The sequence below is a fragment of the Streptococcus suis genome, assembly GCF_002964045.1.
Taxonomy (GTDB): domain Bacteria; phylum Bacillota; class Bacilli; order Lactobacillales; family Streptococcaceae; genus Streptococcus; species Streptococcus suis_U.
Map to the genome: position 1 here is coordinate 57672 of NZ_POPB01000339.1, position 40384 is coordinate 98055.

Annotated in this window: 37 protein-coding genes and 1 pseudogene; 6 read left to right on the forward strand and 32 right to left on the reverse strand. The window is 40.5% G+C overall.

Annotated features, from left to right (window positions below; all coding sequences use genetic code 11):
• Positions 1-184: 184 nt before the first annotated feature.
• Positions 185-5173, reverse strand: a complete 4989-nt coding sequence (locus tag C1E99_RS07470; RefSeq protein ID WP_105207137.1) for a G5 domain-containing protein — start codon at positions 5171-5173, stop codon at positions 185-187.
• Positions 5174-5341: 168 nt separating this feature from the next.
• Between C1E99_RS07470 and C1E99_RS15500 the strand changes: the two are divergent.
• A pseudogene (locus C1E99_RS15500) lies at positions 5342-5431 on the forward strand (type II toxin-antitoxin system RelE/ParE family toxin); the annotation flags it as partial.
• A 460-nt stretch (positions 5432-5891) separates the two neighbouring features.
• Here C1E99_RS15500 and nrdI read toward each other — a convergent pair.
• The 18 genes from nrdI to C1E99_RS07575 all read right to left on the reverse strand — a co-directional run bounded on the left by nrdI (position 5892) and on the right by C1E99_RS07575 (position 24202).
• Positions 5892-6344 (reverse strand): class Ib ribonucleoside-diphosphate reductase assembly flavoprotein NrdI, encoded by a 453-nt coding sequence (nrdI, locus tag C1E99_RS07480; RefSeq protein ID WP_029186020.1) that lies wholly within the window; start codon positions 6342-6344, stop codon positions 5892-5894.
• Between the two features lie 76 nt (positions 6345-6420).
• Positions 6421-7359: a YitT family protein gene (locus C1E99_RS07485; RefSeq protein WP_105207138.1), complete on the reverse strand. Its 939-nt coding sequence runs from the start codon at positions 7357-7359 to the stop codon at positions 6421-6423.
• On the reverse strand, positions 7346-9097 hold the full coding sequence (gene aspS / locus C1E99_RS07490; protein ID WP_105207139.1) for an aspartate--tRNA ligase: 1752 nt from the start codon (positions 9095-9097) through the stop codon (positions 7346-7348). Before aspS ends, C1E99_RS07485 begins: the two co-directional genes overlap by 14 nt.
• A gap of 231 nt (positions 9098-9328) precedes the next feature.
• On the reverse strand, positions 9329-9781 hold the full coding sequence (locus C1E99_RS07495) for a GNAT family N-acetyltransferase (protein WP_105207140.1): 453 nt from the start codon (positions 9779-9781) through the stop codon (positions 9329-9331).
• 9 nt (positions 9782-9790) lie between these two features.
• Positions 9791-10702 (reverse strand): aldo/keto reductase, encoded by a 912-nt coding sequence (locus C1E99_RS07500; protein ID WP_105207141.1) that lies wholly within the window; start codon positions 10700-10702, stop codon positions 9791-9793.
• A 320-nt stretch (positions 10703-11022) separates the two neighbouring features.
• Entirely contained in the window at positions 11023-12036 is a 1014-nt protein-coding gene (locus C1E99_RS07510) for a glycosyltransferase family 2 protein (RefSeq protein WP_161951171.1), read from the reverse strand.
• A 163-nt stretch (positions 12037-12199) separates the two neighbouring features.
• A complete protein-coding gene (locus C1E99_RS07515; protein ID WP_105207143.1) occupies positions 12200-13564 on the reverse strand; it encodes a metallophosphoesterase in 1365 nt (454 codons plus the stop codon).
• Positions 13565-13646: 82 nt separating this feature from the next.
• A complete protein-coding gene (locus C1E99_RS07520; protein WP_105207144.1) occupies positions 13647-15161 on the reverse strand; it encodes a flavocytochrome c in 1515 nt (504 codons plus the stop codon).
• A gap of 134 nt (positions 15162-15295) precedes the next feature.
• Positions 15296-15745 (reverse strand): DUF6568 family protein, encoded by a 450-nt coding sequence (locus C1E99_RS07525; protein WP_105207145.1) that lies wholly within the window; start codon positions 15743-15745, stop codon positions 15296-15298.
• 65 nt (positions 15746-15810) lie between these two features.
• Positions 15811-16422, reverse strand: coding sequence for a 30S ribosomal protein S4 (gene rpsD / locus C1E99_RS07530; RefSeq protein WP_002938227.1), 612 nt, complete (start codon positions 16420-16422; stop codon positions 15811-15813).
• Between the two features lie 206 nt (positions 16423-16628).
• Entirely contained in the window at positions 16629-16880 is a 252-nt protein-coding gene (locus C1E99_RS07540; RefSeq protein WP_105114079.1) for a Veg family protein, read from the reverse strand.
• A 3-nt stretch (positions 16881-16883) separates the two neighbouring features.
• Positions 16884-18239: a replicative DNA helicase gene (gene dnaB, locus C1E99_RS07545; RefSeq protein WP_105207146.1), complete on the reverse strand. Its 1356-nt coding sequence runs from the start codon at positions 18237-18239 to the stop codon at positions 16884-16886.
• 33 nt (positions 18240-18272) lie between these two features.
• Entirely contained in the window at positions 18273-18725 is a 453-nt protein-coding gene (gene rplI / locus C1E99_RS07550; protein WP_032511287.1) for a 50S ribosomal protein L9, read from the reverse strand.
• Between the two features lie 3 nt (positions 18726-18728).
• Positions 18729-20696 (reverse strand): DHH family phosphoesterase, encoded by a 1968-nt coding sequence (locus C1E99_RS07555; protein ID WP_105207147.1) that lies wholly within the window; start codon positions 20694-20696, stop codon positions 18729-18731.
• A 241-nt stretch (positions 20697-20937) separates the two neighbouring features.
• The gene (gene mnmG, locus C1E99_RS07560) at positions 20938-22854 is read right to left on the reverse strand and encodes a tRNA uridine-5-carboxymethylaminomethyl(34) synthesis enzyme MnmG (RefSeq protein WP_105207148.1); all 1917 of its coding nucleotides are present in this window, start codon (positions 22852-22854) and stop codon (positions 20938-20940) included.
• Positions 22851-23312, reverse strand: a complete 462-nt coding sequence (locus tag C1E99_RS07565; protein ID WP_105207149.1) for an NUDIX hydrolase — start codon at positions 23310-23312, stop codon at positions 22851-22853. The genes mnmG and C1E99_RS07565 overlap by 4 nt, the downstream gene beginning before the upstream one ends.
• The gene (locus tag C1E99_RS07570) at positions 23290-23733 is read right to left on the reverse strand and encodes an NUDIX hydrolase (protein ID WP_105207150.1); all 444 of its coding nucleotides are present in this window, start codon (positions 23731-23733) and stop codon (positions 23290-23292) included. Before C1E99_RS07570 ends, C1E99_RS07565 begins: the two co-directional genes overlap by 23 nt.
• 142 nt (positions 23734-23875) lie before the next feature.
• Complete coding sequence (locus tag C1E99_RS07575) at positions 23876-24202, reverse strand: winged helix-turn-helix transcriptional regulator (RefSeq protein ID WP_002938209.1); 327 nt, start codon at positions 24200-24202, stop codon at positions 23876-23878.
• A gap of 125 nt (positions 24203-24327) precedes the next feature.
• On the opposite strand from C1E99_RS07575, the gene C1E99_RS07580 reads away from it, so the two are divergent.
• Positions 24328-24717: a nuclear transport factor 2 family protein gene (locus C1E99_RS07580; RefSeq protein WP_024389859.1), complete on the forward strand. Its 390-nt coding sequence runs from the start codon at positions 24328-24330 to the stop codon at positions 24715-24717.
• Positions 24718-24759: 42 nt separating this feature from the next.
• Here the strand turns inward: C1E99_RS07580 and mnmA are convergent, their stop codons facing one another.
• Positions 24760-25884, reverse strand: coding sequence for a tRNA 2-thiouridine(34) synthase MnmA (gene mnmA / locus C1E99_RS07585; RefSeq protein WP_105207151.1), 1125 nt, complete (start codon positions 25882-25884; stop codon positions 24760-24762).
• Between the two features lie 216 nt (positions 25885-26100).
• Here mnmA and sdaAB point away from each other — a divergent pair, with 216 nt between their 5' ends.
• Positions 26101-26772, forward strand: coding sequence for an L-serine ammonia-lyase, iron-sulfur-dependent subunit beta (gene sdaAB, locus C1E99_RS07590; protein WP_044760162.1), 672 nt, complete (start codon positions 26101-26103; stop codon positions 26770-26772).
• 12 nt (positions 26773-26784) lie between these two features.
• On the forward strand, positions 26785-27657 hold the full coding sequence (gene sdaAA / locus C1E99_RS07595) for an L-serine ammonia-lyase, iron-sulfur-dependent, subunit alpha (protein ID WP_105207152.1): 873 nt from the start codon (positions 26785-26787) through the stop codon (positions 27655-27657).
• A 40-nt stretch (positions 27658-27697) separates the two neighbouring features.
• Here sdaAA and C1E99_RS07600 read toward each other — a convergent pair whose 3' ends face one another.
• The 11 genes from C1E99_RS07600 to yfmF all read right to left on the reverse strand — a co-directional run bounded on the left by C1E99_RS07600 (position 27698) and on the right by yfmF (position 37834).
• On the reverse strand, positions 27698-28339 hold the full coding sequence (locus tag C1E99_RS07600) for a hypothetical protein (protein ID WP_105106582.1): 642 nt from the start codon (positions 28337-28339) through the stop codon (positions 27698-27700).
• A gap of 113 nt (positions 28340-28452) precedes the next feature.
• On the reverse strand, positions 28453-29121 hold the full coding sequence (locus C1E99_RS07605; RefSeq protein ID WP_105207153.1) for a response regulator transcription factor: 669 nt from the start codon (positions 29119-29121) through the stop codon (positions 28453-28455).
• Positions 29118-30500, reverse strand: coding sequence for a HAMP domain-containing sensor histidine kinase (locus C1E99_RS07610; protein ID WP_105207154.1), 1383 nt, complete (start codon positions 30498-30500; stop codon positions 29118-29120). The genes C1E99_RS07605 and C1E99_RS07610 overlap by 4 nt, the downstream gene beginning before the upstream one ends.
• 114 nt (positions 30501-30614) lie before the next feature.
• Positions 30615-31193 carry a LysM peptidoglycan-binding domain-containing protein gene (locus C1E99_RS07615; protein ID WP_105207155.1) on the reverse strand — a complete coding sequence of 193 codons (579 nt, stop codon included), beginning with the start codon at positions 31191-31193 and terminating at the stop codon, positions 30615-30617.
• Between the two features lie 184 nt (positions 31194-31377).
• A complete protein-coding gene (locus C1E99_RS07620) occupies positions 31378-32172 on the reverse strand; it encodes an energy-coupling factor transporter transmembrane component T family protein (protein ID WP_105106578.1) in 795 nt (264 codons plus the stop codon).
• Positions 32165-33007 carry an energy-coupling factor ABC transporter ATP-binding protein gene (locus C1E99_RS07625; protein WP_105106577.1) on the reverse strand — a complete coding sequence of 281 codons (843 nt, stop codon included), beginning with the start codon at positions 33005-33007 and terminating at the stop codon, positions 32165-32167. The genes C1E99_RS07620 and C1E99_RS07625 overlap by 8 nt, the downstream gene beginning before the upstream one ends.
• Positions 32983-33819, reverse strand: a complete 837-nt coding sequence (locus C1E99_RS07630; protein WP_105106602.1) for an energy-coupling factor ABC transporter ATP-binding protein — start codon at positions 33817-33819, stop codon at positions 32983-32985. The genes C1E99_RS07625 and C1E99_RS07630 overlap by 25 nt, the downstream gene beginning before the upstream one ends.
• A complete protein-coding gene (pgsA, locus tag C1E99_RS07635; protein ID WP_105207156.1) occupies positions 33819-34358 on the reverse strand; it encodes a CDP-diacylglycerol--glycerol-3-phosphate 3-phosphatidyltransferase in 540 nt (179 codons plus the stop codon). The genes C1E99_RS07630 and pgsA overlap by 1 nt, the downstream gene beginning before the upstream one ends.
• A 9-nt stretch (positions 34359-34367) precedes the next feature.
• A complete protein-coding gene (locus C1E99_RS07640; RefSeq protein WP_105106575.1) occupies positions 34368-35219 on the reverse strand; it encodes a helix-turn-helix domain-containing protein in 852 nt (283 codons plus the stop codon).
• A gap of 81 nt (positions 35220-35300) precedes the next feature.
• A complete protein-coding gene (yfmH, locus tag C1E99_RS07645) occupies positions 35301-36584 on the reverse strand; it encodes an EF-P 5-aminopentanol modification-associated protein YfmH (RefSeq protein WP_105106574.1) in 1284 nt (427 codons plus the stop codon).
• Complete coding sequence (gene yfmF, locus C1E99_RS07650; RefSeq protein WP_105106573.1) at positions 36581-37834, reverse strand: EF-P 5-aminopentanol modification-associated protein YfmF; 1254 nt, start codon at positions 37832-37834, stop codon at positions 36581-36583. Before yfmF ends, yfmH begins: the two co-directional genes overlap by 4 nt.
• A gap of 76 nt (positions 37835-37910) precedes the next feature.
• Here yfmF and C1E99_RS07655 point away from each other — a divergent pair, with 76 nt between their 5' ends.
• On the forward strand, positions 37911-38294 hold the full coding sequence (locus C1E99_RS07655; protein WP_105207157.1) for an RNA-binding S4 domain-containing protein: 384 nt from the start codon (positions 37911-37913) through the stop codon (positions 38292-38294).
• A 2-nt stretch (positions 38295-38296) separates the two neighbouring features.
• Complete coding sequence (recF, locus tag C1E99_RS07660; RefSeq protein WP_105207158.1) at positions 38297-39391, forward strand: DNA replication/repair protein RecF; 1095 nt, start codon at positions 38297-38299, stop codon at positions 39389-39391.
• 255 nt (positions 39392-39646) lie between these two features.
• On the opposite strand, the gene C1E99_RS07665 is transcribed toward recF, so the two are convergent.
• Positions 39647-40384, reverse strand: a 738-nt coding sequence (locus C1E99_RS07665; protein WP_153060170.1) for a transposase, incomplete at its 5' end; no start/stop codon positions are given.

The following is a 40384-nucleotide window of genomic DNA, read 5'->3' on the forward strand; positions in this document are numbered from 1 at the left end:
AACTAAATGACGATAAATAGGACTTTAGACCGATGAAAGAACCCATCAACTAGGATATACTAATATCAATCCTAAATATTTTTCATAAATCTCCTTAGAACTCATCAGCCCTTGCTGGTGAGTTTTTTGCATGATAAAAAACAACCCAGCACGAAGCTGAGTTGTTTAGACTATGGTTGACAAATTAATAAAGATTAGCTCGATTAGCCACCTTAATCCAATCATTTTGAGAAGGAATCAGTTTCTCTAGTTCCCCATTAGCATTCTGTCTGTAGGTAGCAACTAACGGATTTATATTTTTATCAGCACCTGCCGCCTGCATGTTTGGCGTACTATGATTTGCTCTAACTTCAAAGATTGTCATCCCGTCTTCGTTACGAGTCTGAACTTGGTAATCATAAACATCAAATCTCGTTTCGTTCTCTGTTCTAAGATAAGTTCTTACTACCCAATTTTTTAGAGACAAATCTTGTCGTTCTTTATCTAAGAATCGAACAGAATCAACATAATGTTCAGATTTCTCCTTACCTCCAGAATAGTTCTTATTATTAGGTTTTATAGCAAATTCTTGCATATTTACACGCTGCTCACCATTCATATAGTAAGTTGGAATAATTACCGTATCCCCCTTCAATTTCCACTCTGATTGAGGTGCGATTGTAATTGGCGGGATATACCCTCCACGACCACCAACATAAGCAAATAATAATGTCTTATCTTTTGTAAGGTAAATCCACCGTGTACGAATATTGTGTTCTGTGAATAAATTGGTAAAACTTGATGTATCATAATCCGATAATGATTTATCAATGCTAATAGCATCCAACTCTTTCAATACATCTTGCAATTGATAGGTAGTTGGCTGATAAGTATTAAAGGAATCGATGACAGAATCTAAATCATATTTGACAATATGCCCAAAACTCTCCTGCTTCCCTGGAATACGAGTCCAGTCCATTACCTCTTTCAATGTTTTACTTGCTGTTCGTGAAAGAGGACCAACAGGGGATTCATCAATCACCTTCCTTATTCCATCAAAATCAAAGAATCTAGAAATAAATGTCGCCTTGTCAGTAACATTATATAGTATATAATCTACCAACGTATCATCAATAATGCTATTTCTAGCTTCTAACTGAACTATTTCTTCGAGATCTGATTTCTTGGCTCCTGGTAGATATAGAATAAATTCTTTCTTCTCTTTAGCATCATAAGTGTCCTTATTATGTACACCGTATGGATAGGATGATTCTAATTTTACTCCATCCTTATATTCTACCTTACCAACAGGATCATAACTCAATTCCAACAATGTCATTTTGTATTTATTGTTACCGATTAATTCCGGATTTGTAAATCTACCTTTAAAATTAGAATAGAAGCGTTGTCCGTTTGGTGACTTCTCATCCTGAACACCATAATTACTGTCATGGAAGCTACCTTCAAAATGACCATTTGATTGCAATTTCAAACCAGTACCCCATGCTCCTGCACCACTTGAGAATGTGAATGGATTGGTAATGCGATCAAGAAGTAAATCATTCCCTGTTACTATGGGAGTTTTATCTACATTTTCCGTTTTATCTACGTTCTCCGTTTTATTCTTACTATCACTCTCCGCAGTAACAGTAGTTTCTTTAGAATATGTTAGGAGAATATCTTTAATATCTAGTAGAGTCACCTCACTCTCAAGTTCCAGTTTTCTAATTTTTTCAGCAAGCCATGGAAACTTTTCTTTAAGAGCTTTAATAATATCTATTTCCGCACCAATATTTATGAATCTATATATACTGAACTGGCCTTCGATATCATTCCAAATAGATTTTAATACTTCTTTATCACTAATGTCCTCTATTAAATCACTTAACTTTATACTACCTTCGCCTTCAATACCAAGACCTCCCCATGGTTTAAGAGATAAAATATCTAATTGTAAAACCTCAGCAGTAATATCCATAGACGGACCGATTTGTAACGTTGCTTCAAAATCTAAATTACCAAGAGAAGGCTTTCCATAAATTTCTGGTTTATTAAACTTAGGAATCCAGTTTTGCATTTCAAACTTTACTTTATTTTGAAGCTCATAACCTACTGTAATTGAAATAGAACCATCAATTGAATACTCTATAAATAGGGGAATTTCAACACTACCAATTCCGCTTGCAATTGGCAATTCCAATTGTCCTAATTCAATCGTAACAGTTCCTAAGTTTTTAAGCTTATCTGTTTTTTCGTCGCCAAACGTTAACTCACCTGAAAGTTTTATATTTTTCTCGAACTCTAAATCTAAGTTAGCTATATCTACCGTCGGGAACCAGCTATTTAATGATATAGCTTTTGAAGTAAGTTTTCCGCCAACTTCAAGCTCGATTTTACCCTTTAGTTTTTCTATTTCTGTTGTTAGGACCTTTTTCCGACTAATTTCAATAGTGCGCAACGTACTATCGTTACTCTTGCTCTTATTAACTACCTTAACTCCATCACTTGGAATAAATACAGCTTCTGAAAGATCAAACTCAAATTTATCAATATCAATATCTTTAATTACTTCAAAAATATTAGGCTGTTCATATAAAACAGTGGCTTGACCATCCTGATTAATAACTTTAGTAACTTTAATTGCCTTCAAAGTTCCATATATCTTAGTAGGGGGGACGACTATTACATCCCCTGCCTGTGCGTCTAGCTCATTAGACAATACCAGTGACACTCCATTATCTTCAAGAGTTTGATAATAGGCATCATTCAGATAGATTATCTGTGGATTCAACTGCACTCGTCCAGTTTCATCCTCAATCCGTTTACCAAGTAAAAATTGACCTTGTTCATTGATAACAAGTGGATCAGTGCCACTGATAGCCATCACTTGTGATTTAAACTGTCCCGATTCAAAAGTATAAACCTTATTAGGTACTAAATGAGTGTAGGTATAGCCCTCTACATCTGTTTTAATAGTATCTACCAATTTACCATCTAAAACAACACGTACTTCATTCTCTTCTAAAGCTAGCCCTTCTTGATTATAAACATACCCAGAAACAGCAATTTTCTCGATTGGTTTACCTGTTCTATCTATTGCTTGAGTTCCAATTTTATAAACTTTTGTAATAACAGGCAATTCTCGAGTATATACTAGCTCCGTCGTATCAGCATTGTCTTCACCTTCTTGTTTTTTACGAATATTTAAAGTAACATAGGCTGCTTGAATAGATTCTAGCTGACGAGTTCCCGCCTGTAAGTTAGAATCATAAATATCTACAATTTTTACTTGAGAGAGATTAGAATTTGAAAGATTTGCCAAATTTATATATCGACTATCAACTTCAACTAAACGGACGATTTCTTCTTGTGGAACCTCCTTATCAAGAATTGCTTTGTTAACTTCAATAGAATACGTTTCTTGAACTCCAGTCGTAACTTGTTCTGAAACAGAAGGTTTATCAATAACTTCAGTTAATACTTGATGATTATTTTCTGCTGGTCCAGTTGAAGCTGATTCACTAGATGATACCGATGCATCATTTTTTATAACAGAACTCCCTGTTCCAACTCTGATAATATGGTTCTTCGGAGCTCGCTCTTCATTTTCAGAAATAAGGTTACGTTCCGTTTCAACTCCATCAACCAAACGAATTTCCTGAACTGTAATCCGTTGTCCCATTTGACCTTCCTGCTCCACTACAGTTTGATTTGCAGGAAGTGTGGCATCCTCTTTCAATATTACTTCAAATGGAATTTCCTCCGTCAAACGAACAGTGCGTACAGTAGTACGGATCTCGACTGTTTTTATCACTTTCTCTGTTTCTGGGAAAATTGGTGTCGTACTTGGCTGAATTCCTTCGCTTTGGCTATTTCCATCCGTTTCAGTACCTGCTGCATTAGTGTTCGAATCGCCAATATTAGCATCTGTTGTACCTGAAACTAGCTCATTTTCCGTGCTACCATCCCCTTCTTCAACAGAAGTACCCGTGGTAGTTGTGGCTGGTGAAGAAACTTCTACACTCTCTTCAACCTGTTGCTCGCTCACAATGATTTCCTCCGAAATAACTTCCTCATTTACCGTCGGAACACTCATAGTTGCAGTTGTGATTGTGGCAAAATCAAACTCACTAACTTCGTTCAAAGTTGTTTCAGCCTTCTTATAGATTTCCGTCACTGTATAGACAGTCTGTAAAATATCATCTACTGTTCGTTCTGACTTAACAGGATTGCTTGTAGATACCAAAACATAGCCAGTTGTATCCGTAAGTGATTGCCCTTGCTCATCAACTTTTATAGTTTCGGTCACCGTTTCCTTATTAAGATAAGCCTTCTCAGCTTCTACTACTTCCGTAGGTTGCTCACTAGTTGCTGGCTTCTCCGCAGGTTGTTCCACTATTGAGTCCGTATTAGCCGAACCTTCCTTTACATCTAAAGCTGGCGGAGTTGCTTGCTCTACTTGAGTAGACACTTCATCTACAGCATGCTCTACTACAATCTTTTCCACAGTCGATTGCTCAATCACTGATGGAATCGAAGTTGCTTTTGCTATTTGTTCATTTCTTTCTCCCGCTTTCTCTCCGTCTTCTTGTAGGACTACTTTTTCTTCAGGCTGGATAACATTCTCAGAATCTCCTAAATAACCTACAAAATCATAACCAGCTATAGTAATTTTTCCGTCTGGTAAGCTAGAACCAACTTCTAAAATACGAGTCTGGCTGTACTTGGCTAAAGTCGCCACGGTCACAGCAGATACAGAAGTCACAACTAGGCTACCACCTACTATTGTCAGAAACATAGCAGAGCGAACAGTCTTCTTATTCTTGCGACCGACAGCTATAGCGATAATCAAAAGACCTGCACCGACAGCACCTGTCAAAAGCGGGGATACTGTACCTGTCTTAGGAAGAACATCCGAACCTGCCTTGCGATAAACCAAATAATAAGTAGCATCCGCTGTCACTTCTTTTGGCAATTCACTAACAAGCGCCTGCTTTTCTGCCTCAGTTAACTCATCCGTTGTCACATAATCGTAGCGAACAGTCGCAGTTCCACTATCTGCCAGGACTGGTACAGCTGACACAAGACCGACTCCTAAAAGTGCAGATGCTACTCCTAGACCAGAAAACTTACGAATTCCATATCGAAAGCGTTTTCTTTCTTGTGTGCCAAAACGCCTAAAGCCATATTTCATATCCAATCTCCTATATTTTTATTTTAAATCAATTTTATTTTATACATAATAATATTAGATGTCAAGATAGATATATGCTATTTTAGTAAAAATCGAACTTTTTAAGAATTATATAATATTAAACATATAAACATTATTTTTATTATCTTTTAAAACTAGACGCATAATGTATTAGAGCAACTTCGTAGCATCAAGTCTTATATTGAAAACACTTATTTCTCAAAAAGAGCTGGTGATAATACTATAAATAATATCCGATAGGGCTTACAACGACTAGAGATTTTTCCTAAACTGGTTTTAATACTTAATAAAAATCAAAAATAGCAATTCTAGTCTACTTCTAATGAGCGAAACGTTAATATATATGTGTATGTATGTATATTAATTATGAATAATAAGTTTAAAGTAGCTATTTTCTCCCCCAAAATTTAATCTAGAAAAGTTCCATATCCACTTTGAGTAGTAAATAGCTATTTTTGATTTTAAATAAGTTATAACGTCAATGAAAGAGTGAGTTCTACTATATATCCTCATATACCACCCATTGCATAGTGCTAGGTGACTATCTCATTTTCTACCATATATTATAAGGTAGACGAACCATTTCTGTATCTCAGTGAACAAGATTATCTAAGACTCTTCAAGAAAAAATAAATAAATGTATAATAAGTGTCCTTTACAAACTTATTATACATTCATTTTTGTTATCTATTGCTCTTTACATCAATTCCATTATCTTCCGACCAATGCGTTCAATGTCATTCTGCATCCCACGAAGCTCAAAGGTGTCTATAACAGGAAAACCAAATCGCTCAGCATATTGCTTGGCAGTCAGACAATATTGGTTGTTGAAATTACGATTGCCTGAGCCAACGACACCCAGACAAAGCTCTGCATTTGTCCCCAAAGCGATAAAATCTCCGAGAGGATTGGTCAGAATTTCCACATCTCCATTGTCCACTCCATTTCCACCTTCTAAGTAGGTTGGTAAAAAGGCGACAAAGGGTGCGTCTAGCTGGTAAAAGGAAATGTCCTGCTTGACCAAATCTTTGACATGAACCAATTCAATCTCCCAGTCAGTTTGAAACTGAAAAAAAGACTTTAGGCGTTTCACAAAACTCTCTGTATTGCCACTCAAACTGATATAAACCAAATATATTTTCTTCTTCATACATTTCCTCTTTATAATAAAAACACTACATGTAGACTGTAAATACTATTTTACTCCTACATGTAGTGTTTGTCAATCAGTCACTTTCCACAAACCGTCCAATAATATTGACATTGTCTGCTACTGAAACAAAGGCTTGTGGGTCCGCTTTTTTCATGATTTGCTTAAACTCACTGAATTCAGCTCGCGTGATGATGGTAATTAAAACCGTCTTTTGCTCATGGTTATAAGCACCCTCAGCACCATTGATAATGGTCACACCGCGATTAAGCTTCTTATGGATTTTCTTAATGACTCGTTCAGGATGATCTGTAATAATCATGGCCTGCATCCGTTTTTGTTTCACGAAAATCGCATCTGTCATGCGACTGGAGATGAACAGCGCAACCATTGAATATAGGGCATATTGCCAGCCAAAGGTCATCCCTGCAATCAACATAATCATAATGTTGACAATCAAGGAAATGGAGCCAACTTGACGTCCCGTCTTCTTGCGAATAATAATAGAGACAATATCAGTACCACCACTAGATACATTGTTCCTAAGCGCAAATCCAATCCCAGTTCCCAGCATGAGACCACCAAAAATAGCATTGACTAAAGGGTCTGTCGTCAGGGTAACTGGCGGCATAAATTGGATAAAGAAAGAACTGAAGGATACCGTAATAAAGGTAAAGATAGTAAATTTATAACCAATTTTATACCAAGCTAAGATAAGCAAGGGGATGTTCAGACCGTAATAGACTACCGCAATCGGTACATTCCAACCAGCGTAAGAAGCTGCCAGAGCAGAGACAATCTGGGCAAGACCAGTAACTCCAGACGAATAAACATTCCCTGGTCTAAAGAAAAAATTCACCGCGATACTAGATAGGAGTCCATAAATAATGGACCCCGATATCCGTTCAGCATATTTTTCCTGAGAAATTCCCAAAATGACCGACCAAAACTTATTCTTTCTGGCCTTTCTTAAGAAGCGTACACGCTGTTTTCTGAAAAATTTATTCATTTTCAAGTGTAATGTCTAAAGCCAATTCCTCTAATTGAGCTGATGCAACCGTACTTGGTGCCTGGGTCATTGGATCAGATGCCTTGTTATTCTTCGGAAAGGCGATAACTTCACGAATGTTATCCTCACCAGCCAATAACATGACAAAGCGGTCCAAACCGATAGCCAATCCACCGTGTGGTGGGAAGCCGTAGTCCATAGCTTCTAGCAAGAAACCAAACTGCTCATGCGCATCTTCAGCTGAGAAACCAAGAGCCTTGAACATCCGTTCTTGCATCTCTTTTTGGTTGATACGAAGGCTACCGCCACCCAATTCATAACCATTCAAAACAATATCGTAGGCAACCGCACGAACCTCCGCCAAATCACCATCCAAATGATGAGCTGTTTCTTCCGTCGGCAAGGTGAATGGGTGGTGGGCACTCATGTAACGGCCTTCTTCTTCTGACCACTCAAACATTGGCCAATCCACAATCCAGAGGAAGTTGAACTTGCTTTCGTCAATCAAGCCCTGCTCTTTAGCCAAGCGGTTTCGCAAAGCTCCCAGGGTATTGTTGGCTACTTCCAATTCATCTGCCACAAAGAGCACTAGGTCCTTGTCTTCCAACTGTAAACTTGCTGTCAAGTTTGCTGTAATGTCTGTCAAGAACTTAGCAACTGGGCCCGCTAATTCTCCCTGATCAACTTTCACCCAAGCAAGTCCCTTGGCACCAAATTGTTTGGCGTATTCTGTTAATTTATCAATGTCTTTACGTGAGTAGCTGTCCGCCGCACCTTTGACCACAATAGCCTTTACAACAGGTGCTTCTGAGAAGACTTTGAAGTCAACTTCCTTGACAGTATCTGTCAAGTCTTGCAAGAGCATCTCAAAACGAGTATCCGGCTTGTCTGAACCATAGAAGTTCATAGCATGGTCATAGGCCATACGAGGGAATGGCAAGGTCACATCTATTCCTTTGGTATCTTTCAAGACCTTAGCAATCAAGCCTTCTACGATGTCTTGGATTTCAACTTCGTTCAAGAATGAGGTTTCCAAGTCAACCTGTGTAAACTCAGGTTGACGGTCCCCACGCAAGTCCTCGTCACGGAAACACTTAACGATTTGATAGTAACGGTCAAAACCAGCATTCATCAAAAGCTGCTTAGTAATCTGCGGACTTTGTGGAAGGGCATAGAAGTGACCTTTTGACACACGAGAAGGTACCAAGTAGTCACGCGCACCTTCTGGCGTTGACTTGGTCAACATTGGCGTTTCCACATCGATAAATTCCAAGTCATCCAGATAATTGCGAATGCTGTGGGTTACAGCTGCACGTAATTTGAAGTTGTTGAGCATTTCTGGACGGCGAAGATCCAAATAACGGTAACGAAGACGGGTATCATCGCTAGCTTCAATACCATCCTTGATTTCAAATGGAGTTGTCTTAGCCGTGTTCAACACTGTCAAGCTGGTTACTTGCAGTTCAACAGCTCCTGTCGGAATGTTGTCATTGGCTTGTTCACGCTCCACAACCGTTCCCGTTACTTCGATAACAAACTCACTGCGGAGACTCTCCGCTTTTGCCATCACTTCAGCTTGAACTGACTCAGGGTTAATCACCAATTGCATAATGCCTTCACGGTCACGCAAGTCAATGAAAATCAGACCACCCAGGTCACGACGACGGCCAACCCAACCTTTCAAAGTAATTTCCTGTCCGACATGTTCCTTACGAACACGTCCAGCGTACATAGAACGTTTCATTTTCTTCCTCTTTTACTGATTTTATACCTATTCATTCTACCATAAAATGGCTGATTTTTGGGGGAAATTGCCGAGAAAAATCTAATAACCTGCATTCACCGTCTAGCACTCCTATCTAAGACTAGCTATTCAACTACTCAGCCTTAGTTTTTTTAAAATACAGTCCGTATTCCTACAAAAAACTATCTCTTATAGAACTTGACTTGTGAGTACAGGCTTAAAAAACCAGCCTTAAACGACTGGTTTAGTATAAAGCATATCTAAATGTGGAATATCGTCCTCTAAATAGACTTCTGAAACTGGATCGAAACCTAACGAACTATAGAACTTTTCTAAATGGGCTTGGGCACCGATTTTAATCTGACTTTCTTTCCATTCGTGTGTAATATAGCGAATTGCCTGCTCCATCATTGGTCGACCTAAGCCTTTGCCACGATGACTTGGCTTGATAACCACACGGCCGATGGAAACTTCGTCATAACTTAGACCAGCTGGCAAGATTCTCAAGTAAGCCACTAACTCTCCATTATCCATTCCTAAGAGGTGAAGACAGTTTGGGTCCTTTCCATCAACTTCAGGATAGGGACAGGCCTGTTCAACAACAAATACATCAACTCTCAGTGTCAAGATAGTGTAAAGCTCCTGTAAACTTAGTTGGTCAAATGATTTTATTTCCCACTGCATAAGCACCTCCTAGGGCAAGATGTTGCCTGCACTTCTGTAAATCTCGTACCATTCTGGTCTAGTCAAGGTAATCTGACTAGCTTGTGCAATCTTGGTCAAACGTTCTGGATTCATGGACCCAACAATGGTTTGAATCTTAGCTGGATGTCGTAAAATCCAGGCTACCACAATGGTTTCATGTGAAACATTGTATCGCTCTGCTATTTCCCCAATTGTCTGGTTTAAAAGAGCATAATCTGGATGGTTGGCAAAAATACCTCGTTGCAAATCAATCAAGAAAGGTGACCAGGCTTGGATAGTGATTTTTTTAAGCTGGCAATAATCAATCAGCCCACCATCACGCATAGTCGCAGCATCATCTTTCATATTGACATGGAGTCCAGCATCAATCAAAGGCGTGTGAGCAGGAGATAGCTGCAATTGATTAACTACAAGCGGTTGATCGAGATAGGATTGAAGTAACTCCATTTGGTAAATGTTTTGGTTGCTGACGCCAAAATGATGAACCTTCCCTGCTTTTTTCAAGAGATAAAAGGCTTCTGCTACTTCCTCTGCTTCCATCAAAGCATCCGGACGGTGTAAGGCGAGAATATCTAAATATTCTGTATCCAAGCGCTTCAAAATCCCGTCCACAGATTCCAAGATGTAATCTTTAGAAAAATCAAAATAGCCATTACGAATGCCACATTTGGACTGGAGAAGCAGGTCCTCACGTCTCAAACCTGCCAATTTTGCTCCTTGAGCAAAGCGAATTTCTGACTCACCACCACCATAAATATCTGCATGGTCGAAAAAGTTAATTCCCTGTCCAACAACTGTATCTAACACTTTAGCAGTTTCCTGCTCTGTCAGATTAGCCATTCGCATACAGCCTAAAGCAATTCGAGAAACCTGTAAACCTGTCTGTCCTAATTCTTGCATGTGTCTTCTCCTTGTAAGCGTTTTTCTTCTCTTTCATTATAACAGAAAAGGGAGCGGGACAGAACTCGAAAATAAAAAGAGTTCGTCGTCTCGCCCCCACACAGCTCCAACAGTCAGAGTAGTGACTGTTGGAGGTTGGAAATGAAGCGCACTCTGTTCGCATCAGTCGTAGAGGTCAGATTTGAAGTGTGCAACACGAATTGCTGAGATGTGCTGTGCAAATCTTATCTCCAACCTCTAACAATCTCCCAGATTGTTAGAGCCAATCAACCACTGTGCTGAGATGTTGACACTAGCTTTGAGAAGTGGCAGTCAACCTCCTAGTTGAAACCATAAATTCTTTTAGCAATTTTATAGACAGCATTGGAAATTTTTCGGCCTGGATACCCATATAAGTTAGTTAATTGCCCGAGTAACCCTTTGCGAACGATTTTAAATAGAGCTGGATTGTTATCACGAATATAGTGCCATAATTCCTGCTTTTTCATCATATGTTCAGCTGTTCCAGCACGATTGAGAAGGGCACAGGAGATAATGGTGGTAATTTCCACATGATTGAGCAAATAACTCCGTAAATCAGGATTGTCAATCGCCTCCAAGTCTAAATTGTCTACCAAGATTCGATTGACTTTCAACTGCTGGTCAATTCGTTTAATCATGACGGATTCATTGACAGACTGGTCATTTCGCCCAATAAAGTAACGATAAAAATCTACTGGCAGATAGTACATGGTTTTCACAGCCTGTAAAGGAGTAAATACGAAAATATTATCCACATAGAAAGTATGCTCTGGTAGAACGAGACCAACCTCACGCAATAAATCTGTCCTGTAAATCAAGGAATGCATCATCATGTATTGACCCTTGGAAAAGGCACCTACATCTTCCCAACCAAAAATCCGATTTTCTAGTAAAACCTCCTGATAAGACATGGATTTTTTGCGAGATTGTCCCTCTTTTTCATAAACAAAGTTGGAGATAAAGGCATCAACTGGCGTATTTTCATCTTCCAAAGCCTGCAAACTCTCTAGGATCTTCAAATAAGCCCTGGTATCGACCCAGTCATCTGAATCTACAACTTTAAAGTACTTACCCTTAGCCTCACGAATCCCTGTATTGACAGCTCCGCCATGGCCCTTATTGTCCTGATAAATGGCACGTACGTTTGAAAATTGATTCTCTAGCCCCTCTGCGATTTCCTGAGTCCGATCGGTCGAACCATCGTTAATAATCAGAATTTCAACCTTATCTCCACCCATCACAAGGGAATGAACGCAGTAATGAAGGTAGGCCTCCGAATTATAACTCGGAATGGCAATGCTTAGTAGGGTCATCTTTCTCTCCATTTGACACAATTTGTTACTATTTTATCACATTTTCAGGAAAGTTGCTGAGCATTTTTATTTGTAAAAACAGACCTACTCAGACAGTTACTAAGGCATAACTTATTCACAACCTGTGGAAAAGTTGTGGATTTCTTCAACAATCTGTGGAAAACTATTGGACAAAATCTATTTCTGTTTTAATCTCTAGTTTTTCCACATCTCGACCTTGACTCCGTTTTATAATCACATCAAGATAATCAGCCAAGAAACTTCTCGGTGATGCTGCTTGCAAGGTCTGATAGGCTTGGCTAGGAAATACCGTCTCATCAAGCCAAGTCTGGTCCAATTTTTCTCCTGAAAAATAAGCACGGTTGGCCGGCATGATAAATTGTGAAATTGCATCTGCTGTCTCGCCATCATACCACCGTTCATCGTTCAACACATTGTGGACCATGATGTCACTGGTATTGTCAAAGACGATTTGTAAGTAGCTTAGATGATTCTGCAAATTTGGATCACTAGGTTGGTGCTTTTCTGTCCACGAAGCCATATCAAGTTGAGTTTTTTGATAGTGAATGCTTGCATCATCAAGGCTCAATTGGCCGATAATTGCTGGATAAATAGAAAACGCTCCATCGACCACTTCAGTATAGCTAACTTGTCCCAAGTCTTCTTCAACAATATTCTGAGAATGAGTGTGCCCTGAAAAACCAAATTGAATGCCATATTGATTGAACAAGGTCTTCAAATCGGCAGCATTATCCAAAGTATAGCCTTTTGAGAGCATAGCATGCTGTTGCAAGACATTGTGATGGACAACAGGTATCAAGCTCACTCCAGCTTCCTTGGCTGCCTGAAGTTGTACGTCTATCCAATCCAAGGTCTCTTTTTTGATACGTCCATTGGTTGGCGGAGCTCCTTTGCCGTAGCCGTCAGAGTAGATATTACTGTCTAGCATCAGAAACCAAGCATTGGAAAATGGCTTGGCCAGATAGCTCAATGAGGCTTGATCACGACTGCTGGCTTGTTGATAACCATGATCGTCAAATATATCTGAAAATTGCTGGGCGGTGACCTGATCCGTCACTATCTGCTGGTCTCCCTTAAAGGCCCTAGCCCAGCCACTGGCAATATCATGGTTGCCAGGAATGACCAAAACCGCCGTTCCTTTTTCTTCAATCTGAGTAAAATACTGCGCCAACTCAACCATGCTCTGCTTTTCACCATTGAGAGTCAAATCCCCACTGACTAGTAATAAGGACGGTTGCTCACGCTCAACCTGCTCAACCAAGGCCTCCATCCGCTCTTTTCCATAATGTAAATCCTTGCCAGCAGCTGTTTTTTCGATATAGGAAAAAGCCTCTCCATCATCAAATAAATCCTGTGATAAATAATGCAAATCTGTGATAATCCAAATTTTATCTTGGTCTCTTAATGCAGCCTCGACATAGGATTGCTGACGCTGGCCAGCAATAGCAGACCAAATCAAAACAATGGCTGCAATAGCTCCTAGCAATAATACTATTTTCTTCTTCATACCTTAAAAGTATATCATCTTAGATGAATGGCTACAAGAAAAGGGGGTGACAGTTAATCTGTCTCCTCCCTTTATTCATTGATTATTTTTTTGCAAATCCAGCTGCTTGTTCACCAGCCTGACGACCAAATACAATGATGTCTGCTACAGCATTACCACCAATACGGTTTTGACCATGAACACCACCAGTTACTTCACCAGCAGCATAAAGACCAGAAATTGCTGAACCATCTGTTTTCAATACTTCAGTATTGGTATTGATTTTCACACCACCCATTGTATGGTGAACACCAGGTGCAACTTTAATCGCGTGGTAAGAACCAGTATTCAAAGCATGGTCCATACCTGATGTACGACCAAATGCCGCATCATTCTTATCTGCTACAGCCTTGTTCCAAGTATCAAGTGTCGTTTGAAGTGTATCCGCAGGTAGGTCAATTTCCTTAGCCAAATCTGCAAGTGTAGCACCCGTTTTTACAAGACCTTTTTCTTCGTATTGAGCAATAGCTTTCACACGATCTTTCAAGGCATCATCAAAGATAACATAAGCATAGTTTGGCTCCAAGCTATTGATAGCAGCAGAAACTTTATCACGAGTTTCCAATTCGTTAACAAAACGCTCACCTTTTGAATTGACAAGGATAGCACCCTCACCACGAACAGCTTCCGTAATCAAGTAAGAAGTTTCTTGCTCAACAGTTGGGTGAATTTGGATTTGTTCCATATCAACAGTCGCAGCACCTTCTGATTCAGCAAGTGCAATACCATCACCTGTTGAACCTTCTTGGTTAGTAGTGACATAACCTTCAAGTGCTGGATTGAATTTAGCAACCATGTCTAAGTCCGCACCGAAACCACCTGTAGCCAATACAACTGCTTTTGCAGAAACTTTCTTCGTTTCACCAGCAATCTTTACTTCAACACCTGTTACAACTCCATCTTTGTCTTGCAATTTTGTCACATCTGCATTTACAAAAATTGGTACTTCACGTTCAACAAGATTGTGGTAAAGACCATTTACTAAGTAGCCACCAACAGCTGAACCATCTGCTGGACGGTGGGTACGTTTCTCACTCATACCACCAGTTGTAGTTAGATTGCTAAGAGTGATCCCCATTCCATCCAACCAGTCAATTGCACTAGCAGAGTGATCTACAAGATAACGAAGCAATTCAGGATCATTTGTTCCCTTACCACCTTTAAGGGTTTCTTCGTAGAATTTATCGTTTGAATCAGCAATGCCTTCCGCTTCTTGGAATTTGGTTTGTGAAGCATTCATACCAGCTGAAGATTTAGCCGTATTACCACCGATAACAGGCATTTTTTCCAATAAAACAACACTCGCACCAGCATCTTTAGCTGAGATAGCTGCCGACATACCTGCACCACCAGAACCAACAACGATAACATCATAGCTATCTTTTAACTCAGATGGGTCTGTATATTCTTTCACAGATGCCCCTGATACAGCTTCTTCTGAAGAAGACGAAGTTGAAGATGAGGATGTCGCTGTATTCTCAGACTTACCCCCACACGCTACTAAAAACACCACAGCAAGTAGACTCATTAATAAGCCTAACCAAGCTTTCTTTTTCATGATAAACCTCCAATTTTTATCCGATATTAGTATTATACAAGATTGTGAAATATTTTTCAATCTGTTTTGCAATATTTTTCACAAACATGAATAAAAAAATGTATGATATTCGATTCATACATTTTTAAAACTATTTACTGCCCTTGAAGAGCTAAAAAATTCTCTATTTCGGATATTGTTGCCTGGCTCCCTTTACGAAGTATTCCAGATAATTCACCATATTTATAATAGGTTAGGCTAGGAACTGTAGCAAGACCTTGACTCTGTCGAAATTGTTGAATTTTTCCATTCGGATCCGACTCGCTATCTAAATAGTAGATAGTCGCATGTGATTGCTCTACTGCCTCTGTTAATTTAGGAACGAAGTCACGACAATAAGGACATGTCTCACGACCTATGTATAATATAAATTCTTCCTCGTCTTGGATTTTTTGCTCCACTTCATCTATCGAAATAGCCTGATAACTCTTTACAGCCTTCACGTAGTCTGATTCATTTGGTACAGCCGCTGATTGAGATAAAAAGAATGCCCCACCTACGACCAAAATAGTCAATACCACTAGCAAAAAATACTTACGCCACATAATCCCTCCTCAAATACAGACAAAAAGCCCTTGTAAATAGGGCTTTTAAAATATCGATACAAATCTTAGAGCATTTTGTTGTAGAATTCTACGACAAGAGCTTCGTTGATTTCTGGGTTGATTTCGTCGCGTTCTGGCAAGCGAGTCAATGAACCTTCAAGCTTTTCAGCATCGAATGATACGAAAGCTGGACGGCCAAGAGTTGCTTCAACAGCTTCAAGGATAGCTGGAACTTTGATTGACTTCTCACGAACTGAGATCACTTGACCAACTTCAACGCGGTATGAAGGAATATCAACGCGTTTGCCGTCAACAAGGATGTGACCGTGGTTTACGAATTGACGTGCTTGACGACGAGTAGTTGCCAAACCAAGACGGTAAACGACGTTATCCAAACGACGCTCCAAAAGAAGCATGAAGTTGAAACCAAGAGTACCTTGTTTGATTTTAGTAGCTTGTACGAACAAGTTACGGAATTGTTTCTCACCCAAACCGTAAGAGAAACGCAATTTTTGTTTCTCAGCCAATTGCAAACCGTATTCTGACAATTTAGAACGGTTGTTTGGTCCGTGTTGACCTGGTACGTAGTTACGACGTGCCAATTCTTTACCTGTACCTGTCAATGACAAGCCAAGACGACGAGCTTGTTTCCAAGATGGTCCTGTATAACGTGACATTTGTTATGTCCTCCTAAAATAAAAAATATTATTGTAGGAAATAACGTTTTAAGCAAACCTGATTCGTGCAGGAGGCCTTCATCGAAACAGCAACGATTACTCTTCTTGCTGACCTTCTGTTGACGAGCTTCATTTTGCTCTGCTGTTATTTCGCACAAAGATTAGTATAGCACAAAAAAAAGGCCCTGTAAAGCCTTTTTCATCGATTAATCCAAGTAATGAATTAAGATTTTCTCCGTCAATACATCCGAGTAAGTATAAGATTCCACAAAGGTATTGTTTGGATCTTCAAATTCAACGATAAACAAAGACTGATAAACTTCTGTAATCCGACCTTGCTTATTCTTCTCACGTTTCCGACCATTTTCAAGAGTCAACTCGACAATTTGTCCCTCGTGGTCTTTAATATCTTGTTTGATTTGCTTCATCTTAGCAACATCTGTAAATGCATCACTCATTCTCTATCCATCCTCTCTCTTGGAAATACTTGCAAATTTATTGTATTCTTTTTGGAACATGAGTTCCACGGTACCACGCGCACCGGAACGGTTTTTCTCGATGATAACTTCAACCGTATTGTTTGGAATGCCTCCATCTTCCTGCTCACCACGCTCATAGTAATCATCACGATACAAGAAGGCAACGATATCCGCATCCTGCTCGATAGACCCAGACTCACGAATATCGGACAAGACGGGACGCTTGTCCTGACGTTGTTCCACACCACGCGACAACTGACTAAGCGCGATAACTGGCACTTTCAATTCCTTAGCCAAAATCTTCAACTGACGGGAAATCTCCGAAACCTCTTGCTGCCGGTTTTCACGACCTGTTCCTGTAATCAACTGGAGATAGTCAATCAAGATCAAGCCCAGATTTCCAGTCTCCTGAGCCAACTTCCGTGACCGCGAACGGATTTCTGTAATCTTGATACCAGGTGTGTCATCAATGTAGATGCTTGCCCGAGCTAAATTAGCCTGAGCCACCATGTACTTATTCCATTCTTCCTGCGTCAAATGACCTGTACGAATAGAACGCGAGTTAATCACTCCCTCTGAAGCGAGCATACGGTCAACCAAGCTTTCTGCACCCATCTCCAAGGAGAAGATAGCAACGGTCAAACCCAGTTTTGTACCAATATTTTGCGCAATATTGAGGGCAAAAGCTGTCTTACCAACCGCAGGACGAGCCGCAAGAATAATCAACTCTTCCTCATGCAGCCCCGTTGTCATGGCATCTAGGGCAGGATAACCTGTCGCAATACCAGTAATGTCCGAGGTCTGCTTGGCACGTGTCTCAAGGTTATCAAAGTTGATATTTAAGACATCATCAATCCGCTTGAAACCACTTCGACTGGCTCCCTCACTGACATCAATCAAAGCTTTTTCAGCATTGGCAATAATGTCATCTGAACCTTCCGCACCCTCATAAGCCTGATTAACCGCATCTGTTAAACGGGCTATCAGTTTACGAAGATTGGATTTTTCGGCGACAATCTTGGCATAGAATTCCGCATTGGCTGCCGTCGGTACAGAACTGATAATTTCAGCCAAGTAAGCCAGACCACCGATATTCTCCAAATCACCATGGTTGACCAAATAGTTCCGCATGGTGGTCGCATCAATGGCTTCATTCTTATCAGAAAGGGCAATCATGGCCTTGAAAATCAGCTTATGGGCATGCTTGAAAAAATCCTCTGCCTCGATATATTCACGAACAAAGACCAACTTACCTTCATCCAGGAAAATAGCTCCCAAGACCGACTGTTCAGCCAAAATATCCTGCGGTTGCACCCGCAATTCATCTAAGTCTGCCAAGATTTCACCTCCTCACTGACAATGATAACTCTTCTAAGCTTCTTTAATGCTCAAATTGATAACACCTGTCACATCTTGATAAATTTTGACTGGTACATCAATCAAACCAAGGGCACGAATTGGGTGGTCTAATTGGATATGACGTTTGTCAATCTTGATACCAAATTGTTTTTCCAATTCTTCAGCAATTTTCTTGCTAGTAATCGAACCAAATGTACGACCATCTGGACCAACTTTTTCGACAAATTTCACCAAAGTAGCCTCTTCTGCCAACTTAGCCTTGATAGCCTCTGCTTCGGCAACCATTTCTGCGTGTGCCTTGGCTTTAGACTTTTCTTGACCACGAAGGGCACTGATTGCTTGGTTTGTAGCTTCCTTAGCCAAATTTTTCTTAATCAAGAAGTTTTGAGCATAACCTGTGGGAACTTCTTTGATTTCACCTTTTTTTCCTTGACCTTTTACATCTGCTAAAAAGATAACTTTCATTTACTACACCTTACTTTCTTTAATTTCCTCATAAATTTTACTGATGAGGTTTTCCTTAACTTGTTCAAGGGTTTGGTCATAGACCTGAGCTGCAGCCAAATTAAAGTGACCACCGCCCCCCATTTCTTCCATAATCCGCTGAACATTGACCTTGCTATGACTTCTTGCGGAAATGGCTACATACCCTTTGGTATTTTTCGTAACCACAAAGACCGCCTCAATGCCCGCCATATCCAATATGGTATTGGCTGCCTTACTTGGAATGATTGTGTCATACTCTAACTCCTCATCACCGCAGGCAATCACGATGTGGGGCTCCAGCTTCTCACCACGCAAAATCAACTCATTGATTTGACGATAGGCATCAAAATCTGTCGCTGAAATCTGCTGAATTTCAAGACTGTCACTGCCGCGTGTCCGCAAATAGCTAGCCACATCAAAGGTTCGACTGGTTACCCGAGAAGTGAAGTTCTTGGTATCCAGCATAATCCCAGCCATCAACAGACTAGATTGCAGACGATTGAGCTTATGACGTTTATCGTTTTGGAACTGAACCAACTCCGTCACCAATTCACTGGCTGAACTCGCGCCACTTTCAATATAAGTCAATACAGCATTGCTTGGAAAATCCGTATCCCTACGATGATGATCCACAATCACAACCTGACTGAATTGCTCATAGAAATCCTTATCCAAGGTCAAACCAATCTTCGAATGGTCAACCATAATGAGTAGGGACTGGAAAGTAACTAATTTCTTAGCTTCTTCAATGGTAATCAGATTAGAACAATTTTCATCACGCAACTTTTTAATCGCCCGTGCGATATCTGGTGCCATTTCATCAGGATTATAGACCGTATAGGCATTGTTCATGATATTTTGGGCAAAGTATTGCATGCCGACTGCTGATCCCAGAGCATCCATATCCAAATTCCGATGTCCGACAACAAACACAGCATCAACCGATTTGAGTTTATCAGAAACGGCTGTCATCATAGCGCGCGTTCGAGTGCGAGTACGCTTGACTGATGAAGCTGAACCGCCGCCAAAGAAAAGCGGTTGCTTGCTCTCATCATTTTCCTTGACCACAACCTGATCTCCTCCACGAACCTCTGCCATGTTGAGATTTTGAAGGGCCACCTGACCAATCTGATAATGATTACCATCACCGAAGGCCAGACCCATACTAAGCGTTAAACCCAACTCCAATTTTTTAGCTTCTTCACGGAATTTATCAATAACAGAGAACTTATTTTCAATCAGCATCTCCAAGACAGCATAGTCTGTGAAAAAGTAGAAACGATCCATGGTACCACGACGGTAATAGATACCGTAATCGTGGCAGAAATCAGAAACAAACTGAGCCAAAAATGAATTGACCTGACTAATCTGGGAATCCGTCACCGTATCCTCGAGTTCATCATAATTATCAACAGAAATAATTCCGATAACCGGTCGACTACCGATTAAGCTATTTGTCGCTGAATACTCTGATGAAGCATCAAAGAAGTAAAACAAACCGTGGTCGAAATCAACGTTAACCAGGTATCTTTTCCCAGAAAAATTAGCATAGACACGATCCTCATCAAGTCCCACATCAATAATTTCACGCAGTTTTTTCTGGTCAAACTCCCCATTTTCCTGAGCAAAAATCAGCTCAGCAAAGGGATTAAACCACTCCACCTGATTACTATCGGGACGGACCTTAATCACTCCGACCGGCATTTTATCCAAAAGCATCATCAAACCAGAATTGGCCTGATTATTGAGATATTCTATTTGTTCTAATTCACTAAATTCATAGGATTGTTTTTGATAGATAAATAAGGCAACCAACGCACTTAAGCTCACTAACAGAGCCAAAATAGTAAAGGCACTTGTTGGAGAAAATTGATGGATCAATGCCACCAATCCAAACAAGATAATGCCTATCATGACAAAATGAATTGTCGAAAATCGAAATTTTTTCATCACTAACCTCTGCCTGCCATTGTACCATAAATAGCTAGAAATTGCTAGTTTTCGCTAGTATAGTCGAATGAAGAGCTTTCAGACAAGGAACTGAGGCGCAGGTTGCTAGAACAGCCCAGAGGCTGATATAGGTTGGAAATAGGACTTGCGAAGCAAGTCACTTTCGTAGGGTACGGCAAACCGAAAGTGACGATGTATCAAAGTCGATTCAAATGATTTTAAATACAGGAAAAGAACAGCCTTACTGACTGTCCTTTGATTTGTTTTTAGAAATAGAACGACTGCGTCCTTCCAAGTAGACCATGAGAATGGAGATGTCCGCTGGATTGACACCGGAAATCCGACTAGCCTGGCCAATGGTTTCTGGTGAAATCAGCTTGAATTTCTGACGAGCCTCCGTCGCTATGGAATCAATGTCATCCCAGTCGATGTCGGCTGGAATACGCTTTTCTTCCATGCGTTTCATCTTCTCCACCTGATCCAAGGCCTTGGCAATATAACCTTCATACTTGACCTCTGTTTCAATCAATTCAATGGTCTTGGCATCCAATTCCTCTGCCGCAGGGCCGATAAAGGCTACCGCATCTTCGTAGGTCACATCTGGACGACGCATGAATTCCTTAGCAGTCAAAGCGTCTGTCAAGGGCTTGAAGCCCATAGCAACGACTTTTTCATTGGTTTCCTTGATTGGCTTGAGTTTGATAGACTCCAAGCGCTTCATTTCGTTGTCAAACTGGTTTTTATGGATTTGGAAAACCTGCCAGCGCTCATCATCCACCAAGCCAACCTGACGACCAATCTCCGTCAGTCGCATATCCGCATTGTCATGACGCAAAATCAAACGGTACTCTGCCCGGCTGGTCAAGAGACGATAAGGTTCCACCGTTCCCTTGGTCACCAGGTCATCAATCATAACGCCGATATAACCGTCGCTTCGTTTCAAAATCAACTCAGGCTTGCCCTGTACCTTGAGGGCGGCGTTGATCCCAGCGACAATTCCCTGACCCGCTGCTTCTTCATAGCCTGATGTTCCGTTGGTCTGACCTGCTGTGAAGAGTCCAGAAATCTTCTTAGTTTCCAGCGTCGCCCGCAACTGATGAGGCATAACCATATCGTACTCGATAGCATAGCCCGTCCGCATCATCTGAGCATTTTCCAAGCCTTTAATGGAGTGGATCAAGTCCTGCTGCACATCTTCTGGCAGACTGGTTGACAGCCCTTGGACATAGATTTCATCGGTATTACGACCTTCTGGCTCTAAGAAAAGCTGGTGGCGTTCCTTGTCGGCAAAGCGCACAATCTTATCCTCAATAGACGGACAATAACGGGGCCCAATCCCCTTGACAATGCCTGAAAACATAGGTGCTCGGTGAAGATTGCTGTTGATAATCTCGTGGCTGGTCGCGTTGGTGTAGGTCAACCAGCAAGGAATCTGATCCTGCAAATAATCCTCATCCTTGGACAAGAATGAAAAGTGATTTGGCTTTTCATCGCCTGGTTGAATCTCGGTTTCGTCATAGTTAATGGTACGGGCATTGACACGCGGTGGTGTCCCTGTCTTGAAACGACCAATTTCAAGTCCCAATTCTTTCAGATTATCCGCCAGCGTGATAGAAGCTAGGCTATTATTAGGGCCTGACGAATACTTGAGATCTCCTATGATAATCTCACCACGTAGGGCAGTACCCGTCGTCACTACGACCGCCTTAGCTGAGAATTTCTGGTTGGTAGCCGTGCGGACACCGATAACCTTACCATCCTCCACTAAAATCTCATCAATCATAGTTTGACGTAGGGTCAGATTTTCCTGACGCTCCACCGTCCGCTTCATCTCCGCTGCGTACTCTGCCTTGTCCGCCTGAGCCCGCAAGGCACGAACAGCTGGCCCCTTACCCATATTAAGCATTTTCATCTGGATATAGGTCTTGTCAATGTTGCGGCCCATTTCACCACCCAGGGCATCGATTTCCCTTACCACAATCCCCTTGGCAGAGCCACCAATGGAGGGATTACAAGGCATAAAGGCCACCATATCCAAGTTAATAGTTGCAATCAAGGTTTTACAGCCCATCCGACTGGCTGCCAATCCCGCCTCTACTCCTGCGTGCCCTGCACCGATCACGATGACATCATAATTTTCTGCAAATGTGTGTGTCATGTTGTTTTCTCCTTCATGTTCATAATGTGTTTGATTTGCCCGTTCCAGTTTGGCAATTCCTCTGCCAGAAAAGCTGGTACGACATCTAGGTTTACAAGGTTGTCAACTTCTATCCATTCACAAGCTTGCTTCAACTTCCCTTCAATCATCTCCTCAGGCATTTCTCCAATAGGCTCCACGATAAAATGAAACTCGATATTGTGAAAATCTCTGTCTTCGTGTGTAAACTGATTTTCAACGACAAAAGCTAGTTGGTTGACACGGCTGTCAATCTCTAATTCTTCTTTGACTTCTCGAACAGCCGCATCTGCTGCTACCTCATTGACCTCAACCGCACCACCAATGGTATAATAACGCCCCTTATAATCTTTGGTCAGAAAAATCTTCCCATCTTTTATAATCAATGCAGTGGCACGAAAACCGAAAATCTGGTTGTCAACTCTGGTTCTGAAATCCATTCTTCCTTCTCTTTTCTAAAATTTCATCCAGATATGGAACTAAGTTTTTCTTGTTTTCATCGCTAGGGGCTAACCATAGAAAATCTGTATGCTCTTCTGGGTCAAGAAGAATGTTTTTCGGTTGTTCAGTAAGTTTCACTTCATAGACTAGCCTCGTAAATACCGTCTGTTTATCTTCATCAAACTGACTATCTTCATGGATAATGGTCAGATTTTCCTTTTCTATCGAAATGCCAGTTTCCTCAAAGCATTCTCGAACAGCAGCATCACGAGGCAATTCATTCTCCTCGACACGACCCCCTGGAATATCCCAATATCGAGGAAAAACATTGGGTTTGCCACGCTTAATTTGCGAACGCTGAATAACCAGGTGACTGTCTGCAACAGTCAGTAAAACATGGGCAATCAGTTTGACAGGCATGGTTCCTCCTAATCTCACAAAAAATAGCCAAAACTCTCGAAAATTGCAGGACAAAAAAGCCTACAATTCCCATGAGCTTTGACCATCATGATGATTGTTACTCTTATTCTATCAAAAGATTTGTAGAATTTCAAATCTGGTGTTACGTTAACGTTTCAATATATTCTAAGCCCCAAGCCTCAACAGCATCTAGCACCGAACGAAATTTTTCGCCCATTTCAGTCAAGCTATACTCTACACGAGGGGGGACTTCTGCATAGACCGTGCGACTAATAATGCGATCCTCCTCCAATTGTCTAAGGTGCCTTGTTAACATGGTTTGAGTAATACCTGGAATCAGTCGCTGTAATTCATTGAAGCGTTTCGTTCCTGTACTGAGTTGGTAGATAATCACCAATCCCCACTTACCAGTCAAGACTTTTTGTGTTGTTGCAAAAGGGCAAATACCATATTCACTAACTTTTTTCAAAAAAATTCTCCTTTATTTATCACAATAGTATCACTTTTGATACCAACGAATGAAAAAGTACCTACTTGCATAATGGAATGCTTCAGCTATAATTGTACTATATCAAAAAAATTGGAGGACATCAAATGTCAACAAACTTGGAAATTTTTAATGCCTATAACAATGCTCTCATCGCTGGTGATTTTGCAGCTCTTTTTGAAACAATGGCTAATGACATTATCTGGCATCAACCCGGAAATCATTCAACATCTGGTGCTAAAATTGGTAAGGAAGTACTCGGAGCACATCTAGCAACTTTTGCCGAAAAAACAAATGGAACTTTCAAAGTAGTGACAAACTGGGTATCCGATAATGATACTCTTGTTGCCGCTAACGTAACATTCCTCGGGACTCGAACAGATGGTGAAGAACTAAACATGAATGGCATCGATCTTTTCCGTATGGAAGATGGCAAAATCAAGGAAGTTTGGCTCTTCTCAGCCGACCAAAAAGCCGAAGATGCTTTCTGGGGATAAGATAAAAAGCTTAGCATGAGGGTGCTAAGCTTTTATTTTTGATTAAATATACTGACAAGCCATCCCATCCTTGTAGGCCATGTCGATCATGCCACCGCCCAGACACTCTTGACCGTCGTAGAAAACAACGGCTTGACCTGGTGTGATTGCTCGTTGTGGCTCTGCAAAAACAACCTCTGCTTTGTCGCCTTTTACCTTGACAGTTACTTGACTGTCTGGTTGACGGTAGCGGAATTTAGCTGTGCATTCTATCGTGAATTCTTCAGGCATATCACGTGTAAAGTGCACTTGACTGGCCTGTAAAGAAGTTGACATCAAGGATTCATGATAGAAGCCCTGGCCGACATAGAGGATATTTTTTGACAGGTCTTTTCCGACAACAAACCAAGGTTCATTGTCCCCACCGATTTGTCCTCCGATACCAAGCCCGCCCCGCTGACCAATGGTATAGTACATAAGGCCTGTATGTTCTCCCATGTCACGACCATCAACCGTCATCATCCGACCGGGCTGGGCTGGCAAATACTGTCCTAAAAATTCTTTGAAGTTCTTTTCACCGATAAAGCAGATGCCTGTCGAGTCTTTCTTTTTAGCGGTCGCCAATCCTGCTCGCTCTGCTATTTCCCTTACCTGAGACTTTTGTAAATGGCCGAGCGGAAACATGGTTTTCTGCAGCTGTTCCTGTGAGAGTTGGCTGAGAAAGTAGGTCTGGTCCTTGCCATTGTCTGCCCCACGTAGCATGTGAACGGTGCCGTCCTCGTCGCGTGACACCTGAGCGTAGTGGCCCGTCGCCACATAATCCGCACCCAAGTTCATAGCGTAATCCAAGAAGGCCTTGAACTTGATTTCCTTGTTACACATGACATCTGGATTAGGGGTGCGGCCAGCCCGATACTCTGCTAGGAAATACTCAAAAACGCGGTCCCAATACTCTTTTTCAAAGTTAACAGAGTAGTAAGGAATGCCGATTTGGTCTGCCACTGCAGCCACATCCTTATAGTCTTCTGTTGCTGTACAGAAGCCATTTTCGTCCGTGTCGTCCCAGTTTTTCATGAAGATACCAATAACATCGTAGCCCTGCTCCTTGAGCAAGAGGGCCGTAACCGATGAATCAACACCGCCACTCATACCGACAACAACACGGGTTTTAGAATTGTCAATTGACATAATCTTCTCCCATCTTTTCGTAGAAATAACGATTTGAAGGTCGTATTTCAAAATTTTTTCCAAAAAACGATTTGAAGGTCGATTTTGAACAACTTGTATTATACCATACAAAAGGGAGAAGCAACAGGAATTTGACATAAAAACCCATTCATCTAGGCATATTCCCTGACTAGAAAATTTGGTATAATAAGGGTAAGAAAAAATACGAGGAAAATTATGAGCAACTTAAAATTTCAATCGGTCTTTGATATTATCGGGCCTGTTATGATTGGTCCTTCCTCTAGCCATACGGCTGGGGCGGTCCGAATTGGGAAAATTGTGTCTTCCATCTTCGGCGATGAGCCGACAGAGGTGGAATTTCAACTCTACAATTCCTTTGCCAAGACCTATCGTGGACACGGTACGGATGTGGCCTTGGTAGCAGGTATTTTAGGCATGGATACAGACGACCCACGTATTCCTGACTCTCTTGATATTGCAAGAGAACGAGGTATTAAGGTTTACTGGCGTGTCAACAAGGATAGCAATACCCCACATCCCAATACCACCAGAATCATCATAAAAAACGATAAAAAATCCATCTCAGCCACAGGCGTTTCCATTGGTGGGGGAAATATTCAAGTAACAGAACTCAACGGTTTTTCTGTCAATCTCAATATGAATACGCCAACTATTATTATCGTTCACCAAGATGTCCCTGGTATGATTGCGAAAGTGACCGATGTTCTTTCTAAGTATGACATCAATATCGCCCAAATGAACGTGACACGTGAACAAGCTGGCGAAAAAGCCATTATGATTATCGAAGTTGATGCTCGCCAATGTGAAAATTCTATTGCAGAAATTGAAAAAATTCCACATCTGCACAATGTAACCTTCTTCAACTAGAAAGAGAAAGACATGTTTTATACTATCGAAGAATTGGTTCAGCAAGCCAATGATTTTTCTGGTAATGTAGCTGAACTCATGATTGCTACTGAAATTGAATTGACCGGTCGTAGCCGCGAAGAAATATTGACAATTATGTCCAGAAACTTGACAGTTATGAAAGCCTCCATCGTAGATGGACTTACTGAAAGCAAATCCGTATCTGGTTTAACAGGAGGTGATGCTGCCAAGTTAGATACCTACATGAAGAGTGGTAAGACTCTGTCGGACTCTTCTATCTTGTCCGCTGCAAGAAACGCCATGGCTGTCAACGAATTGAATGCCAAAATGGGCTTGGTCTGCGCCACTCCTACAGCAGGATCTGCTGGTTGCTTACCTGCTGTGCTTGGCGTTGCCATTGACAAGTTAAACTTGACAGAAGACCAACAACTTGACTTCCTCTTTACGGCAGGAGCCTTTGGTCTGGTCATTGCCAACAATGCCTCTATATCAGGTGCAGAAGGAGGCTGTCAGGCAGAAGTCGGATCTGCCTCTGCTATGTCTGCCGCAGCATTAACTCTTGCAGCAGGTGGAACTCCCTACCAAGCCAGCCAAGCCATCTGCTTTGTCATCAAAAATATGCTGGGGCTGATTTGCGATCCGGTTGCAGGTCTGGTAGAAGTTCCTTGTGTCAAGCGAAATGCAATGGGAGCAAGCTACGCCATGGTAGCTGCCGATATGGCACTAGCAGGTATCGAATCCAAAATTCCCGTTGACGAAGTCATCAATGCCATGTACCAAGTAGGCTCCGCCCTCCCAACTGCCTTCCGTGAAACTGCTGAAGGTGGATTGGCTGCCACACCAACTGGTCGCCGCTTGGCACAAGAAATCTTCGGGGAAAGTTGACAAACCTGTCAAGATAAAAAGGACCATTGCGGTCCTTTTCTTATTGTTTCGTGAACGTTAGTTTCTCTAAGGTTGTATCATTGGCGTCAATTTCTGTCAAGGTAAGTGTAGAGCCGCTCAAGCTATAGCTATCTGCTTCACCATCTACATAGGCAAGTTTTTTGTCTAAATCAAAGATAACTTGCTCAATGTCTTGATCCCCATCGTTGTCAACTTCTGTCAAGGTAGCTTGATTCCCTTTGACAGTCAAGGTGTAGGTGTCATTCCCAGATGTTGCTGTATAAGTACCATCTAACTCAGAAGTGTCAACCAACTTGACACCATAGCTTGCTGCGAGATCACTAACTGACATTGCATTTGTAGTAGCTGTTGTAGCATTTGTCGTTGCAGATGATGAACTTGCTACAGATGAGGAGTTAGCGGTCGCAACAACCTGCTGATTGTCATCATCGTAATCAACAATACCAACATGTTGTTCAATTTGGTTCTCCAAAGCCTCAAGTTTATTTTCATATACTTCTGCTGCGACAAAACCAATCGTTGCCAAGGTCAAGGCACCTACTGACAATAAGATAATTGATTTCTTACTCATACCTGCAACCTTGCTTTTCACAGATTCCCAAGCACCTGTTTTCTGATTTTCTGTCACTTCAATGATTTCTTGTTGATTTTTGTTTTCCATGTTCTATTCCTCTTATTAAATCTATTGCTCAGCTCCTGCTGATAAGTCTATTATAGAGGACAATCTTGAACACTTTTGGGAAACTTTATAAACAAATTTTAAACACTTTTAAATTATGCATTAAGGCGATAACCTGCCCCCCAAACCGTTTCGATTAAATCGGTTCCCAATTTATCTCGCAGGCGATTGATATGGACAGCCACTGTGGCACTATCTCCAACATAATCATATCCCCAAATAGTTTCAAATAAGTAATCTTTAGAAAAGACACGGTTGGGATGTTTTGCCAGATAAACAAGCAACTCAAATTCACGGTTGGGCAATTTGATTTCCTGACCATCCAAAGTCACCTTCCAATTGTCCAAGAAAATAGTTACATTTCCAACAATCAATTCATTACTGCTATCATCCTTCTGGAAACGTTGGTAGCGAGCCAAGTGCGCCTTGACACGCGCCACCAATTCCATAGGATCAAAGGGTTTGCTGATATAATCATCCGCTCCCAATCCCAAACCTCTCACCACATCCATGGTTTCTTGTTTAGACGTGACCATCAAGATAGGAAAATCAACCTTATCCCGTAGGTCGCGACAAAGATCATAGCCAGTTTTATTTGGAAGCATAACATCTAACATGAGGAGAGCATAATCCTCTTTTTTGAGTTGTTCCTCAACTAAACCACCATCATGTACCAAGTCTACTTGGTAACCCTGCATTTCCAGATAATCTCTTTCCAAATAAGCGATTTCGACATCATCTTCCGCAATTAAAATCCGTGTCATTTTGTATCCTTTCTAGGTAGGCTAAAGATAAATCGAAGTCCTGGAGTTGCCTCAACAGACACACGACCACCCAATCTCTCAATAATATTTTTTACGATAGCTAATCCTAAACCATGTCCTTCTACTTGTTGACGTGTATCATCTTCCCTGTAAAATTCTTCAAAAATCAAGTTAAGTTTATTCTTTTCTAGACCTTTTCCATTATCCATAAAGGTCCAAACAACTTCTTGCTCTTCTAGATGACCAGCAAGGCTTATTTTCAATGGATGAACAGCTGCGTATTTTCTGGCATTATCAACCAGATTGTCCAAAATCCGACGGAATTGGGTCGGATCAATCTCAACAGGCAAGTATTCAGATATATCCAGTTGGAACTGAACACCTTCATCTACCAACTCAGCTGTTTTTTCTCTTACATATTCCTGTAAAAATGGAGCCAGATCAAGTTTCACTTTATCAAAAGGCATCTTATCTGTTTGTAACTGTGAGAATGCAAATAATTTTTCCAGTAGCTTCTCCATCACCTGAGATTTTTGATAAATAACCGTTAGATACTGATTGCGTTTTTCCTCCGTATTGGCAATACCATCCAAAATTCCTTTGGCATAGCCTTTGATTGACGTCAAGGGAGTTCGCAAATCATGAGAAATATCTGCGACCATCTGCGTTCGGTTTTGCTCATACAATCGATTTTTCTCATGGGCAGCTAACAAGGAAGTCTGCATTTGATTGAACCCTTGGGTCAATTCTTCAAATTCCTTATCTCCTTGGTAGGTCAGGGGTACTGTATAATTTCCCTGTTGGATACGGTCTACACCGCTATGCAATTCATCCAAAGGACGCATGACGACACTTAAAAGACGACGAGTAAAGAAGAAATTCAGCACCACAACAACAACGATACCTACTCCACCGACCAAGAAAAGTTGTAATAGAAAGGCTTGAAATCCCTGACTTTCTTGCTGTTCTTCCATATCCTCTAGCATAGCATAGAGATAGTAAATCTGACCATCTGTTGCGACCTTACGACTAATGACAATTTCTCCATCCACATAGGAAGTGTGGGTTGTAGCAGAAACAGTCACTTCTGACAACTCATCTGCATCATCTGTCAGGTTTGAAAATAAGACCTCTCCATTGCTCTCTACGTATAATTTTGCATCACTTAATGCTAAATCGTCAGCTAATTTTGGAAAATCTGTACCTGAAAAGCTTTCCAGCGTTTGCTGACTGCTAGCTGTCTTCTGACTGGTTGATTGCCAAGTACCCTGACTACGATAAATGCTGTTCACCACATAGACACTAACTCCTAACATAGCTATCAATGATAGGACTAGCATAATCATATTCAAGCGAAATATTCGTTTCTGTAAATTCATTGTTCTTCTCTTCTAGTCAATTTTTCCACATTATAAGCAAAATCGCAGCATTTGTAAAGCATGGAAAACCATCAACTAAAAAAGCCTAGTAAAACTAGACTTTTTATTGTGTTCTTAATACCAGCCGTTTTCCAACCAGAAGGCTTTAGCTGCTGACCATGAACCGTAGCGTTCTGCTACATAGGCATCTGCCACACGCTCTTGGTTTTCTGGTGAATAGTCACCATTCAAATATGTATTCGTTAACTGGTAACGACCAATATAGATACCGTTACGTGCATCGTAGCTACCGCTCGATTCCTTCATAGCAATCCATTCTTTTGCTGCTGCATCTTCAGCACTCAAGTTTGAAGTATAAGAACCAGTGGTAGTAGTTGTCGCTTCACTTGTTGTAGATTCAGTTGCAACTGTTTCAGCTGCTGGAGCTTGCTCCGCTGGTTTTTCTTCTGTAGTAGAAGCTGTTTCACCAACTTCAATAGCCTGTCCAACATGGATAAGATTTGGGTCTGAGATGTTGTTTTGCTCAGCTAATTTTTCTACGCTTGTATTATACTTTGATGCAATCGCTGATAAGCTGTCACCAGATTGTACAGTGTAAGTTTCCGCATTAACAACGCTCGCTGTCAACAAGGTAGCACTTGCTACCAAACCTGTAAGAGCTGTTTTCATTTTTTTATTAAATGTCATATTCATAATACCTGTGATGTAAAAATTCAATCTACTAATCAAATAGTTGAACCTTAAATGCCATCACATTCCTTTCTTTTGTGAGTCTAGTATACCTCCTAACTATTACTTTGGTTTTGAAAATCTATTACAAATATTACATTCAAATTGAAATTAGACAATAAAAACGCTATTTCTAGCGTTTTTTTACTCAATTTTTTAAAAAGTATAGCACAGAAGCCAAAGCAATCATAATAAGAATAGCTACTGTGTCCGCCCACTTCCAAGCTAAAATACGGTACTTGGTTCTACCTTCTCCTCCTTGATAGCCACGCGCCTCCATGGCTGTTGCCAAAGCATCAGCTCTCTTAAAACTCGAAGCGAACAAGGGAATCAAAATAGGAATGACAGATTTTACCTTCTGGATAAGATTACCCTCATTAAAGTCCACTCCACGTGCCCTTTGAGCATTCATAATACGAGTGGTGTCATCCATCAAGGTCGGTACAAAACGCAAACTCATGGATAACATCAAGCCAATCTCATGCACAGGAACCTTCAATCGCTTCAAAGGTGCCAGACCTGATTCAATACCATCTGCTAAACTAAGTGGTGTCGTCGTCAATGTCAACAGCGTTGAAAAGAAAATAATCAAGACAAAACGCACAAAAATAATTCCTGCCTGTTGCAACCCTTCCACAGATAATTTAAAAATCCAAAATTCCCATAGAATTGTCGCACCTGGAGTAAAGAAAACTTGGAAAAAGGTCGTAAAGAGGATAATCCCAATCATTGGTTTTAAACCATTGATAAAAAATGACAGACGAATTCGCGATAGCATAACCAGGCCAAAAACAAATGCAATCAACAAGATATTGGTGATCAGGTTATTGGCCCAAAAAATCATCAAGAGAAAGGCAAACATGGCCAATAGCTTGCTTCTCGGATCCAAACGATGAAGAATGGAATTCCCTGGAATATAGCGACCCAAAATCAATTTATCCATGTGTCACCATCCCTGTAAATTCTTCAATTGTAATCGGAAGACGTTCAAATACAAAGCCTCTTCTCTCCAAATTAGCTGCAAACTTAGTAATCTTAGGTACTCCCAACTGAATACTCTCCAAAAAATCCACCTCTTGAAAAATATCAACAGGTTTTCCAGAACGCACTAATTTTCCCTTCTCCATAATGTAGACAAAATCAGCATAATTGGCCACATCGTCCATCAAATGAGTGACCAAAACGATTGTCATGCCTGACTCATGGAGCTTTTTGAAAATATCCATCAATTCCTGACGACCAGCAGGATCTAGACCAGCTGTCGGCTCATCCAAAACTAAAATACTTGGTTCCATTGCCAGAATCCCAGCAATCGCTACCCGACGCATTTGACCACCCGATAGTTCAAAAGGGCTACGCTCAAACAAGCTTTCATCAATTCCGACCAAGGCCAACTTTTCACGCGCAATCGTTTCAGCATCTTCCTGAGAAACTCCGAAATTTTGTGGACCAAAAGCAACATCTTTTAAGACCGTTTCATCAAATACTTGACTTTCAGGAAATTGGAACACTAGCCCGACTTTCTTCCTGACTTGCTTAATATCCTTATTTTCAGATGTCGCTGTAATCACAACATCATCAATGATCACTCTTCCTTCTGTCGGCACATTCAATCCATTCAAGAGTTGTAAAATCGTTGACTTACCCGACCCTGTATGCCCGATAAGCGCCGTATAAGAGCCATCAACAATCTCTAAATCCACACCAAAAAGCGCACGCCCCTCAAAAGGAGTGCCAGCTTGATAGGTATAGCTTACTTCTTGGAGATGAATTCCCATACAGTTTCCTCTAATTCTTCCTCTGTAAAATAGCGGAGCGGTAAATCAAGCCCAGCCTGACGCAAAGATGTCGCTAATTCCGTCGTGAACGGTTTGTCCAAATCTAAATCAACCAAATCTTCACGTATAAATAACTCGCCTGGACTACTAATTGATTCAACCTGACCCTGTTTCATCACAATCACTCGATCACTCAAAGCCACCTCATCTAAATCATGCGTGATGGAAATAACTGTCATACCATGACGATCCTTTATCTCACGTACAATATTAATCAAGTCGAGACGACCTTCCGGATCCAACATAGACGTTGCCTCATCCAAAATAATAATTTTTGGACGCAAGGCAACCACTCCAGCAATGGCTACCCGTTGCTTTTGACCACCCGATAGACGAGCGGGTTCACGAGTTTTAAAATCAGCCATTCCAACCAACTCCAAAGCCTCGTTCACTCGAGTCTGCATCTCTTCCAAGGGGATTCCTTGATTTTCTAGACCGAAAGCAACATCATCTTCTACTGTAGCACCCACAAATTGATTGTCTGGATTTTGAAAAACCATGCCAATCAGACGCCGCTTATCCCAGACATTATCGACTGTTAGGACATCACCGTCAATATAAATATCACCGGATTCTGCTTCCAATAGACCATCAATCAAGCGAACAGTCGTCGACTTACCAGATCCATTATGACCGATAATAGACAACCATTCTCCCTGTTTCACGTGAAACGAAACATCGTTTAGAGTGTAATGATTATCCTCTTGATTGTATTTATAGGTAAGATTTTTTACTTCAATAATATTATTCATCATTTAAATGTATCTTTAAACAAGAAAGATGCACCCTTGAAATAGTCATAGCCTGAATAAAGGGTGAAGAATAGAGCAATATATAGCGTAATTTGTCCCAACAAATTCCAGTGTAGGAGGAGGAAAATCACCGCAAACATCTGTGAAAAAGTCTTAATCTTACCAGGCATGGCCGCAGCTAGAACTGTTCCTCCATTTTCAACCAGTAGCAAACGAAGACCAGTCACTGCCAATTCACGACAGATAATAATCGCGACCACCCAAGCTGGAGCAAAACCAAGTTCCACCAACATGATGAAGGCAGACATGACCAAGATCTTATCTGCCATCGGATCAGCAAACTTACCAAAGTTGGTCACAACCTGCCACTTACGAGCCAAATACCCATCTAGATAATCCGTGATACTTGCCAAAGCAAAGATTAGTGCTGCTAAGATATGACTGAGCGTTGACTGCCATACTGACAGTAAGAGGATAAAAATAGGAATAACCAGAATTCGTCCTACCGTCAAGGCATTGGGGATATTTTCGTTTTTCATATAAAACCTTTATTGTTCAAAATTTATTGTAATTGAGCCTGTATCTGCTGTCAAGGCTGATAGATCTAGCTTTTGACCACCTACACTTACCTCAACCCCTTTAACAACTCCAAGAACAAGTGTGGTAGAAGTCACTCCTTCTTCAATTGTAGTTGTCACTGAAGGGTTATCCGGTGTCAATGTTACACCTTCAACTAACGACGTATCAGACAGACTGATCCAACTTGTTGTATTATTTGCGGTTACAGTTATTGTTAATGGATAAACTACTCCCTTGACAGTTGCAATAATATACGAATCAGAACCAACGATTGTGATATTTTCAGACGTAGAACTTGAAGTTGAAGTAGGGCTAGACTCTGAACTTGTACTTGTCTCCGAGTTTGTATCACTCGACGAAACACTTTGCTTGATAACACTATATGTTGAATTTTTAGTAGTTGGCAAAGCTTGATTTTGCAATCGGCTATATACTACGTAAGTAACAAGAATGATGATTGAACTTGTAGCCAATAAGAGATACATCAGGGGTAGCATTGAATTTTTTCTCTTTTTACGAACCTTATATCCCCTTTTCAATTCTGATGAACGAATTTCTTCTTCACCTTCTTCATAATACTTGACCAGACTATTTGTTTCATAAGCGTCTAGTAAAACGTCTGCATCCAAGTCAAGTACATCTGCATATTTAACCAAAACAGACGCACTATCCACGCTATTTTCAAGAAATTCAAAATCATTATACTCCAATGCCTGCAAGTACTTTGCATGAATCCTTGTCATACGTTGCACATCTACAAACGTCCATCCTCGCACTTCCCTAGCAGTTCGGAGAACTTCTCCAATACTCTTTTGTCTCATAATTTCCTCTCTCACTCTCTCATCATATACAATATACTATTCTAACAAAATTCTAAGGAAATTTCGACGGGTTGCTCCCACTTATTTTGGAAAAATAGTGAAATCTGTCATATCACAGTTACTAATAAAGCGACGACCCGCCTCTCTAATATCATCCAGCTGTAATTCCTGTATCATTTGAGGCAAATCAAATATATTCTCAACCTCTGAATAGTGAGCCACAAAATGACTGGCAGTAAATTCCAAGGAATTTAAACTCCGAATAAAATCTCCATACATTTCATTTTTTAGCAAGTGCAGATGATTTTCATTTACATCCTCATCTCGTTCAAAATTACGAACAGCTTTCATAAGCATACTGGACAAAGTAATTGGCTCCTGCGTATCCCCAGATATAACCAAGTAATGATAGTCCGGGGTAACTTCTAACTGAAATTGGAAGGATGAATCAATCTTACCTTGCTCATACAAACTCTGATAACGTTTTGAAGTCCAACCAAACAACATGGCAAATAAGAGTTGCAAACATAGGCGATACTTTTGTATCTCCTCACGCTCAAACACATCATTACCTCTTAAACCAACTGCTAATTTAGGAGTGGATACTTCAAACTCTTCTGTACGGTGTTTAAGAATAGGCAGCTTTTCGACTGGCTTTACTTCAAATTTTGACTTACTCTCATCAAGTTGCGCAGTCTGATAACTTGAAATTTGCTGCCATACCTGGTCCAAATCAAAATGTCCAATCACAAATAATGTCATATTCGACGGATGATAGAACAAATCAAAATTGTCATATAAATCTTCTGCTGTGATGTGTCCAATCGACTCTACTGTCCCAGCAATATCATGGGCTAAAGGTGTTTGAGGATATAAGGAGCCTAGAATACCTGTAAACAAACGGTAATCCACATCGTCTTGATACATTTCAATTTCTTGCTCAATGATTCCCTGTTCTCTCGCAACATTCTCATCTGTAAAGTAAGGTTGACGAACAAAGGATTGTAACAAGGATAAAGCTGGCAAGACTTCCTGAGTTGTTGAAAATAGATAGCTAGTCTGACCAAAGCTGGTATAGGCATTTGCACTCGCCCCAAATTTAGCAAACTCATTCATGACATCTTCTTCATCCTCATTTTCAAACAACTTATGTTCCAGAAAATGTGCAATTCCTGCAGGATAGGCGATGTCCCTACCACCCTCTAGAAGAAGGTGGGTATGTAAAGCTCCAAAATTAGCTGTAATAACTCCGTAGGTTTCATGATAATCCATCTTAGGCAAGAGAACTACTGTCAAGCCGTTGTCAAGTTTGGCATAGTAGACAGTTTCTTTCATATAAGGATATTTTTTCTCAAGCAACTTCATTCCTCTGTCCCCTCCATAAAGTAAACCGCCTGTAAATTTATCATTTTCCCAACACGAATAATATCTTCAGTTGACACTTCCTTTACAGCTTCTATCCATTCTAACCAGGTCAAGTTTCGCTCTCCTAAGCTAACTTGATTGTAAACCTGTTCTATCAAATTATTCTGCCTATCTTGAGCCAGTGTTGCTGAATGAACTAACATGTTCTTTGTCAACTCTAATTCATCTTCTGTAAACTTTCCGCGCTTCAAATCAAGAATTTGCTTACTAATCAGCTTCATCACCTTTAAACGATCTCCACGATTGATGCCAGCATAAACCTTCATCATCCCAGAAAAGATAGTCACCTGACTTCCGATTGTATAAGCCAAACTCTCCTTCTCACGGATATTTACAAATAATTTAGAATGAGAAAAAGCACCAAGTAGACCATTGAAGACCATCAAGGCTGGATAGTTTACATCGTTGTAAAGAACTTGTAAATGATAAGCCAATTCTAAAATCGATTGCCTTGCCTGCTTTCTCTCAACTTTCTCCCTCGTAATATTTGAATACTCTTGTTGGTACTCCAACTCTAGTTTGGGCTTGCGATAGGTAAAATTAAATTGTTCAAATTTTTCTCGAACAAGGTCTTGATTTACGGTCCCAAGTACAAAAATATCAATCTTATCTACACGAAGCATGTTCCGATAGATTTTATATACCGACTCGGCTGTCTCTTTCTCAACCAAATCTAGGCGACTGACACGTGGAATTTGCAAGGCTTGGTCTTGATAAAATAACTTGTTCACTTCGACATCCGCATGATAAAAATTATCCTCTACTTCAGACTCAAGAAAATTGATTAGATTCTTTTTCTCCACTTCAAAAATCTTCTGATCAAATCCCTGACCATGCTTTAGAGGACGAAACAGACTGGAATATAAAAAATCAAGAATGGCGACTGTAATATCCTCATTATTTGGTAGATAGCTTGGATTTGTATAGGAGATTGTAAAATCCACCATATGTACACGCCCACGTTTTGCAACCGATGTTGAAAAATGTGCCCCATATAGCTCTGCCAAGCGTCTACGCATTGCCTGGGCGGAAGGATAATCCTGGTTCCCCATTTCAAGAATATTCGCGACTAATACACGTCCAGCTACAGTTGCCTCATTCATCTCGGCTGCAAAACGCACTTTTATTCTGTTTGTAGTAAACTGATCTGTTTCAATAAAATGCAAATCAATTCCTTCTTGTAATTTCATCTTCTTCCTCTTTCAAACATTGTACCCTCCATTATATCATTTTTCTGTGATATAATATTCTATAACGAGGTGACATATGGAATTTAAATTATTTGATGACTACATTACATTGCAAGCATTATTGAAAATAACTGGTATTCTCCACTCAGGTGGGGCCATTAAAGGTTTCTTAGAAGAAAATACCATCCTTTTTAATGGAGACGACGAAAAAAGACGAGGTAAAAAAATCCGCATCGGTGATATTATCACGCTACCTGACCACAACATTAGTATCACAATCGTTGCACCTAGTACAGAAGAAATACAGCAGCACCAAGAAGATCAAGCAGAAAAAGAACGTGTGGCTGCAATCGTTAAAAAGCTAAATCAAGAAAATAAAAAGAATAAGAAACAAGTAACCCCTACTAATAAAAATGCAAAAAAAGCCGATAAGAAGCCTGTCCGCTTTCCTGGTATGTAAACATGTGGCTTGAAAGATTAGAATTACGGCACTTTCGCAACTACAGAAAACAGGATATTGAGTTCAACAAAGGACTCAATGTCTTTTTGGGTGAAAATGCCCAAGGTAAAACCAATATTTTGGAATCCATCTATTTTTTAGCCTTGACACGCAGCCACCGTACTCGAACAGACAGGGACCTACTCCAATTTCAAGAAAAAGAGCTGTATATTTCTGGTTTACTCCATCGTACAAATGGTAAAGTACCACTTGACATCCACTTGACAGAAAAGGGACGAATTACCAAAGTTAACCATCTCAAACAAGCCAAGCTATCCAACTATATAGGACATATGAATGTAGTCCTCTTCGCACCAGAAGATTTACAGCTGATAAAAGGGGCGCCTGCTTTGAGAAGAAAATTCATCGATGTCGAGCTCGGTCAAATCAAACCCATCTATCTATCTGACTTGACCAACTACAACCATACGCTCAAACAGCGCAATGCCTACCTAAAATCCACTGACAAAGTAGACGAAACCTTTCTATCTGTACTTGACCAGCAACTAGCTGAATATGGCAGTCGGGTTATCCAACACAGACTTGATTTCCTCAAAAAACTAGAGGAATTTGGAAACAGGAAAGTTCAGGAAATATCTGGCAGTCGGGAAGAATTGACAATCGAATACCAAACATCTATCGAATTGACAGATGCTGTCAATCTAGTTGACAGATTATTGACAGAACTAGAAAAGTCTCGTAAACGTGATTTATTTAAGAAAAATACAGGAGTTGGACCACATCGAGATGATGTAGCTTTCTTTATAAATGGAATGAATGCCCATTATGGTAGCCAAGGTCAGCACCGTAGTCTTGTTCTATCAATCAAACTGGCAGAAATCGAGCTTATGAAAGAAGTCACACGAGAGTACCCAATTCTACTCTTAGACGATGTTATGAGTGAGCTAGATAATAACCGCCAAATCAAACTACTAGAAACTATTACGGATACGATTCAAACATTTATTACAACGACATCTTTAGACCATTTACACAAGCTACCAGATAGTTTAAAAATATTCCATATTGAATCTGGTAAGGTTACTGAGTCGGAATAACCGTTATTTACACAAAGCTTTACACATTTGTAAATTTTATTTACACAACATTAAAGACCCTGTCAACAGGGTCTTGTTTTCTACCGTTTGTCAAGCTTATCAAGGTATTTGACGAAAAATATTTTGAGTTCAATAGTCAAAATAAGGAAATTGTTTTATTTTGGACTAAATTTTAGTGTAAAAAGTGCATACAAAACCAACACCTTATGTTGAAATTTTTTGATAAGGTGTTACAATGATAGAGCATAAACAGTTTTACCGATTTTGGGTTGAAGCGTAATCGTAAAGTTTGTTATGCATAATGAGGTAATACATTGTCCGAATGAGACGATGTATGGAGGCAATCGTGTGCGGCTTCGTTGAAGTCGTTTGCGATTGTCTTTTTCGTTTCTCATAAAAGTCTGCGATATGGCAAGGATTAGTATGACTGGCTGAAGCGATATTGTGGATACACTTGAACAGAATCTTTCTAGCGTAGGGATTGCCACGTTTGGTAATGTGTTCTTTAGCGAGGAAGTTACCAGATTCATAGTGTCTCAGGTCAATACCGATAAAGGCATTGATTTGATTGGCAGACTGAAAACGGCGAATATCTCCCAGTTCACCAATAATACTTGTTGCAGTAGTCTCAGCTATTCCAGGAATAGAGAGCAGAATGTCATATTCAGGTAATGGCTGAGCTAGTTCCACCATTTCGTCTAAGACTGCCTGTCTCTGTTCAGAAAGTCTAAGCAATTCTTTTGTATAGTAACGGACCTCTTCCAGCATTGGAGAGTTTTTCTTGACGGCACAATACGATTGATTAGCTAGTGCTATCAGCTTCTCGGCTAAGTACGCTACACGCTTGTCCGAAATCCGTTTTGAAGTAGATTGACGAATGCTTTCTGAGAGTTCGTCCTTGCTTAAATCAAGCACGAAGTCCTTGCAAGGAAAAGCTATGACCAGGTTCCAGTATTGTTCACCAGTTGGTGTTGACAAGATATTTTCCAATTC

Coding starts and splice junctions, on each gene's coding strand:
- C1E99_RS07470 (WP_105207137.1), bottom strand. CDS start 5,173: ATGAAATATGGCTTTAGGCGTTTTGGCACACAAGAAAGAAAACGCTTT.
- nrdI (WP_029186020.1), bottom strand. CDS start 6,344: ATGAAGAAGAAAATATATTTGGTTTATATCAGTTTGAGTGGCAATACA.
- aspS (WP_105207139.1), bottom strand. CDS start 9,097: ATGAAACGTTCTATGTACGCTGGACGTGTTCGTAAGGAACATGTCGGA.
- C1E99_RS07495 (WP_105207140.1), bottom strand. CDS start 9,781: ATGCAGTGGGAAATAAAATCATTTGACCAACTAAGTTTACAGGAGCTT.
- C1E99_RS07500 (WP_105207141.1), bottom strand. CDS start 10,702: ATGCAAGAATTAGGACAGACAGGTTTACAGGTTTCTCGAATTGCTTTA.
- C1E99_RS07510 (WP_161951171.1), bottom strand. CDS start 12,036: ATGACCCTACTAAGCATTGCCATTCCGAGTTATAATTCGGAGGCCTAC.
- C1E99_RS07515 (WP_105207143.1), bottom strand. CDS start 13,564: ATGAAGAAGAAAATAGTATTATTGCTAGGAGCTATTGCAGCCATTGTT.
- C1E99_RS07520 (WP_105207144.1), bottom strand. CDS start 15,161: ATGAAAAAGAAAGCTTGGTTAGGCTTATTAATGAGTCTACTTGCTGTG.
- C1E99_RS07525 (WP_105207145.1), bottom strand. CDS start 15,745: ATGTGGCGTAAGTATTTTTTGCTAGTGGTATTGACTATTTTGGTCGTA.
- rpsD (WP_002938227.1), bottom strand. CDS start 16,422: ATGTCACGTTATACAGGACCATCTTGGAAACAAGCTCGTCGTCTTGGC.
- C1E99_RS07540 (WP_105114079.1), bottom strand. CDS start 16,880: ATGAGTGATGCATTTACAGATGTTGCTAAGATGAAGCAAATCAAACAA.
- rplI (WP_032511287.1), bottom strand. CDS start 18,725: ATGAAAGTTATCTTTTTAGCAGATGTAAAAGGTCAAGGAAAAAAAGGT.
- C1E99_RS07555 (WP_105207147.1), bottom strand. CDS start 20,696: ATGAAAAAATTTCGATTTTCGACAATTCATTTTGTCATGATAGGCATT.
- mnmG (WP_105207148.1), bottom strand. CDS start 22,854: ATGACACACACATTTGCAGAAAATTATGATGTCATCGTGATCGGTGCA.
- C1E99_RS07565 (WP_105207149.1), bottom strand. CDS start 23,312: ATGGATTTCAGAACCAGAGTTGACAACCAGATTTTCGGTTTTCGTGCC.
- C1E99_RS07570 (WP_105207150.1), bottom strand. CDS start 23,733: ATGCCTGTCAAACTGATTGCCCATGTTTTACTGACTGTTGCAGACAGT.
- C1E99_RS07580 (WP_024389859.1), top strand. CDS start 24,328: ATGTCAACAAACTTGGAAATTTTTAATGCCTATAACAATGCTCTCATC.
- mnmA (WP_105207151.1), bottom strand. CDS start 25,884: ATGTCAATTGACAATTCTAAAACCCGTGTTGTTGTCGGTATGAGTGGC.
- sdaAB (WP_044760162.1), top strand. CDS start 26,101: ATGAGCAACTTAAAATTTCAATCGGTCTTTGATATTATCGGGCCTGTT.
- sdaAA (WP_105207152.1), top strand. CDS start 26,785: ATGTTTTATACTATCGAAGAATTGGTTCAGCAAGCCAATGATTTTTCT.
- C1E99_RS07600 (WP_105106582.1), bottom strand. CDS start 28,339: ATGGAAAACAAAAATCAACAAGAAATCATTGAAGTGACAGAAAATCAG.
- C1E99_RS07605 (WP_105207153.1), bottom strand. CDS start 29,121: ATGACACGGATTTTAATTGCGGAAGATGATGTCGAAATCGCTTATTTG.
- C1E99_RS07610 (WP_105207154.1), bottom strand. CDS start 30,500: ATGAATTTACAGAAACGAATATTTCGCTTGAATATGATTATGCTAGTC.
- C1E99_RS07615 (WP_105207155.1), bottom strand. CDS start 31,193: ATGAATATGACATTTAATAAAAAAATGAAAACAGCTCTTACAGGTTTG.
- C1E99_RS07620 (WP_105106578.1), bottom strand. CDS start 32,172: ATGGATAAATTGATTTTGGGTCGCTATATTCCAGGGAATTCCATTCTT.
- C1E99_RS07625 (WP_105106577.1), bottom strand. CDS start 33,007: ATGGGAATTCATCTCCAAGAAGTAAGCTATACCTATCAAGCTGGCACT.
- C1E99_RS07630 (WP_105106602.1), bottom strand. CDS start 33,819: ATGAATAATATTATTGAAGTAAAAAATCTTACCTATAAATACAATCAA.
- pgsA (WP_105207156.1), bottom strand. CDS start 34,358: ATGAAAAACGAAAATATCCCCAATGCCTTGACGGTAGGACGAATTCTG.
- C1E99_RS07640 (WP_105106575.1), bottom strand. CDS start 35,219: ATGAGACAAAAGAGTATTGGAGAAGTTCTCCGAACTGCTAGGGAAGTG.
- yfmH (WP_105106574.1), bottom strand. CDS start 36,584: ATGAAGTTGCTTGAGAAAAAATATCCTTATATGAAAGAAACTGTCTAC.
- yfmF (WP_105106573.1), bottom strand. CDS start 37,834: ATGAAATTACAAGAAGGAATTGATTTGCATTTTATTGAAACAGATCAG.
- C1E99_RS07655 (WP_105207157.1), top strand. CDS start 37,911: ATGGAATTTAAATTATTTGATGACTACATTACATTGCAAGCATTATTG.
- recF (WP_105207158.1), top strand. CDS start 38,297: ATGTGGCTTGAAAGATTAGAATTACGGCACTTTCGCAACTACAGAAAA.